The organism is Chryseobacterium sp. YIM B08800 (genome assembly GCF_026163565.1).
In the GTDB taxonomy this organism is placed as follows: Bacteria; Bacteroidota; Bacteroidia; order Flavobacteriales; family Weeksellaceae; genus Chryseobacterium.
This window is the reverse complement of record NZ_JAPDKN010000002.1, coordinates 1-57,671: the sequence shown is the minus strand read 5'-3', so window position 1 is coordinate 57,671 and position 57,671 is coordinate 1. Positions and strand designations below refer to the sequence as shown.

Sequence of the window (57,671 nt, the reverse complement as noted above, 5' to 3'; positions counted from 1 at the left end):
CTTTTAAAACTCTTTTTAAAATATTTAGAGACTCAAGAGAATAATCTGTTGCTATTAAAATGGTTTTGATCATATCTTTAGATTTAGTTGTGTAACATCTTTTTGATGATACAAAACTATATCTGTAAGATTAGAAGATCTTTGGAACGGAATTAAAATGTAATTAAAGAGATTAAAATGAGATTAGAATTTAATTTTAAGAAAAGCTTCTTTTTGAAGCTAAGTTGGGTTTTCTTCCTTCTGAGTACCATAAATCGTAGGAAAACGCATTTGTACAGTTGTTCCCTGATTTTCGTGTGAACTTACCAACAGTTCACCGTTGTGCATTCTCACAATATTTCTGGCAAGAGGAAGACCGATGCCGTAACCTTCATAATTTCGGGTATTCGAAGCACGAAAAAAAGGGTCATAGATTTTATTCATTTCAGATTCAGGAATACCGATCCCGTTGTCTTTGATGATGATGTAAAGGTCGGTGTCTGTTGCGCCCAGCGAAACTTTTACCTGTTGATGATTAGAATATTTACATCCGTTATTGATAATGTTTGCAACCGCCAAGTGAAGAAGCTGCTCATTGCCCTGAACTTTCAGTTTTTTAGGATTATCGGGAAGCATACTGATGTCGAGGTAAATATTGTTTCGGGAGTCGATTCTTCTTAAAGTTTCGATAACATCCCATAAAAGCTGGTCGATTCTTACTTTATCGATTTTTTGAATTCTGCCGTCAAACCCGGTTTGTGCGATCAGTAAAAGTGCTTTTATTTTTTTATCAAGTTTTTCGGCTTCATCCAAAATGATTTCGAGCGTTTCTTTATATTCTTCTGCTGTTCGGTTGATAGAAAGTGCAACATCGGCTTCGCCCATAATCGAAGTAAGCGGTGTTCTGAGCTCGTGCGAAACATTTCCAATCAGGTGATTTTGAGTCTCAAAAGAGGTTTCGATTCTTGTCAACATAGTATTGAAAGTTTCAACTAACTCGTTTAATTCTTTATTATCTGGTTGAGGTTCAAGTCTTAAATGCAGATTTTCAGAACTAATCTCTTTTACTTTTCCGGTAATCTTTAAAATTGGTCTGAATAAAGTTTTAGACAAATAAAAAGAGAAGATCATGCTGAAAAATATAGAAAGGATCATACAAGTAATCAGCGTTCTCTTCAAAAAACCAAGATAATGAACGACGTAATGGTTCTTTGCTGAAGCAATTGCGATATAATCTTTGTCTTGATATTTAAAGGTCTGACCGATATAATAAAATTCAGAATCGTTGTAATTGGCTTCACCGGATCTGATGATATTTTTAAAAAATGTGTCCGGAATATGCACTTCGTGCGATATTTTTTTGAAATTAGAATCTGTAGGAATTGCAAAAACATAGTCTCTTTCCATCGGAAGTTCTTCGTCATTTCTGCTGTTGAGAATGTAATTTTCGGGAAGGTCGAGATGTTCTTTGCTTTTCTCGATCTGCACAATCGTTGTGGTACGTATTTTCAGCAATTCATAAAACCTCTGATGCGAAAAATTAACAATAGAAAAGTACACCGATCCACCAAAAATCAGAATAACGGTTGTAAAAACAACCATCAAAAGCACCATCGTTTTGGTTTGATTGGTAATGACTTTATTAAACATTTTCTAAGGTTTTTTTAAAACATATCCCATTCCAATTACCGTATGAATGAGTTTGCTGTCTTCCTGATTGTCTATTTTTTTTCGTAAATAATTGACATAAACATCCACAACATTGGTTCCCAATTCATAGTTAACTCCCCAAACTGCATCTAAAATTTCAGCTCTTGAGATCACTTTTTCAGGATTGTTGAGGAAGTACATCAGAAGTTTGTATTCTGTAGAAGTTAAAGAAACCTCTTCACCAGCTCGAATTACTTTTTTGGTGTAGTCATTCACGATTAAATCTGAGATCTGAAAAACATGCTCATTATCGATTTCGTTTTCTGTCACATCAGGTGTGTTGATCGGGCTACTTCTTCGAAGCAGAGATTTTACACGGGCAACCAATTCGATAAATTTAAAAGGCTTTACAAGATAATCGTCGCCACCATTTTCTAATCCTAAAACAATATTTTCGGAAGTTCCCAATGCCGTTAAAAAAAGAATAGGAACACTTTTATTGGTTTTTCTGATCTCTTTGCAGACATCCAATCCGTTCATTTCGGGCAACATAATATCGAGAATAACCAAATCAAAATCATTTTCCTGCACCAAATTGACACCGGTGCGACCGTCAAATGCTACAGAAATTTCATATCCCTTCTCCTGAAGTCCTTTTTTAATAAAAGAGACTACGCTGGTTTCATCCTCAATCAGAACAATTTTTTTCATAAAAAGTAGTGAACTTCACAAAAATAGGAAAAAGATTATAAACGGAAAATTCTGCTTTTTGATTTCAATTCAACAAAAAAGACGAATGTAAAATTCGCCTTTTAGTAATATATGGAATGTGTTTTTAGTTTTTCTAAATTATCGAATATTTTATGGTTGCTTTAATTTTATTGCTTCCATTTTTTTGGTTAAATAATTTGGAAGTCCTTTGTCATCATACATTGCAAATCTGAAACTTTTGCTGATTTTTTCTTTATTAATACTCCATCCATAATTTGAAACTAAATCTAAAGCATCCTCAGAACTTAAGTTGTTTTTGTTAAAAGAATGATTTATTTCGTCAAAAGTCCAACTGTTAAATATGTTTTTTGAGATTGGGCAAATGTCAATTACTTTATCTTTATAATACAAAACAGATAAATAAATAATATTTCCATCTTCTGTTTCTAAATCCGAATTTTGTGTAGATATTAGACTTGATTTCTCTATTTTATCTCCTTTGTAGCTTGATGTAGAAGTTAAATAATCGCCAGAAAATGTTGTAGATCCAGAATCATTCTTGTCAGAGATTGATTGATAAGATGATGAATAATTCGATCCACTCGATGAGTAGCTTCTTCCAGAATTATAGCTTCTCGTATGAGGTCTTACATAAGTTCCATCCTTTCTTGTATATCCTTTTACGCTTGTAGTTCTTCTTTGTGCCTCAAATTGTGACAAAAAAGAAAAGGAAAAAATCAATAAAAGTAAAATTTTAAATTTCATAATTATTATTATTTTTTAATTACAGCCTGAGCAATATGATCTGTCTACATATTGTTTGCTGCTTCCTGTGTAATAGTAGCAACCGCCTCTTGGTCCAACATTCAAAACATGTCCGTTATAAGTACAGTCTTTGCTTGTAGACGCTGTTTTCGTTCTTTTCTTTTTACTTTTTTTGCTTTTCTTTTTTGGTTTTGTGTTTGAAAATTCGGTTTTAGCAGTTGAGTTTTCATTGGCTAAAAAGTTAGCAGGTAATAATAATCCTAAACCTAAAAGGCTTGTAAATAGTAGTTTTTTCATGGTTTTAGTTAATTTATATTAGTTGTAATTTTCTAATGTTTTATGAAGCTGATCTTTGTAATTATATATTTCATCCAGATTGTTCAGTAAAATCTTTTCTCCGGCATCTTTTCCGTTATGAAATGTTTCCAGATATTTATTGGCGGTATTAAAGTGTAGTCTGCAAAGAGGTTTTCGATTGTTATCATCCAGTAAAATCCCGAAATAGGATAATGTATCTCTGTAAGCAATCCTTGAAGACGGAATTTTCTCTCTCAAAATAGCTTTCACAATTTGAAAACCTTCAATCTCTTCTTCTGTGGTTACAATTTTAGAATCATTATTTTCGTCGATGGATTGAGATGTTTTTATATCATCATCCTGCTTTTCAATTTGTTCATTAATGATCAATGCAGATTTTAGTCTGAAACTAATTGATTCGTTAATAGAAGTTGTCAACGCTTTTTTGGCATATTCTTTAAACGAAATTATTCGGTTTGCCGTTAATGGCTTTTCAAAAAAACGGTTGACTAATAGTTTGACCAATTCATCAGAAGGGTTTTCAATTTCTTTTTCAAATTCTTTTCTGATGGCTTTGATGTATTTTAAGGCTTCTGCAGAATCCAGAATACTTTCAAGATTGTAATCTTTTTTGGTGAAACTTTCCAGAATTTTAATCGAACTGTCTTTTATATCTTCAATATTGATGGTGAAAAAAGGCTTTTCATCCATAATATTCGGTTTTTCAAGATCTGTGTAGAAGTTGTAAACAATTCCGTTGGTGAGAACTCCAAATCTCGTTTTTGAAACATGATAATATCTGTGAAGCTGAGAATTGTGCGCATCTGCACTTTCTTTCCAGTGTTTACATTCGATAATAAAAATGGGTTCGTCATTGTTTTTAATAACGTAATCTACTTTTTCACCTTTCTTGGTTCCAATATCGCAAACATGCTCCGGAACGACTTCCGTAGGATTGAAAATATCATAACCCAAAATCTGTATAAAAGGCATTACAAAAGCGTTTTTGGTAGCTTCTTCTGTAGTGATCTGCTCTTTTAACCCAACTACTTTTTGGTGCAATTGCTCAAGTTTAATTTTAAGATCCATAATACTATTTTTAAAGAGTTTCATCAACGATTTCGGCAACTGGAGCATTGGTTTTTACAGAAGCAATTCCGATTTTCATGCTCGATTTTGAACTGTAATACTGACTTTTTCCAATGATTTCACCGTTTCTTGCTTTCAATACGAAATAATCTTTTTCGTTTACAGCAACTCTTCTGTCATATCTTGCATCATCCTGTGAATTGATTCTTACAGATTCAATTCCTTTATGGCAATTTGCTTTTGTAGTGTAACCTTCGCTCGTTAAAATAATTTCTCCGTTTCCGGCTTTTAGATTAAATTGATATTCATCATTTTTTCTTTTGCTGATCGTAAATTTTCCCATGATTGATTTTGTTTAATACTCCAAAAGTATAAACCTTTCAAAACCAATCCTTACGGAAAACCGTAAAAGAAAAAACCTTTCAAAAAAAATTGAAAGGTTGAGGTCATTAATGGCTTATAAAATTTATATAATTCCGAGATCTTTACAAATAACAATTAATTTGATATTATTTTTTGCATTAAAAATTTCCCGAAGTTCGTTTAATCTTTTTTCGATAGAACTTTTACTGTTGGGAGTAATATTATTTTGTTTAAAATGATCTTCAATTTCACTTTGAGTAAAGCCTTTTGCAAGTAAATTTAAAAGCAATTCGTCATTCTCTGTAATTGTAAGTGGGGTATTTCTGATGGAATTCAGTATTTCCTGTGGAATAACTGTTTCGCCTTTAAAAACTTTTTTAATAGTATTCCTAAGTTCTTTTCCATCGTTTCTTCCTTTGCTTACAAAACCATCAATAGAGTAAATTTTGAAAAGATCATCTATGATTTTCGGTTTATTTTCTATTGAAAAGGCGATTATCTTAATTTGGGGATGAATGTTTCTCACTTCACGGATCAATTCTTGTCCCGACTTTAGATTTTGTTGAAAATGATCCTTGTCAAATGAAAGATCTGTAATGAGTAAATCATAAGGTTTATTTTCTACATCTGCGGTTTTTATTTTATTTAAAGCTTCGTCACAGTAACTTACAAAATCAAAATGATGTATCTGTAATTCTGTAAGCGCATTTACAACACCCAGATTTCTTACTTCGTGATCTTCGGCAATTAGGATTTTTTTAAACATATTTTGAATGTATTGGAATGGTTATTTTAATAATTAAACCTCCGTTAGGATTTTCTTCAAAAATAATATCTCCTCCGATTGTATCAATACGGTTTTCCGTATTCCTTATTCCTGCACCTCTTTGAGTATCTAAATTTTTAATTCCTTTTCCATTGTCTGTATAAGTGATACGAAGTGTATTGTCATCTTTTTCAAATTTTAAAGCAACGAATGTTGCATCACTATGCTTTTTCATGTTCACCAAAATTTCCCTTATAGCATAGAATAATTCAGACTGTGTATTTTGAGGAATCTTTTCCCAGATTTTTTCTACATATTTTATAGGGATAACTTTTTGGTCATCAGTTTGATAAGAATTAATCATCTTGCCGAATCGTTCATGGAAATCAACCTCAGACATTCTGTCATGTGAAATATCTCGTGATTCTTCGTACATTTTTTCCATGTCGTTTAAGATTTTAATTCTGTTGATGTCAGGATTGTTTTCGATCTCAATCATCAGGTGATAAAGTCCGTTTGCAACAACATCATGTACTTTTTTGGAGTATTTAAGTTCAGTATTTTTTACTTCAAGTTGTTTTTCCTGTTCTTTTTCACGTCGAATATTTTTCTTTCTCTTTTCATTCCAGAAGAAACCTACTACTAATGCTAATATTAAAAAAGCTATTCCGATATTTTGCTGAAAGGTTTTAGTTTTTAAAATTTGATTTTGAGCATTTTTCTGTTCTACATCATACCTTACAATTGCAAATTGATTTTTAGCTTTATTTCTTGCAGTTTGTAAGCTGTCATTTAGTTTTTGAAATCTATTAAAATATTTAGAATAGTTCTTTTCATCTAAATTGATAATTTTTTGTAATGCTTCAAGCTGATCATCGGGACTTTCATTTTTTTCTGCCCTGTCTAGCATTTTTTTTGCGTAAAATAATGACTGCGTTTTATCTTTATTTTTAAAAAAGTCGGCGAGGGTTGCAAAGCTGGAATTTAGACCTAAAGAATCTTTTTGGACTTTTCTAATGCGCAAGGCTTCTTCTAATTCCGGAATTGCATTATAGTTTGTATTTCTTAAAAATTTAGCTTTTGCTAAATTATTCAAAACTCGGGCATAGTTGATACTGTCTTTTGTTTTTAAAAGTCTTTGCAGCAGTTTTATTGCTGATTCAGTTTTGTTTTGAAGAATCAAAGCATCACTTATATTATTATTAATAACTGATTTGTATTCTTCTTTATCAGTTGTTTCTAACGCTTTTTGATAATACTTTTCAGCATCATTATAATTTTTTAATGACTTTGAAGAGATTGCTAGGTTATTATAATTTGATGAATAAAGGTTATTTACAAAATCATTTTTTGGAGAGATTTTTAAGTATTTATCGGCTTCTAAAGAAGTTTCAATACTACCATAAAAATCACCTGTATCAGATTGTATAATTGCCATATTTACCAAAGATCTTGCAGCTCCTATGGAATCATTTTTATTAAGGAAATCATTTTTAGCGATATTAAAATAGTAAAATGCCGAATCTATATTTATATTTTTGAGTTTTTTTGCTTTTTCAAAACTCGGATTTGATGTAATAGCAGGATCTTCTGTACTGTATTTTTTACAGTGATGAAATAGGGAAATTAATAAAATAAAGATTAAAAAATTTTTCATGTTAATAGTTTCCCGCAAAATAAGAAAAAAAGGACAGATTACTAAAATCTGCCCTTTTTATAACTTATGGTTTTGTAAAAGGTGGAGGTAATTGTCCTGTATTTCCACCTGTTCCTCCATCTCCATCTTCACCCGTTCCTGTTCCCGGATCAAATCCCGTTCCTGTACCGTTTTGAATAGTTACTGTACTTCCGTTGTTATTGCAGTTTGTTGTATTTGCATTATTATTTCCGAATGCTAAACCTAATAGCATTAATATTAATTGGATCATTTCCTTTAAATTTTTGAAGTTGAAATTGTTTTTCTTCCTCTCGCAGATACTTTGATCTCGAGCTGTACACGTTAAATTTCGAAGCGCTTCTAAATTTTTGGGAAGTAAACCTTCAAAAACGGAAGAGAAACATCTGCTTCCCAACCCGGAGTTTTCTTCCGTTTTATCAGGTGATTTTAGAAATCAGATTTTTGTAATTGTTAGTTTGTCACTGATTTCTGAGGCAAAGATGGGATAGAAAAGAAGGCAAGTGTTAGACAAAGTATGGACATCGATGGACATCCATCGTACATGTTTATATTACGGGAAACCATAATGTTATGTGGTTGAAAATCATTTAATTTGTAATGCCTTTAAAAACTAATTATGTCCAAAAGAAAATTATTAATCAATGAGGTATTTAAAAAAGCCAAGGAAGATTCAGGAAAGACTTCAAAAAACGGATTAGCATCTTTTTTATGGGTGTATTTCGAGGAACATTTAAATTTTACAATTTCAGAGAGAACTTTTGTAAGATATTACGAAGATTATGTATTGGGACATTATGAAAGAGATATTGAACCTGAAAAGCTTGATAAACTAAGTCAATATTTAGACTGTAAGGATTTTGCAGATTTCTCTAGGACTTTTATTAAGAAAGATGATGAAACCAATAAAACAACAGTTAAAATAAGTGTTGATAATGATGAAGAATCTCTCACTGAGAAATTATCCAACATTATTATCAATATAACGAACGAGCAAAATTTCAAGATGCCCGAATTCATGAAGAAAAATGGAATGGGAATTATAGAAATTGCATTTTTAATATGTCTGACTACAGGAAGTATTGCTTTTTCGAAGAAACCGAATACCCAAACTCCGGGAAAGGGTTTTGCAGGAATTTTACAATCGGGATCAAATTGTATGTATTGGGATAAAAGTGAATATAAACCGATAGATTGTCAGGATAAAAATCCGGTTTACAATCATAGAATTCCTTTTGATTATGAAAAAATGGAATATTTTAAAAGAATTGAACGGAAAGATACTTTAACGGTAGATAATGCTTTTGGGAAGGTTTGGTATTCTAAATATAATGGAGAAGTAGATTTTTTTACAGATGATGGAGTTGACCCGAATAATGGTAGAGAATTAAGAAAAGCGACTGAGTATATCATCGATAAATACGGCGGAATTCAGGAAGAAGGGCAATAAAAAAAGCGAAGAAAAATCTCCGCTTCTATTTTTACTGTGAATCTGTTTCCAGCATTCCCAATTCTCCAAAATGTTTTTTAAATTTCTGAATTTTTGGTCCTACCACTGCACTGCAATACGGCTGTGTCGGGTTTTCGTTATAATATCCTTGATGGTATTGTTCTGCGGGCCAGAATTTTTCAAAAGGTGTTAATTCTGTTACATAAGTTCCAGACCATCTTCCTGATTCTTGTGAAGTTTTGATGGCTTCTTCAGCTTTTGCTTTTTCAGCATCGTCTTTATAATAAATGACAGAACGATACTGAGTTCCGATGTCATTACCCTGTCTGTTTAATTGAGTAGGATCGTGAAGGAAGAAAAATACATCCATCAATTGTTCATAAGAAATAATTGCAGGATCATACGTAATCTGAACCACTTCAGCATGACCGGTTTCTCCTGTGCAAACTTCCTCGTAGGTCGGATTATCTTTATGACCACCAGAATAACCTGAAATAGCAGATTCTACTCCTTTCAATATATTAAAACAGCTTTCTACACACCAAAAACATCCGCCACCAAAAGTGATCTGCTGAAAATTATTTTTATCCATTTTTAAATTGATTGTTTTATTTAAATATTCTCTTTTTAAAACTTTTATAAGCCTGAAAAACGAAATCAAAATTATGAAAAAGTTTCTCATTTAAATAAAATTTTAGCTTTTAAGAATAAATGATAACAATAGATTTCACAAATCATCAGAAGGTTTAAGCCAAGAAAAACTACTAAATTTACTTGCCACGAATGCACGAATATTTTAATTAGATATAAAAAAACATTCGTGCATTCGTAGCTAAAAAAAATTTTCAGAATAATTAAAAAAAAATCTGTGAAAATCAGTGCAATCTGTGGGAACCAAAACAAAAAAAGCACCCCAAAAGGATGCTCAATATTTTAAATTTAATTCAGATTATTTTTCCCAAACCAAAGCACTTGCGCCAAGAATAGCAGCATCCGCCTCATCCAGTTCGCTGAAAACCAATCTTACTTTATTTCTGAAAATAGGAAGAAGGTTTCTTTCCATGTGAAGTTTTGCAGGTTTTAAAATGAAATCTCCGGCTTTAATTACTCCTCCGAATAATAAAATAGCTTCCGGTGAAGAAAACATTACAAAATTTGCCAAAGCTTCACCCAATTTCTGCCCTGTATATCTGAAAACTTCTATCGCTACAGGATCTTCTTTTAAGGCACATTCGTGTACCGTTTTAGAATTGATCGCTTCTTCAGGAAATTGATTTAACATTGAATCCGGGAACTCTGCTCTCATTTTTTTTGCAGTGATGGCAATTCCTGTTGCTGAAGCATAAGCTTCTAAGCTTCCTTCAGAACCTGTACTCCAATGTTTTCTACCGCCTGGTTTTACGATAGTGTGACCCAATTCTCCGGCAAAACCGTCGTGACCGTAAATTAAATGTCCGCCAGAAACAATCCCGCTTCCTACACCGGTTCCTAAAGTAATCATGATAAAATCTTTCATGCCTCTTGCTGCACCGTACATCATTTCACCTAAAGCTGCCGCATTAGCATCATTGGTCATTTTGCAAGGGCTATTGAATTTAGCCTTCATTAAATCTGCAAAATTGATGATCCCCCTCCAAGGAAGATTGGGAGCGAGTTCTATTGTTCCTCTGTAATAGTTTGCGTTGGGAGCTCCTACACCGATACCTTCAATTCCGCCTTCACAATGCTCATCAATCAATGGCTGAATCTGCTCGTGAAGAGCATCAACAAATTCTTCAGGCGTGCTGTATTGATCGGTTGGTATAGAACCTTTGGTTAAAATCTGACCTCTGTGGTTAACAAGACCAAACTTCGTATTGGTTCCACCGATATCGATACCTAATGCAACCTGTTTTGACAAATCTACTACTGACATTTTCTTATTGTATAATTTCGAGGCAATAAATTTATAAAAAAGATTGTATTAATAGTTATTAAACCCGATTTATTTGAAAACTCAGACCGCTTTTTTAGTCTTTTTTCTTCTTCCCCACCATATTAAAAATCCGGTTACTGGAAGTGATGCACAAATTAAGCTGACAATAAATGCAATAATCTTAGTTGGCAATCCTAAAATAGATCCAACGTGAATATCATAATTGGCAGCAACCGTTTTTTCACCAAAGTTTTTATCTTCATGATTGTACGTGTGCAAAAGTTCACCCGAATTTTCATCAAAAATCAAACTGCTGTTTTTGTGGTAAGAATAAGAAAGATGCTTTACAAAAACTGAGAAATTAGGATGCTCATGATCATCCATGTGAGGATGTCCTAAATCAATTGCAAAGCCGTAAGAGTCTGGATATTTTGCCTGAGTGGTAGAAATAACTTTATCTAAAGTAGTTTCGTTTCTAAGTTCTATTGGTGCTTTGGTTGTGATGTGTGAGAAGTCTGGATAAACCGTACTTCCACCCGAGAAAATGAAATAAATCATTGCCTGAACTACAAAGAAAGCATAAAACAAACCTGTAATTGAAAATATCAAAGCAAAAATAGAAGCATAAAACCCTAAGACATTATGAAGGTCATAATTCTTTCTTTTCCAGCTTTTGATATTTTTCCATTTGAATGAAAAACGTTGTTTTCTTGCCGCTTTATTTTTTGGCCACCACAAAATAATTCCTGAAATCAGCATGATGACGAAGATAATTACCGGAATTCCGACAACATATTTTCCCCAGTCCTGTTTTAATAAAAAGCTCCAGTGAATAGATTTTACGATTTGAAAGAAGCCCATTTTTTCGTCGTAAACCTTTAAAACTTTTCCGGTGTAAGGGTTTACATAAGCAGATTTGTAGATAGGAAATTCATCAAAATAATTCCAGGCTTCGGTGTTGTGCTCATACCACCAGAACTGGTAAGACATTTTTTTGTCGATAGGAACATTCACCCAATGGATTTTGTATTTTTCTTTCACCTGCTCATCTACCATTTTTTCTAAAACACGGATCGGCAGAATCTGCTTTTGAGCGATGTTTTGCTCGTTGTGATAGATAACATCTTTACGGGTAAAATTCTCAACCTCGTCTTTGAATACAAACAAAGTTCCGGTGATTGAAACGATAAATATGATTAAACCGATGGACAGACCAAACCACAAGTGTAGTTTGCCTGTCCATTTTTTGAAAAGACTTGGTTTCTTTTTATGGTGATGTTTTTTCTTCATAGAAAATTGCAATGTGCAAATATAAATAAGTTTATTTAGATTAATTAAAATCTATATTCGATCATGAAGGTTCCTCTCATTCCCAAAGCATTTACAAATTCAGAATCTCTGGCGTTCCACCATGCAATTGCAGGTTGATAAGTCGTGTTGAAGAGGTTTTCTATACCTAAAGAAAGCTTCCAGTTTTGGTTGATTTCGTAATTTGATTTAAAATTAAAAATAGTGTATTCCGGAACTCTTCCTTCACCATAAGCATACAAACCTGTTTTTGAGTTAGGGCTGAATCTGTCTTGCTCGAAAGAATGAAGCATATCAAGACCTAAAGAAAGCGATTCTGTAGGTTTTACCTGAACGTAAGCCAAGATTTTTGGTGCAGAAATTCTGCTGTTGTTTACTTTTGCCGAGTAATCTCCATCGTCTTTAAGCGAGGTGATTCCTTCTAACCAACTGTAGCTTCCACCGAAATTAATCCATTTTGCAGGTGTGAAATGTAAGAAACCTTCAACACCGTACACTACTTCCGGAGATCTTTGAATAGTAAACGCTCTGTCTGGACCTTGTACAAAAGAAGCTCCCAGTTTTGAAGTACTTACATAAGATGTTACTTCATAGTTTAGCCAATTGGAAATCTGTCCGGTTGCACCCAATTCATAATTGTTGACGATAATTGGTTTGGCTTCTATTTGAGCCAAGTTGCTTTGCGTGGAAGTTCTTAAAATTCTTCCGATCTCGTTAATAGAATACGACTGAGAGAAACTTCCGAAAAGATTGATCTGATTATTGATATTATAACGAAGACCAATATTCCCTACCAAAGCGTTGTATTTTAAATCTCCACCAGTCACAAAAATACTTTGAGTGAAGGTTCCGTCGCTTTTTACTGAAGAAAGTGTGTTGAAATCACCCACATTTACGGTCATATTTTCGTATCTCAAACCTCCTTTTATCGTTAATTTTTTCAGTAGATCAATTTTAAGTAAAAGGAAAGGAGCAGTGTTGATCATATCCATATCCGGAGTCCAGTATCTTCCGTCTTCAAGTTTTTGTACGGTTTTATCATTAAGTAAATCTAGACCGTAGATTACTTCTGCCTGAGAATTGTTGGCAGACCAAAGCTGGGTATCAAAATTGATTCTGGCTCCCATTTTTTTAGAAATAATATTCGATTGTCCGCCTCCTAAAAATGTGTCGCTATATCCGTAAACTGTTCTGAAATCCTGCATATAGGCATTAACATTCAATGCAGTAGAACCCCAGAAAAGATTTTTGTTGTCGTAGTTTATTCTGTAGTTATGGTTACGTGGAGTTCCTTGGGGAGTTGTTTCCAGACTTTTGCCTTCACCTTCACCAATGGTAGGAGTAACGCCGTATTTTCCTGTTTTTATACCTAAATTTAAATCAGATTTTGATGCATAACCCATGTAAGAAACCTCGATTCTCTGGTCATCATTAATATCATAACCCAGCTTCAACAATCCGTTGTAATTGTTCATTTGTGCGGTGCTGTAAGTTGGACTTAACAATACACCATCGCCGTCTTTTGCATCACCGGTTCTTTCATAAGCTAAGGAAGCAACATAATCGAACTTTTTTATTTTACCCGATAAAAGCTGACTGGCTCTGAAACCTAAAGTTCCGCCATAAGGTTGCCCTGTAATACCTACCTGAGAAATACCTGATATTTTTTTATCTGTTTTGTTTCTTTTAGTAATATAATTGATGATACCTCCATCTGCGCCGTTTCCGTAGATTGATGAAGCTCCTTTTATGACTTCCACTCTTTCTATTGCCGAAGGGTCGATCGATCTGATGTCTCTTGCGCCGTTTCTTAATGGAGTAGACTGTGGAATCCCGTCGATAAGCACTAAAACCTGTCGGCCTCTTAAAGTTTGCCCTGAGTTTGAAGTCTGCCCCGAACTTGGTCCTAAACTCGGTACGGTATATTGAAGGATATTAGAAATGTCTGAATTAACCGTTAGCTGCGATTGAATTTGTTTTTCGCTAACAATCGTAATAGAACTTGGTATTTCTTTGATGCTTTCCTTTTTTCGGGAAGCTGTAAGTACCACTTCATCTAAATTTTTTACTTTTAAACTGTCTTTTTCCTGTGCAAAAACAGCAATTGTGCTAAGGCAAGCTACTGATAAAAGAGCCTTTTTCATAATGTTTTCTTTCCTTGTTTTTTACGTTTTCCCCACCATACCAAAAAACCGGTTACCGGTAATGAAGTACAAACCAATCCTGTTACAAACCATAAGATTTTGCCGAAAATCCCAAAGTATGACCCAACATGTACGTCATAATTGGCATTGGCATATTTTTCAGCGTTTGTTAATTTCTGATGAGGTTTATTTGATAATAGTTTTCCCGAATATTTATCGTAGAAGAGCTGATTTCTTTCACTATATCTGCCGTCTTTACCATATGTGATAACGGGAATATTTTCAAGTTCTTTTCCTTTTTTGTTTTTTCCGTTCAATGGAATTCGGAAGCTTGATGATTTTGAATATATTTTTTGAGTTTGAAGAATGGTAAGATCAAAAACCGACTTGTTTTTCGCTAAAAGCGAATCTGGTGATTTGATTGTCTTTTCTTTTGGAAGTTCTAATGAACCGGATAATGCAAAATTAAATGAATTTTTCACCCATGGATAAGCAAAATATAATCCTGAAAGACTTAATAATAAAGCAATGAACGAAGCATAAAATCCTAAAACATTGTGAAGGTCATAGTTTTTTCTTTTCCAGGTTTTTACGTTTTTCCAATCGAATGAAAAACGACCTTTCCGCATTTTTTTGTTTTTTGGCCACCAAAGAATAATTCCTGTAATGAGCATAATGACAAACAGAACAACCGGAATTCCGACCACATATTTTCCCCAGTCTGATTTTAAAAGCAAGCTCCAATGGATAGATTTCAGAATAGGGAAGAGGTCGTACTTTTCGTTATAAATTCCTAAAATATTACCATTGTACTGATTAACATAAATAAGTTTGTTGATCTTTACTTCATCAAAATAATTCCACGCCTTTTTGTCTTTTTCATAAAAAAGAAATTTGTAAGATTTACTTTTATCTAAAGGAATTTCAACTGAACTTACCGGATATTTTTCATTGAGTTCTAAAGTGATTTTTTCTTTTAAAACTTCAATAGATAAAGGTTTTTGTGTAACCGTTTCAGCTTTTACATAAATGGCTTCTTTTCTAAGCTGATTCTGAATTTCATCTTTAAAAACATACATCGTTCCCGATAAAGAAACAATAAAAATAATGAGTCCTACTGATAAACCAAACCAAAGGTGCAGTTTACCTGCCCATTTTTTATAGACACTCGGTTTCTTTTTATGATGATGCTTTTTTTTCATAGTAAAAAGCTAACCCTTTTGAGGGCTAGCTTTTGATTTATTTTAGATTAAAACTTGTAAGCGATTGTTCCTAAGAAATTTGCCAACATTTGTGGGTTGGCAGTAGAATATCCTGTCCAATAATGTTCATTCGTAAAGTTGTCTAATTTAATCCCGATTCTAAATTTTTTAGCATCGTAAAATGCATTGGTGTTCAAAACGAAGTATTTTGGTAAAATAAAATCTCCGGTTACATTATTATCACTTGCGTAATTTCCACCAAAGCCAAAACCTAGACCTTTAACTTTTCCATCAACAAATTGATAAGCTAAGTTGAAATTAGCATTCCAAAAAGAACCTGCTGTTGTTGGTCTTGTGTTGGTAGATTCATCAACAGTATCATTATACGCTAAACCTCCGACTAATGAGAATCCTTTTACAAGATATGCGTTAACTTCTAATTCAAAACCTTTGCTAAGTGTAGAAGCGGCTTGTTTTTGTACCGAAGCAAAATTCGGAGCATATTCTCCTGTGTAAAGCAATTGGTTTTTCACTTGGATGTTATAATAAGAAACCGTTGCATTGAATCTGTTTTTAAATAAACTAGCTTTGAACCCTCCTTCGAACTGATTTCCTCTTTCAGGGTCTGATAAAGTTGTATTTCCTGCTGTATCAGAAGTATAATAACCGTTAGACTTGAATGAGTTTTGGTAATTTCCAAAAACCGAGAATTTTTCTTTTACAATTTCGTAAACAATTCCGGCTTTTGGTGAAAATGCAGATTGGTTGTATGCTTTTTCAACATTTGTTCCAGACGTTCCACCCAAATAATCATTATTTTCATAACGAAGTCCTGCCATAATGTGCAACTTGGCAATAGGAGTAAATAAATTGGAAATATATCCTGAATATGTATTTAAATCTCTTATATAATCCCAAGTTGAAAATTTATTTGGATCTGCATACAGTGCAGACAAAGCAGAGGCATTCATTCCTGAATAATCTGCTCCTGAAACTGCAACAGTATCAAAGTTAGAATTCAAATATTTATAACGTAATCTTTCCGTTGTTCTCATATAATCAAAACCAGCAACCGTTTTGTTTTTCATTCCGTTTGAAAAATCATAATTAAAGTTGAAGTTTTGTTGGATCTGGAACCAAGATTTTTTACTACCGTTTGTAGATTGGTCTGCTCTTGTAACTAAATATGAAGAAGATGCATTATCATAACCAATTGAAAAATATGGATTGTAACCGTCTGAGTAAGAATCGGAATTATTAATGTAAGTATTTGACGTGATATTATCGTTGATTTTCCATTTCACGTTTCCGAAAACATTAGAATTTCTTGCCGTCATATACAAATCATTTCCTGTGTAAGATTCTTTATAGTCTAAACCTGCTACTCTTTCCAAATCTTTCATATTATCAATTTGGTTTAGAGTTTTTGGTGAAAGATAGAAGAAATAAGGATTTGCCGTTACCCGGTTTCTGAATAATTCATAGTCTACATTCAACTGAAGTTTATCGGAAACATTCCATGTCAAACTAGGAGCGAATGTTGTATATTGGTTTTTAGCGTCAGTTTTTGTGAAGTTTCCTTCATTTGTATAAGCTGTATTTACACGGAAAAATAAATCTTTTGTAATCGGAGCATTAATATCGGCAGTTGCTCTGTAAGTATTATAAGTTCCTGCAGAAGCTGATACTGCGCCAAAGAAATCTTGCTGAGGTTTTTTTGTAACTCTGTTAATAAGACCACCGTAAGAAGCTACATTACTTCCATAAAGTGTTCCTACTGGTCCCTTCAAAAACTCTAAAGTTTCAACATTAATGGCATCAATGGTAGAAGTAACCGGAGCAACCACACCATTTCTTGTAGAAGCCTGAGAAGGGAATCCCCTCAAAACGAAAAATGAACCACCGTCTCCGGCTCTTCCTGTTGGATTCCACATTTTTTGTAAACCAGTTACATTTCTGTACGCATCGTCTACAGTAAAAATATTCTGATTCTCCAAAATTCCTTTATCGATAGAAGAATAAACTTGTGGATTTTCAATAAACTTTACCGGCATTTTGTTGGATGACTCGGTATCGAGCTTTTTCACCATCTTATTGATGATAACTTCTTCTATATTTTTAGAATTTGTAGAATCCTTTTTCTCTTGAGCAAAAGCAAATACAGTTGCCAATAACGAAGCAGAGATCAATAATTTATTCATGTAATACCTAATTTTTTTTGCAAATATATTCTTTTTAATTATTCTAAATAAATTACTCGATTGATATTTGTCATATTTATTTAATAAGTATTGCTCTATAAATAGCAAAAACCCGCTTCAAATGAGGCGGGTTTTTGTGAAATCTATAATTTATCTCTTATGCGGGAATTTCTCCTCTGTATAAGAATGAAATAATTTCTTTGTTCATCTTGTCTACCATTTCACTGAAAAGGTGGAAAGATTCTTGCTTGTAAATTACCAAAGGATCTTTCTGTTCGTAAACAGCTCCTTGAGAAGATCTTCTCAAATCATCCATTTCACGAAGGTGAAGTTTCCAGTTTTCATCAATGATTGATAAAGTGATATTCTTTTCAAAATCATTAATTAAGCTGTCGCAATTTGTATCGTGAGCCTCTTTAAGATCTGTAACGATGGTTAAAGTTTTTACACCGTCAGTGAAAGGAACCTGAATCATTTTAAACATCGAACCTTGGTTTTGATATACATTCTCAATGATCGGGAACGATTTTTCTTTCAGTAAGTTCAGTTTCATATTATAATCATCCTGAGCTGCTTTGAATAGAATATTGGTAAGTTCTGGAATTTGTTTTGATTTAAAATCATTTTCAGAAACCGGAGATTCCATAGTGAAGTTTTTAATCACTTCAAATTCAAAATCTTTGTAGTTTCCAGTTGCTTTAGCTTTGCTTACAATAGAGTTTGAAACATCAAAGATCATATTTGTAATGTCATACTTCAGGTGATCTCCGAATAGAGCGTTCTTTCTTCTTTTGTAGATTACATCACGTTGCTTATTCATTACGTCATCATACTCCAAAAGTCTCTTTCTTGTTCCGAAGTTGTTTTCTTCTACCTTTTTCTGAGCTCTTTCGATAGATTTACTGATCATAGAATGCTGAATTACTTCACCTTCTTTATGACCCATTCTGTCCATCATTTTAGCGATTCTCTCAGAACCGAACAAACGCATCAAGTTGTCTTCCAAGGAAACATAGAATTGCGAACTTCCCGGATCTCCTTGTCTTCCTGCTCTACCTCTCAACTGTCTGTCAACACGTCTAGAATCGTGTCTTTCTGTTCCGATAATTGCTAAACCACCCGCTTCTTTTACTTCTTTAGAAAGCTTAATGTCGGTACCACGACCTGCCATGTTGGTTGCAATTGTTACAACTCCTGGCTGACCAGCTCCGGCAACGATTTCTGCTTCTTTTTTGTGAAGTTTCGCATTCAACACCTGGTGTTGAATTTTTCTAAGCTGAAGTGCTTTTGAAAGTAATTGTGAAATTTCAACAGAAGTTGTACCTACCAATACCGGTCTTCCAGCTGAAGTAAGGTTTTCAATTTCTTCAATTACTGCATTATATTTTTCTCTGTTGGTTTTGAAAACCAAATCTTGTTTGTCGTGTCTCTGGATCGGACGGTTAGTAGGAATTACCACCACGTCTAATTTATAAATCTGCCAAAGTTCTCCAGCTTCAGTTTCTGCCGTACCTGTCATCCCCGCAAGTTTGTTGTACATACGGAAATAGTTCTGAAGGGTAACCGTTGCAAAAGTCTGAGTAGCTGCTTCGATTTTTACACTTTCTTTAGCTTCAATCGCTTGGTGAAGACCGTCTGAATAACGTCTTCCTTCCATAATACGACCGGTCTGCTCGTCAACGATTTTTACTTCTCCGTCAATTACCACATATTCATCATCTTTTTCGAATAATGTATAGGCTTTCAATAATTGACTCATTGTGTGAACTCGCTCAGATTTTTCAGCAAAATCACTGAAAAGCTTTTCTTTAGCTTCAAATTCTTCTTCTTTAGATAAATTTTTAGCTTCTACTTCAGCGATTTCAGTTCCGATATCCGGAAGAACGAAAAAGTTGGCATCAGAATTTCCTTGAGACATGTATTCAACACCTTTGTCTGTCAAATCAACCTGATTGTTTTTTTCCTCAATGACGAAGTATAAATCTTTATCTACAATCGGCATGTCACGGTTGTTATCCTGCATATATTGCGCTTCAGTTTTTTGAAGCAATGCACGGTTTCCGCTTTCCGATAAGAATTTAATTAATTGTCTGTTTTTAGGAAGACCTCTGTAAGCCTGAAGTAATTTGAATCCTCCTTCTTTAGTATTTCCTGCAGCGATTAATTTTTTAGCTTCATTAAAAATTGCAGAAACAGTTTTTTTCTGTACTTCAACGATTCTGTCGATAGAAGGTTTTAAAAGATCAAATTCTTGTCTGTCTCCTTGAGGAACCGGACCAGAAATAATCAATGGTGTTCTTGCATCATCTACCAATACCGAGTCAACCTCATCCACGATTGCGAAGTTTAGTTCTCTCTGTACCAGTTCTGTAGGTGAAGTCACCATGTTGTCTCTCAGGTAATCGAAACCAAATTCGTTATTGGTTCCGTAAGTAATATCTGAGTTATATGCTTTTCTTCTTCCGTCTGAGTTCGGTTGGTGATTATCGATACAGTCGATAGACATTCCGTGGAATTGGTACAATGGTCCCATCCAAGCCGAGTCTCTTTTTGCAAGATAATCATTCACGGTTACAACGTGAACTCCTCTTTCAGGAAGTGCATTTAAGTAAATTGGAAGCGTTCCCACCAAAGTTTTACCTTCACCGGTTGCCATCTCAGCGATTTTTCCGCTGTGAAGAATTACACCTCCGATGAATTGTACATCATAGTGTACCATGTCCCAAACAACAGGTGTTCCAGCTGCATTCCATGAGTTTTTCCAAACTGCCTGATTTCCCTGAATCTCAACAAAATCTTTTCCGGCAGCGGCCAATTCTCTGTCCCAATCTGTTGCGGTTACACGAATTTCTCCGTTCTGAGCCCATCTTCTTGATGTTTCTTTAATCAAGGCGAAAGCTTCAGGAAGAACCTGTAAAAGTACTTTTTCTTCAATTTCGTAAGAATCTTTTTTCAAAGCTTCTATTTTAGAAAAAAGTGCTTCTTTCTCATCAACATTGGTAGAGTTTTTTATCTGCTCTTTAATTTGTTCTATCTGCGCTGTGATACTTGCTGTCGCTTCTTTTATTTTAGATTTAAACTCGGCAGTTTTCTCTCTCAAGCCATCATCAGATAATTCTCCGATGTTTGGCTCAACAGCTTTGATTTTTGTTACAACTTTTTTTACTTCCTTTAGGTCCTGCGCTTTTTTGTCTCCCAAAAACCCTTTAAGAACTTTATTTAAAAAACTCATAGAATTTGATTTAAGCTCAAAGCTTATTGCTTTAAGCATATTAAAATTACACGCTTTGGTGTGTATTATATATTTAAAAAAGCTTTAAGTATACCACCTAAAGCTTAAATGCTTTTCATTAATATTCGTCTTCGTTCCAAAGATAATCTTCATCTGTTGGATAGTCGCTCCAAATTTCGTCGATAGCATCATAAATTTCTCCTTCATCTTCGATTGCCTGAAGGTTTTCTACCACTTCCATTGGTGCACCAGTTCTGATTGCATAGTCGATAAGTTCTGCTTTTGTCATCGGCCAAGGTGCGTCGCTTAAATATGAAGCTAATTCTAATGTCCAGTACATAATTTATTATTTTTTGCAAAAGTATAAAAATAGCTTATATTATAAACTTTTTTTATGACTTGATTTTCAATTCTTTTGTTAATTTTTGTCTATAATTTACTGCAAGTGCTTTTATGATTGCAATTGCGGTAGATTGATGTCATTTTCTCAAAAACCATTCCACAAATTTTTTTGTGCCATTTTGGAAGTTTGTGGTGGGATTATAGTCAATAAGATTTTTAGCTTTTGTAATGTCTGCACTAGTTTTCTGCACGTCACCCGGTTGTAATGGCAGTATTTTTTTGATGGCAGTTTTATTGAGATTTTTTTCAATTTCTGACAACATTTCAGATAAAGTGACAACTTCATTCTCACCTAAGTTAATGATTTCATAGATATTTGAATTTTTCTCAAGGTAATTGACTGATTTTAAGATGCCATCAATAATATCATCAATGTAAGTATAGTCTCTGGCTGTGTTTCCATCGCCGTAGAAAGGGAGTTCTTTATTCTCGGAAATGAGTTTTGTGAATTTGTGAATTGCCAAATCAGGTCTTTGTCTTGGTCCGTAAACCGTAAAAAACCTAAGCTGAATCATATCTATTCCATATAAACTATGATAAACATGTCCTAAAACTTCTCCGCTTTTTTTGGTCGCAGCATACGGTGAAATGGGCTTATCTACATTATCAGTTTCAGAGAATGGAGTTTTCTCATTGTTTCCATAAACACTTGATGATGAGGCGCAAATAAACTTTCTAATATTGAATTGATTACACAATTCCCAAAGATTCATTGTTCCGCGAACGTTTACTTCTTCGTATTCTAAAGGTCTTTCAATGGATGGCCGTACTCCCGCAAGAGCGGCTAAATGAATGACCAAATCAATTTGGTGTTTTTGAAATATTTTCTTTAAACCATTTTGATCTCTGATATCCTGAAAATATAAAGTGTAATGTTCTGATTTTGAAATAGAAATTAAATTTTGAATGTCATTTTCTTTTTCGGAAAATTTAAAATCAATGTTTTTTTCAAGGGAAGCTAAAGTATTTTTAATTTTTATCTTATAATCATAAAAATCATCAAAATTGTCAATGTTTATGACAGAATGTCCTTCTTTCAATAATTTTTCTATTAAATGAGAACCAATAAATCCGCTGCCTCCTGTTACGAGATAAATCATTTGCTAAGTTTCTTTTACAAATATATCTATAAACTAAAAAAGAACCTCAATAAAAAACTGAGATTCTTTTTTTAGTTTAAACTTTTTTATTACTTAATCACTACTTTCTGCGATAGAGAGGCCCCGCTTTCTTCTACATTTAAAATGTAAACGCCTTTTGGTAATTCAGAAACATTTATTTCTGTTTTTACCGTTTTATTAATAAGTAATCTTCCCGTTTGATCGAAAACTTTTACTTTTTTGTCGGAATTTTTATTTGAACTGATGAAAATTTTACCATCTGTAACATAAGTAGGATAAATTTTAAAATCTTTTTTACTGTTTTCGGCAGTCACCAAAGTAGTTGCAGTTCCTGTTAGTTTGATGTCATCAACCCTGATACCCACATTAGAGTCTATAACGTTGGTTAATCTGATTCTCAAATTAGATGTTGCGGGGATCGTTCCAGTAGGACTTATCAGAATCCAGCTAGAAGTTCCGGTTCCTGTAGGTCTTGTGTAGTTTAGTGGCGCCCAAGTTGTACCATCTTCGCTTACCTCGATTGTAAGTTCGTTGCTTGAAGCGTTTGTGCTTTTATAATGACCAAGTGTCATTGCAATAGCGCTGTAGTTTGTGGTATTAATTCCTTCGATAATCAATGTCTTTGCAGGATTTCCTGATATTGCGGTAACAGCTCCTAAAAATACACATCCATTTCCGCTAGATCCGGTATAGCCTTCTGATGGAGTAGAGTTTCTTACATCTGCTGTTCCGGAATAAACAATCGGACTACTGTTTTGATATCCCGAATAAGCTGTTAACAAGGTCGTTGCTGTCGGATTTCCAAAATTTTCTGAATAAATAGTAGTTTGTGCAAAAAGCAGAGATGTCAATAGAATAGACAAAATAGAGTAGAATTTTTTCATTTTTTTATGTTTTTTAATTATTAGTTAAATTATGAATTAGTTTTCAAATACATGAAAAAAAGTTTACATTTATATCTTAAATATTAAAATTTTTAAAATGCAGTTTTCGGGACAAATATTGAAAATGACAAGTTTCAATGATCAACCTATCCAATACTATCTCAATCTTTCAGGGGATCTTATTCATATGAATGAGCTGTTTGGAAAAGAATTAACGATAAAACATACAGGTTTTCAATGTGTGAATTGCGGACTAAATAAAACAATTTACAGAATGGGATTTTGCAAAAGCTGCTTTTTCGAAAGTCCTTATGCAAGTGATACCATCATTCGTCCGGAGCTTTCTACAGCGCATTTAGGAATTGGCGAAAGAGATTTAGAAATAGAAAAACAAATCCAATTGCAGCCACATACCGTATATTTAGCTTATACAGGAGATGTAAAAGTGGGGGTGACAAGAAATACACAGATCCCGACACGATGGATTGATCAGGGTGCAACATTTGCTCTGCCCATTGCGAGAACAGAAAACCGTTACGAAGCCGGAATGATAGAAGTTGCCCTGAAAGAACATCTTCCCGATAAAACCAACTGGAGAAAAATGCTGCAGGATGATTTTGAAGACGAAATAGATTTGGCAGATTTTCAGCAGAAAATAAAAGAATATTTTCCTGAAGATTTCCAAAAATTTTATTCTGAAGGTGAAGAGATGTGGAAATTTGATTACCCGTTTTCAAAACCTGAAAAAGTAACTTCATTTACTTTAGATAAAAAACCTGAATTTACTGCGGTATTAAACGGTATTAAAGGTCAGTATTTAAGCTTTGAAGGCGGAAATTTCATGAATGTAAGAGGACATGAAGGATATGTAATAGAAATAACGATTTAGCATTGATATATTAAAGTAATCTTCAAATTTTAACCAACTTTATCTCTTGGTATGGTTTTAGGATTTGGTATATTTATGTGAAAATCAATTTATAATGCATAATATTTACTTTCTTAAAAACATACTAAGATGAAAAAAAAATGGGTTAAAAAGCTTTTGATAGGTCTGGGAATTGTTTTCGGGCTCGTTCTGATTGCCAATTTTGGACTTAATATCTGGTTGAAAACCCAGCTTCCTGATTATATCAAAAAAAATACGGCTTACAAGGTTTCTTACAAATCGCTGGATGTAGATTTGGGAACCGGAAATATTTTTGCAACCGGAATTACCGTCAACAATAAAAATCCGAAAAATACTAATGTTATTGGACTTCAGGGAACAATTGATACTTTAAAAATCAGTCGTTTCGGAATATATGATGCGCTGTTTAATAAAACGATAAGCTCTTCAGATTTACTGCTTTCGAAACCGAATCTTAATATTGTTTTAGCAAAACCGGTCGATAAAAAGACGGGAAAAAAAAGAAATCCTGTTAATTTTGAAAACATTAGAATTAATAAAGGAACAATCAATGTTTTTAAATACACCAAACAGAAATTTGTAAGTGTTGATCAGCTTGATTTGTATGTAGAAAATCTTCAGATGACTGAAGAATCAGTAGAGAATAAACTTCCTATAGTCTTTGATAGTTACAGTATTCGTGGGAAAGATTTTTTCTTTCAGCCGGACGATATTTATACTTTAAAAATTGATAAAATTGCTACTGCAAACGGGCAAATGTCGGTTGAAAACCTTCAATTGATGCCGATTATTTCATTTGAACAGTTTAAAAAAGCTTATCCTAAAAAAACGCAAATGTTTCAGTTCAGTATTCCTAAAATGAATTTTAAGGATATTGTTTTGAAAAAAAATAAAGTTTCATTAGCAAATGCAGATTTTCAAAATCCTTTTATAAAAGTTTATAAAACAGGAGTTTCTGCTGTTAAAAAAGCTGAAAAAAAACGAAATTTCGAGCTTAATTTAGATGATATTCAATTGAATCATGCTAAAATTCAGGTTGTAAAAGCTGATGAGTCTGATTTGTTTTTTGCTGACGATTTAAACGTTAATATCAATAAATTAGAGCTTACCAAAGAAAGTTCGAAAGAAGTGATTCCCGTACTTTACAAAGATTTTAAAATTGCAGGAAAAGGAATTCATTACAATGATCAGCAAAATATTTCTGTTGAAAGTTTTAATTTAAATCCAAAAAGCGGGCAAATTCGAAATATTGTTGCGCAACACACCAATTCACCCAAAATGGGCATGGATTTTAAAACAAATCTCGTTCAGTTTGCCATCAATGACTTCAAATTTGTTGATAGGAAATTAAATCTAGACGTTAAAGATATTTTGGTTGATGGAATTAACGGTAAAATTACTGCAGGAAATGCTGTTCCGAAGAAAAAAACAGCGATCACAGGAATTCAGTTTCCGATCGTGGTAAGAAAAATTTCAGTTAAAAATTCAAATATTACTTACGAAAGCAAAAATCAGCCTTTAACTTTTAACGATCTCAATGCAACTGTTAATCAGCTTGAGTTGGTAGAAAATGCCACCAAAAACGGAATGGCAGTGAAGGTAAAAGACTATGCGCTTTCAACTAAAAATTTTGTGTACAAAACAAAGTTCTATAAAATGAATGTTGCTGCTTTAGCTATAAATAAAAATAAAATTGAAGTCAATCAATTTGCGATGACTCCTTTGGTTTCCAGAGCCCAATTTATCAGAATGATTCCTGTGGAAAGTGATTTGTATGACATCAAAGTAAATACTATTTCGGCACAGGGAAATTGGGATTTGTTTTCTGAAAATAAATTTATCAATGCGACAAATGTTATTGTGAATTCTGCAAATGCCAATATTTTCAGAAGTAAAATTCCGGCAGATGATCCGAAAATAAAACCTTTGTACTCAAGAATGTTGAGATCGATTAAAATTCCGATGTATATCAGTAATTTAAATCTTAAAAATTCGATTTTAGAATACGAAGAAGATACCCCAAAAAGTAGCGGACCGGGAAAACTGACATTCAGTAATTTTAATATGAATGTAAAAAACCTGAATTCTGCTAAAATGAAAGGAAGACCGACTAACGTACAAATCAAGATCGACTGTATGTTTATGAAGTCTTCACCACTCTCTGTGAATTGGGGCTTCAATACGGCTGATCAAGGAGATCGTTTTACAATTGCAGGTAATTTAGATAATATTCCGGCGACAGCTTTAAACTCATTTATCGTGCCTTATTTAAGTGTTTCGGCAACAGGAACGATTCAGCAGATGCTTTTTAATTTTAAAGGAAATCCAAAAGGAATTGGAGGGACATTTAATATTAAACATAAAGACCTTAAAATTTCTATTTTAGACAAAAAAAGTAAACAAAAGAAAGGCTTCTTGAGTGCTGTTGCGAATGTTTTTATTAAAACAGACTCCGATAAACTTCCCGAATCTGTAATTGTAGAAGGAGTAGAAAGAGATCCTACAAAATCGTTTTTCAATATGTTCTGGAGGGGTGTTGAAGATGGTTTAAAGAAAACGCTGATCGGAATAAATATTGACAAAACTAAAAAAACCGTTGAAGGAGCTGTCAATACCGTGAAAGATGTGAAGAGTGGCGTAAAAGACGTTAAAAATTCTGTGAAACAGGCGAAAGAAGATATTTCCAGGGAGCTTGCTTCACCTAAAACCAATACGCCCAAAGAGGAAAAAAAACCTGAAAAACCGAAAGAAAAGAAAGGGTTATTCAAAAAAATATTTAAGAAAAAAGAAACTCCCGAAACTGAATAATTTCGGGAGTTTTATATATTGATTGAGTTTGATTTAATATTCGTCGCTCTCCTGAATCGGTATAGCACGAAGAAAGGTGTCAAATTCCTCGCCGGGATAATTACTTTCCGCACCATAAGAATCTATGATAATTCCCAGATTTTGCTCATTATCCTGCAATACGTATAAAGCAACATTGTCATCAGGATTACTATCTCCTTCGAAACGATAAGTTTTCAGAATTGATAATTCTTCAGGAAGATAATTTTTTTCAGAATTGTCATATTTCATTTGGCATTGCTCATTCATTCTGAATTCTTTGTGAATTCCCCTTTTTCTCAAAGTTTCCATAACCTGACTCAGCGTTGTCATTTGGTCATTGTTTTCTGATTTTTCCATAATAATATTTTAGTTAATTACTACAATTATTAAACCATAATTGCACAGGTTTATTTTAATTCAGCTTTAACAAAAATCCTTTAGACATTAACAAAATTTGTTGTTTCATAAATATAAAAAGGTACACTATTTGATATAACACAATACAAAATCGTAAAAAACATGAAAAAAGAAGTAGGAGTTTTACTGGCAGGAGGAGTAGGTCTTTTGGCAGTATTAAGTTTTTTAAGCGTAAAGAAAATTTTAGGTAAAAAACATAAAAAGTATAACGAGTACTATTCGGATCATCACAGACATTTTGATAAAAAAAATGTTGAAGATGACCATGGTATTGAATTTTACGCATTCAAATAAGGTAAGAAGTAGTAAATAGATATAGATTTTTTTAAAATCCGGCATCCAATTTTATTGGTGTTGGATTTTTTTTGTGGAAAACTTTAATGTTAAAATTTATTATTTTCGAATGAAAGGTTTATAATTTTACATCAGAAATGCAGAACGAAAATATCATAAAAGGACAAGGAGCTCAGCGAAATGTAATCAACCGTTTCGACAGATTTACTTTTGAGCCTGAAGATGAAGATTTCGAACTCACAAAAACTTCTTTCACTGAAGTGTTCCCCAAAACCATTGTCAATCAGGTGAAAAGCGAAGATTTACCAATGGAATATTCCATGAATCCTTATCAGGGTTGTGAGCATGGATGCTCTTATTGTTTTGCAAGACCAACACACGAATATTGGGGTTACAGCGCCGGAATTGATTTTGAAAGAAAGATCATGGTCAAGAAAAATGCTCCGGAATTACTTGAAAAATTTTTCAAAAAAAGAGGTTATAAACCCGCACCGATTTTGCTCTCAGGAAATACTGATTGCTACCAACCTGCCGAAAGACAATTTGAAGTCACCCGACAACTTCTGCAAGTTTGTCTTTATTACAGACATCCCGTAAATGTTTTGACAAAAAATGCATTGGTTCTTCGTGATTTGGATATTCTTAAACCGATGGCTGAACAAAATTTGGTTTCTGTGTCGCTGAGCATTCCTACAATTAACGAAGATTTGCGCAGGAAAATGGAACCCAGAACAAGCACAGCAAACAATAAACTGAAAGCAATAGAAATACTTTCTGAAAATAAAATTCCTGTTAATGTCATGGTTGCACCCATTATTCCGGGGCTGAATAGTGATGAACCTTTGAATATTTTAAAAGCTATTTCAGATGCAGGAGCGCATAGTTTCGGCTATACTTTGGTAAGATTAAATGATACGGTAGAGCCTGTTTTTATAAAATGGATTGAAGATGCTTTTCCTGACAGAGCACAGAAAGTTTTAAACTTAATCCGTTCTATGCGTGGCGGAAATTTAGGAGAAAAAAGATATTTTGAAAGACAAAAAGGCAGCGGAAATATTGCAGAAATGATTCATAATACTTTCAAAATTGGAAGAAAAAAGTTTTTCAACGGGAAAGAATTTCCGAAACTTTCTACCGAAGGTTTTACAGGAACTAAAGAACAGCAACTGAGATTGTTTTAATTTTATTTAAATCAAAAAGCTACTAATAACAGAAATATTAATTGAGAAGGATTTTTTGTCACGCAAAGATTTTATTTTTTAAACTTATTATTTTAAGGAGCAAAGAATGGCGACAAAGTCGCTGATAAAGCTTGAATATAACGAACGCTTCATAAAAATCAATTTTTTGATTTCATCTTTGTTCCCTTAAAAATAAGATTCTAAAAAAAATAAGCTTTGCGTTAAATATAAAATATTTACAATAAGTATTTATGTATTTCTTAAGCTGGACAGAGATTAATGTTGTTTTATTTATCCAATTAATTCTTTTGCCTGCGTTAATGCAGCTTCAGTAATTTTACTTCCGGAAAGAAGTTGTGCGATTTCGTTCAGTTTTTCTTCATCGTTGAGCGGAATAATCGTTGACTGAGTTTTTCCGTTAATATCCTGTTTTACAACTTTGTAATTGTCATTTCCTTTTGCAGCAACCTGTGCTAAATGAGAAATAACGATCAGCTGCATATCTTCAGACATTTCGCGCATCAGATTTCCGATTTCTTCGGCAACTTTTCCAGAAACTCCGGTGTCGATTTCGTCTAAAATCAAAGTTGGAAGCTCGTCGCTTTCGGCAATGATTTTTTTCACAGCAAGCATTACACGCGATCTTTCACCACCTGAAATCGCGGTCTGAATAGGTTTTAAAGGAAACCCTGAATTTGCCTGAAATAATAATTGAATATTTTCTTTTCCGAACTGGTTGTATTCTGAAGCGTCGCTGATTTCAATATCAACTTTTGCTTTTTCAAGTCCGAGTTTTTTAAGTAAACCTTCTGCTTTTTTAATGAAAACAGGAATACTTTTTTTTCTGTTTTTTGAAAGTTTCTGGCTTAAAGCTTCCAGAGATTTTTCTTTTTTAGAAATATTTTCAAGAATTTGTGCGATGTATGCTTCAATTTCTGCCGTTCCTTTTTGTTCGCCAGAAAGCTGATCTCTGATTTCTTTTAAATCTTCAATATCAGAAACATTATGCTTTAGAAAAAGGGTGTTTATTTTATTGTTGAATTCTAAAAGCTGGGCTAAAGTTTCAGGATTAATTTCAATTCTGTCAGCTTCGTCTTCCAATTCCGAAAGAATATCCTTGATTTCTACAAAAGAAGTTTCAAATCTTTCGTTAAGCTCTGCAAAATTGGTTGATACTTCTGCAATTTTAGAAAGTTTAGATTTTGCTTCATTAAAAAAAGAAAGAATTCCTATTTCTTCCTGATGAAATCTGGATAAAAGTTGTCCTAAATTTTCTGAAATCATTCCTGCATTTTCCTGCATAGAAAGCTGATTTTGCAGGTCCGGATAATTTACATCATCCATTTTCATATCTTCCAGCTCGCTCAAAAGAAACTGCTTGTAATCGCTTTCTTTAGTATTTTCTGAAAGCTGAGTCTGAAACTTTTTAAGCTGAGTTTTTAAAGTCTGGAATTCGTAAAAATCCTGCTGATAATTCTCAATCAGGGTTTTGTTATCCGAAAGTCCGTCGATTATTTTAAACTGATATTCTGACGTAAAAAGATTTGAGGTTTCAAACTGAGAATGAATGTCGATTAACTGAGAAGTCAGCTCTTTCAAGACATCCAAAGTTACCGGAACATCATTGATAAACGCTCTGGATTTTCCTGAAGGCAAAATTTCTCGTCTGATAATGGTCTGATGCTCATAATCGAGATCATTTTCAATAAAGAATTTTTTAAACTGATTATTCAGTTCAAATTCTGTCTCAACGATACTTTTTTCCTCGGCTTTTGAAATTGATTTTATATCTGCTCTTTCGCCCAAAACCAATCGAAGAGCACCGAGAATAATCGATTTACCCGCACCTGTTTCACCTGTAATTACTTGTAAACCATTTTTTAAAGACACTTCGAGAGCATCAATAAGGGCGAAATTTTTAATGTAAATTCTTGAAAGCATAGATTTCAGAAGCAGATTACGTTTGTTAATGCAAATATAAAATTTACAAATCAGAATTCAAGAATTATGCCTGTTACTTCCACTTATTCCATTTGGATTCTGTGTTCTTTGGAGAGAAAATAATCATCTGCTGCTTCAATGTACCAATGTTTACAGATCCGTTATTTCCTGAATTGAAAATGTTGAATATTTCATCCGCTTTATTATCCATAAAAAGATTGAAGAAATAATTCTGCTGGAAAGAGTTTTCGTATGTTTTAAGCTGCATTAAAGCATCAAAAATAATCTTTTTAGACTGAGTTTGATCCTGATTAAATAATCCGTCTAAACCAGCTCTGTGATAAGTGTAAATAGTAGAACGCAATTGGCTCATATTCGGATTAAGAATCTCACCAATTAAAATAGAACGGCTTTTCGGCTCATTAATCTGGTTCCAGCCTTCATAATTTCTGTTTTGAGAATTCTGGGCAATCTGTTGTGCCTTCGAAAACCACTGAGTTCCGCCCATCGACTGAAAACTATCGGCATCGTAACCCAAAATAAGATACACATAAAAGCTGATGACATCAATTAAGTTTTTTCCAGAAAACTGTCTTTCGTTGAAGATAAGATTTTCGTTTTCAGCATATTCGAAACCAAATCTGGTATCCTGAAGATTTAAAAGTGGAGATTCGTATGAGCTGCTAAATACAGGACGAACTGCCTGAACAACTAAAACTCCTTTAAATCTGTTTCCATCTCTTTCACTAAGAACAATCGAGAAGTTTGATTTTATTTTTTCAAAATTCTGAAGTCTTTTTCCTGTCCAGCTCGTATTGTTGATGAAATCTCTGAGGCTTTTCTCTAATGCTTTGTAAGCCTGCGTGTTACTTCCTCCCAATTGCTGAGAGTTGACGCTAACTGTAGCCAGAAGTTCCTGAGAGAAACCAAAATTGAATACAATCAGAAAAAAGAGTATGATTATTTTTTTCATTTGACAAATTAAAAATTGAAAACGGAAATTTATAACATTTATTTTAAAAACTGAGCTTCAATACAATCGAGAATATCTTTGGCGACATTTTCTTTTGATTTTAAATCAAATTCCATTTTCTCAGTTTTTGTAAATATTTTTATTTTGTTGGTATCATTTTTAAAGCCGGCACCTTCATCACGAAGCGAGTTCAGAACAATCATATCCAGATTTTTCTTTGCCAGTTTTCCTTTTGCATTTTCTTCTTCATTCTGAGTTTCTAAAGCAAATCCCACCAAAAATTGATGCGCTTTTTTATCACCCATCGTTTTCAAAATATCCGGATTTTTGATGAGTTCTATTGAAAAAGTATCTTCGTTTTTTTTTATTTTTTCTGAAGCTACGACTTTGGGAGCGTAGTCTGCAACGGCGGCACTTGCAATCCCGATATCGATGCTTTGGTAATATTCGAAAACTTTATCGAGCATTTCTTTTGCTGATGTAACTCGGTGTAAATCGATATTTTGATGTTTAGGTTTCAAAGAACTTGGTCCTGAAATCAAAATCACTTTTGCCCCTCTTTTTGCAGCTTCTTCAGCCAAAGAAAACCCCATTTTTCCTGAAGAATGATTCCCTATAAAACGAACAGGATCAATGGCTTCGTAAGTTGGTCCGGCTGTAATTAAAACTGTTTTTCCTTCTAAAGATTTTTTTTGATCAGAATTAAAAAACGCTTCAATAGTTTTAACAATCGTTTCCGGTTCTGCCATTCTTCCCTGACCAACTAAACCACTTGCCAATTCTCCGCTTTCGGCAGGAATTACGGTGTGACCAAATTCTTCGGCAAGTTTCAGATTGTTTTTGGTTGAAGGATGTTGATACATATCCAAATCCATCGCTGGAGCAATGAAAACTGGGCATTTTGCCGACATATACGTTGCAATCAACAAATTATCACAAATCCCGTGAATCATTTTTGCCAAAGTATTTGCTGTACAAGGCGCAACAATCATTAGATCTGCCCAAAGTGCCATTTCAACATGACTGTTCCAGGTTCCGTTGTCGCTATAAAACTCTGTATAAACAGGATTTTTTGAAAGTGTAGAAAGACTCAGTTTGGTCACAAAATGTTCGGCATCAGGAGACATAATTACCTGAACTTCGGCACCTTTTTTCACCAAATCTCTAATGAGAAAATGAATTTTGTAGGCGGCTATTCCACCAGAAACGGCAATGAGGATCTTTTTCCCGGAAATACTCATGTAAATTTTTTTAAAGCACTAATTTACTTCTTTTTTTCAAGAACCTCTTGGTCTTAATTGTTTAGATTTTATCTGTAATTAAGATTTCAAAAAGAATGGATAGGTACAACAACAAAAATCATAGAAGAAATGAATCTTCTATGACCTTAGATTTTATAAAAATAAAATTTTATTATTTTCTGTCTTCAGTTTTTCTGAAATACACATCACCTTCCAACCATTCTTGGATTGCGATAGATGTAGGTTTTGGAAGCTTTTCGTAATGTTTTGAAATTTCGATTTGCTCTCTGTTTTCAAAAACTTCTTCCAAAGTAGAGTTGTGAACAGCAAATTCGTCTAATTTATTGTGTAATTCAGTACGGATTTCTGCATTGATCTGCTCTGCTCTTTTCCCCATGATCACAATAGCTTCATAGATTGAACCTACTTTGTCTTCAATCTTATCTTTATCGTAAGTAATAGTATTTACTTCTGCTTTTGTATCTTTTACGCTCATTTTGAGAAAATTATTTTATTTATAAGGTGGCAAATTTACGAATTATCTTTGGATTTTGAAAGTCGCCGCAGGAGGAGGTGTTTGTAACGCTGCACTGTCCCTCTGAATCTGCATTGCTTTCTTCTCATTAGCGATTTGTTCTTTTATTTGCTGCTCTGTTTTATTCTGCTCTGCAAGCTTATCAGCAATCTTTTTCTGTTTGGCGGTAAGTACTGCAATTTTTTCGTCTAATTGTTTTTTAGCTACAACAAAATCTTTCTTTTCTTTTTCAAGTTTTTGTCTTAAATCAAGAGCTGTTTTAGAATATTCTGTATCGGGAAGTTCTTTTTCAACCTGTCTTGTAAAAGCCAATGCGCTTTCGATACGCTCACCTTTTAAGTCATAGTTTGAACCTACAGCCAAAGAATAACGCGACTTCATCATATAATCATAGATTTTTGGACGAAGCTTTGTGCTTGGAAAATCATCCAAAACGTTTTCAAAAGTAGTAACTGCTGCTTTGTAATCTGCCATTCTGTAATATTGCTTGGCATTTTCGTAAGCTTTGAATTCTAATTTATAAGAAAGCTCATCAATCATTGTATTGATGTTTTTTGATCTTTCCGAATTAGGGTATGCATTCAAAAACTCCTGAAGCTCATTAATCGCCAATTCTGTACTCGACTGATCTAAGTTATAATCCATAGAACCGTTGTAGTAACACAATGCAGACATATAAGCCGCTTCTTCTTTTCTGTTATCCTGAGGGAAACTTACCGAAAAGTTTTTAAACTGGTTTCCGGCCAGTCTGTAGTTTTTATCGTAATAATTGGCATACGCAGAATTGAAAACCACGTTTGGTGCATCATCTGTACCTGCAACCAAATTGGGAAGTCTGTCGTAAAGTGCCAATGCATTTTTCCACTTCTTTTTAGCAAAATTTTCGTTTGCAGCTTTAAGAATAAAGTTTTTGTCTGCACTTCTCAACGCTTTTTCTTGCTGACTTTTGCACGATGCCAAAACAGCAATGGCGAAAATACCTAAAATATACTTTTTCATATAAAATGTAACAGTTTTCGGGTTTACCGACCTATTAATTTGCAAAAATATAACTTTTTTGCTAAAAGATTTTTTTTTATGATTATTTAACGTAAATTTAGTCTGCTGCGTATCCCAAAACAGCAAAAACATTCATTAAGAGATTCATTCTCACCTTTTTTTCGGCTTCTTTGGTGTAAGATTCGTCATCTTTGTGAGGAACATACAGCTCATAGAAATTTTTGTTTCTGATGACAAATAAGGTAGAACCCAGTATTGTAGTTAAGATATCCTCAGGTTTTGGCGTAAATGTAAAAGCTCCCGAAGTGACTCCTTTTTTGATAACTTCATCTAATTTTCTTACAAAAAGCTGATAGAAATCAAGCAGTTCATCTTTGAGATTCTCTGTATGACGAAGTTCCTGAGTGACAAAGCCATGAAAATAATTGTATCTGAAAAGCTGGCTGACAATATATTTAATCATTTCTTTCATCTGCATTTCGGGTCTGCCATCTTTTATGGTGTCTGCAAATTCAGAAAAATTTTCTCTTGTTTTTAATACTCTATACTGATAAAGATAAGACATCATCTTCTCTTTAGAGCCGAAATAATAAGAAATCATTGCTACATTGATATTGGCTTTTGTACAAATATCTCGTACAGATGTTCCCTCATATCCTTTCTTGGCGATGAGTTCTTCGGCAATATCAAGAATGTGAATTTGCTTCTCAGAAAACTTTTTTCCCATGACTAGGTTTTTAGTAAAGTTAAGACTTTTTAACATATCTGTAAACAGATGTTTAATAATTTTCAGTCTTAAGGTAATTGTAGTATTTTTGAATATGGATTTTTTTGATTTTCATCATCATAAAAAAAATATAAGCAAAGGGATTTATAATCTTGGATATGGCGAAACTCCACCAGAATTTCAATATTCAATAGGAATTCATCCTCAAGATATTCAATGGGAAAATATTGAAAGCCAATTCAATTGGTTAAATTCTACTATTACTGAAAATTGTTTTGCAATTGGTGAATGTGGACTTGATGGATTGATTTCTATGGAACAAAAAATACAGGAACAGGTTTTCAAAAAACAAATCGCAATTTCTAATGAGTTTAAAAAACCTTTAATCATTCATTGTATAAGAAAATTCTACGAAGTGATTTCTTTCAGGAAAATGGCAGATCAACCGATGATTATTCACGGGTTTAATAAAAAGCAGAGTATTGCAGATGATTTGCTTAAAAATAAATTTTATTTGAGTTTTGGAAAAGCTGTTTTGTATAATCTATCTTTGCAGAATGTTTTAAAGAGAACTCCTTTAGAAAAAATATTTTTGGAAACTGATAATGAAGATTTTAATATCGAAGAATTATATATAAAAGTTTCAGAATTAAAAAGGATTTCTTTAGAAAGACTTAACGAACAAATTTCAGAAAATTTAGAAACAATTCAGCATGGATAAAGTTTGGCTTGAAAGAACAGAATTATTGATAAAAGAAGCAGGTGTTGAAAAATTAAACAAAGCCACTGTTCTGGTTGTAGGTTTAGGCGGAGTAGGTTCTTTTGCTGCTGAGTTTTTAGCGAGAGCCGGAGTAGGAAAAATGACGATTGTAGATGGTGACACTGTAGATATTACGAATATTAATAGGCAACTTCCCGCTTTGCATTCTACCGTTGGAAAGCATAAAGTAGATGTTGTTGCAGAGAGATTGATGGATATAAACCCAAATCTTGAATTGGTGAAGATCAATGAATTTTTGAGTCCGGAAAGAATGGCGGAAATTCTTGACGGTGAAAATTTTGATTACATATTAGACTGCATCGATAGTATAAGTCCGAAAACGTCATTGATTATTGCTGCAAGACGCAGAAAAATAAAAATCGTAAGTTCAATGGGGGCAGGTGGAAAATCTGACCCTTCTAAAGTTATCGTTCGTGATATCAGTAAAACGCAACATTGCCATCTTGCAAGACAAATTAGAAAAAGGCTAAAAAAAGAAAAAATAGATAAAGGAATTCGTTGTGTTTTTTCGGATGAAATTCAGGATGAAGAAAGCTTAAAAATGACCGACGGAAGCAATTTTAAAAGGTCTTTTTATGGAACTATAAGTTTCCTTCCTGCTATTTTCGGATTGTATGCCGCTGCAGAAGTTATCAATCATCTAGTGAAGAAAGATTAATGTCTGATTTTAAATATCCAAAACAAGAAAAACTCAAAAAAGAGAATGAAATCACTTTACTTTTTGCAAAAGGTAAGTGGCGAAGTTGTGGAAATTTGCGCATTATCATTCTTAAAAATCATCCGGATCTACAAAATGAAAATGTAAAATTAGGAGTTTCGGTTTCTAAAAGATATTTTAAAAAAGCGGTGCATAGAAACCGTGTGAAAAGACTTTTGAGAGAGTGTTACCGTTTAAATAAAGATCTTTTTAAAACGAGTTTTGGTGATAGGACAATTGCGATGTTGTTTTGGGTTTCAAATGAGTTGCCTAAAAAGTTTCAGGATATGGAGGCAGAGTTTATTAAATTATGTCAGTCTCAGAAAAAATCATAAAAAGATTGAAATTTATTAGTTATAAAAGGTTGCGCTCCTACGGAGCGCAATTTTCGTTTCTTATATTCTTCTACAAAGTTTCGGCTCCGAAGGAGCCGAAACTAATCATTCTAAAAATCATACTTAAAAATTTGAAATTTAGATATTTATATTTTTTGTAGCTTTAAACAAACAATTGATGACTTATGTTAGATCAAATTCCTTATCTTCCCTATGTGCTGAGTGCGTTTATTGGCATCGGACTTGCTGCTGCAACAGGTTTCAGAGTTTTCTTGCCAATGTTTGCGGTGAGTTTGGCGTCTTATTTCCAGTGGATCCCCACTCATGAAAGTTTTGAATGGCTTTCTGGTCTTCCTGCACTAATTACTACAGGAATTGCCACATTAGTAGAAGTTTTAGCTTATTATATTCCAATAGTAGATCATTTACTCGATACTGTTTCTGTTCCGATGGCGACGATTGCGGGTTCTGTACTTTTTGCAAGTCAATTTGCCGATTTAGGGACATTTCCACAATGGGGATTGGCTTTAATTGCAGGAGGAGGAACTGCTGCAACAATCAGTTCAGGATTTGCAGGAATTCGTGCAGCTTCCACAGCGACAACGGGTGGGCTTGGAAATTCTGTTGTGGGAACTACAGAAACTGCAGGAGCAGGAATTATGGTCACTTTAGCAATGGTTGCTCCGGTAATCGCTGCTTTTCTGGCAATTGCAACCGTAATTGTTATTATAATTTTAGGCAGAAAAGCTTTGAAAAAATTAAGAAAGCGAAAAGAAGTTTTGAATAATTAAAGTTTTTAAAAAACTATTTTATTTCAAAAATATCCCGATCATTCAAAAACTGAAAATGATTTCTGAAATCTTTAAGCTCTTCCAAATTTAATTCGGCTGAAACTAAATTTTCATTTTTCTGAGAAATTTCTTTACCATCAGCAAAAAAACAATGTGAGCTTTCCTGATAAAAAAGATTATTTCCATCGGTTCCTATTCTGTTTAAGCCAAAAACATAAGACAGATTTTCAATAGCTCTTGCTTTCAGTAAATGTTCCCAAGCTCCGACTCTTTTTTCCGGCCAGTTGGCAACATATAAAATAGCGTCATAATCGTCATTATTTCTTGCGAAAACAGGAAATCTTAAATCATAACAAACCTGCAACAGAAAACGAATCCCAAGATATTCTACAATCACTCTGTCTTTTCCGGGGGTGTAGATCTTATCTTCGCCTGAAAAAGAAAATAAATGCCTTTTATCATAAAATTTTACTTCAGAATTTGGCTTCACGAAATACATTCTGTTAAAAAATTGGTTGTCAACTTTTATAGAAGCGCTTCCTGAAAATGCTGAGTTTTTCTCTTTTGAAATTTTCTTTAAAAATTCCAACGATTCTTCATTTTTATCTGAAACTTCAGCAGCATCCATACAAAAACCTGTAGAAAACATTTCCGGTAAAAAAAATAAATCTGCCTCTTGATTTTGTAGTTGTTTTTCAATTAATTGAAAGTTCTCGATTTTATTTTTCCAGATAATATCCTGATTTAATCCTATAATTTTCATACGCAGATTTCTATTTTTTTTTAATTGCCGTATGGAATCGCCCTTTTAAAATTACATTTATGATTAAAAGATAAACATCGCGATTTCATATTTCAAATTCAAAACTTGTATAAAATTACAGTTTTTAAATGGTTTCGGTTTTATATTTGCTGCAAATTGTGATTAGTAATAATTTAAAATTAAAATCTATGAAGAAATTGGTTTTTATGTTGATGGTTTTTGCCGGAGTGGCAGTTAGCGCACAAGCCTACACCGGAAAAGGGGATCAGAAGGTTAATTTAGGATTCAATGCATGGGGTTATGGAACGGGAATTACCGCAACTTACGACTATGGTTTAAATCAGTTAATATCTGTCGGAGCCGGAGCTAATGCTTATTTTGACGGTTATAAAGACAATAATAAAGATAATAGAGTTTTTATATTTGGAAGAGTTAATTTCCATTTAAAGGAAGCTTTAGAACTACCGGAGAAGCTAGATATTTATCCGGGAGTTGATCTTGGGGTTCTTGGCAGAGATTTCGGTATTGGAGCTCACATTGGCGCAAGATATTTCTTTACAGAAAAAGTTGGTGTTTTTGCTGAAGTTGGAAATAACGGAAGTTTAGGAGTTTCTTTCAATTTTTAAAAATCAGCCACAATATATGACAAAGCTTCTCATTTAGAGGAGCTTTTTTGTTTGGCATCCTTTTGATAATTGTTACCTTTGCAAATTAAAATCTAAAAACAATTAATGGAATTAGCAATTAAGATCTTTCAATTTATATTAAGCATCTCTATCTTAGTAATTCTTCACGAGCTTGGGCATTTCTTACCCGCAAAATATTTTAAAACCAAAGTAGAAAAGTTTTATCTTTTCTTCGACCCTTATTTTTCTTTGGTTAAAAAGAAAATTGGCGAAACTGAATACGGTATCGGATGGCTTCCTTTTGGAGGTTATGTGAAAATTGCCGGAATGGTTGACGAAAGTATGGATACCGAGCAATTGAAACAACCTGCACAACCTTGGGAATTCAGAGCAAAACCAGCTTGGCAGAGATTGATCATTATGTTGGGTGGGGTTACTGTAAACTTTTTCCTTGCTTGGATTATCTATGGATGTCTTTCGTTCTTCAATGGTGAAACTTCTTTTGATACAGCGAAAGTTGATGCTCCAATGAATTATACGAATGTTGCTAAAGGAATGGGTTTTCAGGATGGAGATAAAATCTTAAAAGTTGATGGAAAAACTCAGAATAATCTTGATAAATTAGCTTTAGATGTTCTATTAAGCGATGAAATTACAGTTTTAAGAAACGGTAAAGAAGTTACTTTTCCTACGAATGATGATGGTAAAGCGATGGCTTTTAGAGATGAAAATCCTAGAGCGTTTCTTACACCAAGATTTCCTGCAGTAATCGATTCTATATACAATCCTAAAACATTACAGGCTGGGCTGAAAGTAGGTGACCAAGTTGTTGCAGTTGATGGAAAGAAAATTTCTTATTATGATGAATTTCAGGAAATGGTAAGAAACAGTGCCGGAAAAGATCTTAAAGTAGATGTAATGAGAGGTGGAGCAATTCAACCGCTTGTTTTATCGGTATCTAAAGAGGGAACTTTAGGATTGGCTTCTTATAAACAATTGACTAAATTCTACGAAACAAAACATTTTACTTTTGGAGAATCTATCGGAAGAGGTTTCACGAGAAGTATTGAAAGTTTGACATATCAGGTAAAGCAGTTTAAATTAATCTTCAATAAAAAAGTTCAGGGTTATAAGAAAGTAGGTGGTCCATTAGCTATTATCAAAAATATGCCTGTTGACAAAGCGAAAGACGGAAGCGTGTCAATCGACTGGACGGCTTTCTGGAGTTTTACAGCAATGTTCTCTGTTTGGTTGGCATTCTTAAACTTAATTCCGATCCCTGGTTTGGACGGTGGTCATGTTATTTTCACATTATATGAAATGATTGTTGGAAAACCTGTTCCACAAAAAGTATTGGAAAACGCTCAAATGGTGGGTGTTATCTTCCTGTTGGGCTTGATGTTACTGATTTTTGGAGCAGACATCTTTAAGATTATTACCAACAAATTTTAAAATTATTTAAAAAAATAAATAAAAAACTTGCGTGGTATAAATATCCGTCCTATATTTGCACCACTTAAAAATAAGGACATTCCTCCTTAGCTCAGTTGGTTAGAGCATCTGACTGTTAATCAGAGGGTCGCTGGTTCGAGCCCAGCAGGAGGAGCAAAAAAGACTTACAGAAATGTAGGTCTTTTTTTTTGTTTAATACTTTTCTGTTCTGAAATAAAATTTAAAATTTAAATTCCTGAAAAATAATCTGATAGCAGGTTTCCTGTAATTTTGGATAAAAAATATTTGCTTACTATTATTTTTCATATTATCTTTGCACCACCTTAAAAGAGGAACATTCCTCCTTAGCTCAGTTGGTTAGAGCATCTGACTGTTAATCAGAGGGTCGCTGGTTCGAGCCCAGCAGGAGGAGCAAGTCGTAGTCATTTAGATTGCGACTTTTTTTATGTATTATATTTATATTTTGTTTTCTGAGTCAGCAGATAAATACTACATCGGATATTCGCAATTTCCGAAAGAGAGACTTTTAAAACATAATCAGCAGGAAAACTTTAATACATTTACTCGAAAATTTCGCCATGGAAAATAGTTGCGCTTTTTGAGGTTTCAGATGATAAAACTATCGCTATTACTATTGAACAATATATTAAAAAACAAAAATCCCGAAAACTTTTGGAAAAATTATGTGATGAAAATTACGAACTGTCTTGGATTTTAGCTCAGTTGGTTAGAGTCCCGAAACTTCGGGATTAATCAGAAGGGTTTTTGCGGTTGCGGAACCAGCAGGAGGAGCAAAAAGACTTACAGAAATGTAGGTCTTTTTTATTTTATTTATTCTCCCAATATAACTTCAGTTTTTTTATTAGATATTGGGTTTTAGCTTTCTATAGGTACAATATTCATAGCTTTATTTTCGTTACATTTGCAAGTTTGGAGATAAATATAAAGATCTTTAAAAAACTTTTAAATTTTAATAATAAAACAGCATAGTTTTTGTTTAGCTAATTTGCTTGAAGATACGAATGATGTCAACCAATCAATTTAAATACGGTTTCCTTTACATATCCCTTTTTATAGCCAGTCTTTTTCATGCCCAAAACTCGGCAAACGGAAAAGTCTTGGATTCTAAGACCAATAAAGAGATTAGTGGTGTTGAGGTGTTTATTAATGACAGTAATACACCTGTTCTTACAACTACTTCAGGAAATTTTACTGTGCAATCTGACAGTATTATTTACAAACTTAAGTTTCAGAAAAAAAACTATGCTTTAGAAAGTGTAGAAATTACTCCTGATAACAGCATTAATCTTACTATCAAACTGTCTTCGGAGAAAGTAAGCAGCATTGAAGAGGTTGTTATTCATAACGAAAAAACGAAATTTAAAAATAAAAAAGAAAATCCGGCATACCGAATTATGCAGGAAGTCTGGAAGCGTAAAAGAAATAACGGTCTGGATAAATTTGATACTTATACCTACAAAGAATACGAAAAGATTCAGTTTGACGCCAATAATCTCGACAGTGCCTTTATGCACAAAAAAATCTTCAATAAATTAGATTTTATCTTTGATTATGCAGATTCTACTGCAAGAGGAAAAATGGCATTGCCAATCTTCTTAAATGAATCTATTTACAATCATTTCGGACAAAACAAACCCAATAAAAAAACTAAAAAGCTTTTAGTTGCTCAGAAAACTTCGGGTTTTCAGGATAACCAAGTGATTTCGATTACAGCTAAAAACCTTTACCGTGATATCAATATTTATGATAATACTTTAAATTATTTCGATATAGGATTTCCTAGTCCGGTAGGAAGCGACGGTTTTAGCACTTATGATTATAATTTAACAGATACGGTCTCTATTAGAGGAGAACAGGCATATAAAATACGTTATCAGCCGAGGAGAGCTGAAGTTTTAGCTTTTCAGGGGTATCTTTATATTGATACCGATTCTTATGCGGTTTTGGAAGCTACTTTAAAGTCGACAAATAAGATTAATGTCAATTTCATCAACGCTATTTCTACAGAATTAGAATATGATAATCCGGATGACGAAACATTTTTGCCTAAAAAATATGTCACTGAAATTGAAATGACCCCTTTTTCTAAAAAGAAAACGGCAAAAAGCGTTATTGCCAAAAGATCTGTAGATTATTCTGATTATGATTTTAATAAGCCTTTATCTGATACCGTTTTCACAAGAAAAAAAGAAGAATACGACGATCGCTTTGTAGACAAGGATGATGATTTTTGGGTAAACGCAAGACCAGATTCTTTATCTAAAGAAGAAAAAGGAGTTTACGAAATGCTTGATCGATTACAGCAGACTCCAAAATTCAATAGAATTATTAAGCTTACAGAAACGCTTGCTTCTCGATATTATAATGTTACCAAAGGAATCGATTTGGGTCCTATAACATCTATTTATGGGAAGAATGAAGTGGAAGGTGATAGAATAAGATTAGGAGCAAGAACATATTTTACTCAAAATGATCCTTGGAGAATTGAGTTTTATAATGCCTATGGTTTTAAAGATCAGCAATTCAAATATGGGGTAGAAGGTCGATATATGTTCAATAGAGTCAACCGTTTTATGATTGGAGGAGGAACAAAAAGAGATATTACACAACTTGGAGTGCAATTAACGACCGAAGACGGAATTTTATCACGTTCTTTTGCTTCTTCAACGGTTTTTGCAAGAGGAGAAAATGCTTCTTTAAGTTCGGTAAACCAAACGAGTTTTTTCACTTCTATTGAACCTTGGAAAAACTTTCAGGTAAGAGTTGACGGAACGATGCAAAGCATTAAATCTGCTAATCCTGCGGGTTTTAGTTTGATGTATTTCAGAAATGGTGATCTAAGAAAAACGACCAATGATTCACATGTTACGATTAGTTTAATTGCAAGACCGGGAGCTACTTTTTCTCAGACCGGTGTTGATCGATATGAGCATGGAACTTTGGCTCCAACCATTGTTTTAAAATACACGAGAGGTATTGAAGGTTTATTTAATGCTGATTTTAATTATAATAAATTGCAGTTTATGTTTTATAAACCGATTCTTTTGGGAAGCTGGGGAAAAACATTGCTTAATTTTGAAGCTGGGAAAAACTTTGATACTGTTCCTTTGGCATTGCAGAACATTATTCCTGGAAACCAGTCGTATGGAATTGTTCCGAATACCTTTGCTCAGTTAAATTATTATGAATTTGTTGCAGACACCTATTCTACGCTTCATATAGAACACCATTTTAACGGTAAAATCCTTTCTTTTATCCCTTTAATTAAGAAACTGAAGTTAAGAGAAGTTGCGTTCATTAGAGGAGCTTACGGATCATTAAGTGATGCTTCAAAAAATATCAATGTTGACAATTTAAAATACTCGGCTCCAGACCAGCAAATTTATTACGAATATGGCTTTGGGATTGAAAATATTGGCTTTGGAAATATCAGGATTTTCCGTGTAGATTTCAACTGGAGAGGAAACTATCTAGACAGACCAGATGTTTCAAAATTTGGGATTAAGGCTGGCTTCCAGTTTGGGTTTTAATTCTTCTTTTGACTCACAATTCTTTTTAACACATATGCCTCATTAGAATTTATTTCTCTAATGTGCTCTTTTTATACGGTAAAGTATTCAATCACCTTATGTGACTCATGTGTTTAAATTTTGAAACTTCTCTGGTTTAGGAAACTATACAAAACTTTATAATTCATATCAATCTGCTCTATCTCCATAATCTGCGAGAGAATATTTTGATAATAATTTGTTTATAAATTAACTTTAAACGAAATTTCAGAAAAAATTTAAGCATAAAAAAATCCTCAACAAAAATGCTGAGGATTTTATTTTTATAAAACGCTAATTTAATTATGCGTTTGGCTCAATAGATACGTATGATCTGTTGTTTGCTTTCTTTCTGAAAACTACTTTACCGTCAACAAGAGCGTGCAAAGTGTGATCTTTACCCATACCAACGTTTTCACCTGGGTGATGTTGAGTACCTCTTTGTCTGATAATAATGTTACCAGCAATAGCGTCTTGTCCACCGAAAATCTTCACACCTAATCTTTTAGAATGAGATTCTCTACCGTTTTTGGAACTACCAACTCCTTTCTTGTGTGCCATTTTATTCTAAGGTTTTTTGGTTTAACAATTATTCTGCGCTTTCAGCAGCGTCAGCTTTTTTAGTTGTTTTTTTAGCAGGCTTCTCTGCTTTTTTTCCTTCAAATCCTGTAATACCAGTGATTTTGATTTGAGTTAAAGATTGTCTGTGACCGTTTTTAACTTCATAACCTTTTCTTCTTTTCTTTTTGAAGATGATTACTTTATCAGCTTTTACGTGGTCAAGGATCTCTGCCTCTACAGTGATACCGCTTACAGCTGGGGCGCCTACAGTGATTGCTCCGTTTACAGTAAGTAAGATCTTATCGAAAGATACTTTTCCTCCTTTATCTCCTTTCAAACGGTTCACAAACAACTTCTGGTCTTGCTCAACTTTGTATTGAAGCCCTGCTATTTCTACAATTGCAAACATTGTCTATAAATTTTTAGTTAATTCGAGGTGCAAATGTACTGATTATTTTTGTAGTAACAATGTGATTTTGAGAAATTTTCTACTTTCTGTGTAGATTTATTTCCAGCTGATTATTAATTGATTTATATTTTTTAGCCATAGATTCTTCAAAGAACTTTATAATTTCTGCATTATTGGTTATTTTTTTGCCATCTCCAGTAGTTACGGTCATAGAATTATTGGGATTAGCTAAATCTAGTTTAATATCTTTTGCAGGATCATTTTTGTAAGTCAGATATAACTTTTTGTATTGAGCCGGATTTACTTTTACGCCCTCAAATTCATGCTTAGCCTCTTTTTCCAATGCTGAAATATAATCCCAAGAATGATCCTCAGCTTTGAGTTTCTTACTTCCTTTTAATAAAAACTGATGCGATTTGGTTTTATCTTCTAATTTCACAATCAAACCGGGTAAACCGTGAAACTTGTAAGGTCCATCCGGAAAAGGGAGGTCTTTAGAAAACCAGGCTTCCCAGATTCTACCTCCAAAATTTGCTGTCGCTTTTTGGCAATTGTAGTTTTCAATTTTTTGTGTTTCTGGAAGAATCTGCCATTTTATAACAGGAGTTTCCTCTACAATCATATTGGTTTGCTCAATATTGGTAAACCAAGTAGTTTTAAAACTCGGATATGACTTTTCTATTAAATAAGAAATATTCCACTCTTCTGTGGTGGAAGAATAACTTAAACTATTCGGCGTAGATTTTCTCTGTTCAATAATAGAATTGTTCGTGATAGAATCACTTGCAAATTTTGCCTGTCCATAAAAGTAAGATTTGGTCGGGAAAATATCAAGGTTCACAAATTCCTTTTTCAGGCTGTCTGTTTTTGTGGAATCAATTCTAAATTGATATTCGTAAATAAAACGATTTCCCTGCGCAGATAAATTGAGAACGGCAAATATTGCCAAAATAAGGCTGTATATAAACTTCATATTTTTGCGATTAATTCTCCAAATATAGAAATTAAATTACTTCTGTTTTATTTATAATTAGTTTTAAATCATATCAGAATCCAACATCAAAAAATAATTTTTTACCTGCATAGCATAGTTTTTTTTCAGTATGAATTAGTGAATTATTTCACATTATTGTATATCTTCGCTTTCACCAAAATATTTCAATATGAAAAGAAACTTTAATTTCTGCTTACTAGCAGGAGCGTTTGCTGTATTCTCATTATCAGCATGTAACGACGATACAATGGAAACACCTGTATCTGAAACTCAAACAGAAAATTTAAAACCTGAGCAGCCAAGCGAACTCGAAAAGATCTGCTATTATGTTGACCAGTATTGGAGCTCAAATGCCGTATTGACAACATCATTGCCCAATTCTACAGACACGAGTTTTATGAATGCTCAGATGACAAAAATTGCCAGTTTATGGGGAAGAAGTAATCCAACATTACGTTTTGTAAATGATCCGTCTAGCCCAAATTCTACGTATAATGCGATCTCGTATTCTACCGGAAAGATCTACTATGGCTATGCAATTTATGCAGATGCAAAAAGCAAAGGTGGAAACATCGTTAATGCAATGATTCTCGCTCATGAATACGGTCATCAGTTGCAGTATATTTTTGGACTTCCGTCTGTAAGTGAATCCACTGCAAGACCCAACGAACTGGAAGCAGATGGTTTTGCTGGATATTATCTAAGAAGACCCAATGGTTACAACCAGACATCATTTGCCCAGATTGCGGCAGCGTATGAGTTTGCCCAAAGTATTGGCGATTATCAAACAACCAGTGCAGGGCATCACGGAACGCCGCCTCAGAGAAGATCTGCAGTGCGTTTAGGCTTTCTTTTAGGGCAGTACGACCTTTCTGCTGCAGATTTTGATTACAATTTCTTTTATTATTATCAGGGAGTTTTAAACGGAACTTACAAAATGGCAAAAAACTCAAAGTTTCCTGAGTTGGATGCTTACATGAGCCAGTATCTTGATGAGTTGAAACAAATTCAGTCAGGAGAAATTTCAGCGGAAGAATTTAAAAATCTTAAATAAGCATTTATTTTAATATCTTTTAATGATAGAGGTAAGACGTTGCTCTTACCTCTTTTTCTTTATATAAAATATTCGTAAAGTTTAATTACTTTTGAAAAATATTCCACATTTAGATGAACAGAGATCTATACATTGATTTTGCGAAAGGTTTAGCCACACTTTCCATTATATTTATTCACACGGCGTTTTGGTCGGGACAGTTTTATATTATTCCGGAAATTCGGGTGTTTTCTCTGGTATTTGATGTTGCGATTTTTTATGCTTTAAGCGGAATTACCTCAGGTTCAAATATCGAGAAAACGTTTTATAGATTATTAAAACTACAGATTACGTACATGCTTTTTGTGACGTTGCTGTTCTTTTTAGATTATTTCTTTAAAATATTCGGACTCACCTTTTTCTCGCTAGAATGGCTGCAAAGTTTCTATTCTACATTTGGCTCAAAATATTCGGCAACCAGTATTTCGACAGCTCCGCAATGGCAGAATTTAGGAAACTGGTACCTTCACGAATACAGAAATGCAGATACTTTTCCTGTCGTGATGGGAAGTTTTTGGTATCTCAAAGTCTATTTTATTTTAACGGTTTTTGGAGTTTTAATTTTAAAGTTTTTTCCGAAACATGTGAATTGGTTTATCGGAATTTGTGTTGCTTTAACTTTATTATTTAATATTTTCCCGGAAATTTATCCAACTGGGCAAGTAGGATATGTTGCTTTTTATATGACTGTTTTTCTTGTTGGAAACAGAATGAGAGGCAAAAAAATTCCTACAAAAATGATCCCCGTTCTTTACGGATTGGTGGCATTAGCTTTAGTTTGGATGTTTTGGTACTTCGGAAACGAAATATTTTTTAAAATCAATAAGCAAAAATTTCCGCCGCAAACGCCATATATTATCTGGACTTTATTTTCACTGACGACTTTGTTTGTTTTGTACAACAGATTAAAGATAACCAAAGAAAATTTTGTAACTCATATTGGTAAAAACGCAATCTTCTTTTATTTCGGTCAGGGAATCAGTTCATCATTGGTTTATTTTCTGGTCGTTCCGATGAAAGAATTGATGCCTTGGTGGGTTTTAATGGTCATTATTTACATTATAAATGTTGCTTTAGCATTCATAATTGCGGCTGGTTTGAAGAAATTTGATGATTTTGGCTGGAAGATTTTAGAATTTTTAAGAAAGAAAACAGCTTCTCAAAACTAAATCTGCTATCGAATTTGAAACAAAACGATAATTCTTATCGCAATTTATTTTAAATTTACAGAAATTTTTAAATTATGTTTAAGTTGAAACTTCCTACCGATCCAAGGTGGGCAAATATTGCGGAGGATAACATTCAAGAAATTTTAACCGATCATGCGTGGTGCGAACAAAAAGCCGCTACCAATGCAATCGGACTGATTACAATGCTTCCGGAACGTCCGGATATCGTGAAGGAACTTTTGGCAATTGCACAAGAAGAGCTGGAACATTTCGGACAGGTTCTTGAGATCATTACAAAACGAGGTTACACTTTTGGGCGTACAAGAAAAGATGATTACGTCAACGAATTGGTCAATTTCATTCAAAAAGGAGGTCACAGAGATACTTTAATTGTTGATAAAATGCTTTTTGCGGCAATGATTGAAGCGAGAAGTTGTGAAAGGTTTAAAGTTTTAACAGAAAATATAAAAGACGAAGAACTAAAAACTTTCTATAAAGAATTAATGATCTCTGAAGCCAATCATTACACAACATTTATTGGTTTTGCAAGACAGCTTGGTGACCCTGAAAAAGTGAACAAAAGATGGGAAGAATGGCTGGAATATGAAGCAAGCATCATAAAATCTTACGGAAACAAAGAAACTATACACGGATAAAAGCAAATTGAAAAAGCCGACTTTTGAAAATCTGACTAATTTTTTTCTGAAAAACTTCTTTCAGGGATTGTTGATTATTGGTCCTATCGGATTGACCATTTTTGTAATTTGGTATGTGATAACGTCGATCGACAACATCATTCCGTCTGTTGCAAGCGAAATTCCGGGGTTGGTTTTTGTATCTACTTTGCTGATTACTGCTTTGTTGGGCTATTTAGGTAATAAATTTGTTGTAGGAAGATTTTTTGTAGATGCAGTCGACAGACTTTTAGAAAAAACTCCGGGAATCAAGCATATTTATTCGCCTACAAAAGATGTGATGTCTTCATTTGTAGGAGATAAGAAGAAATTTAGCGATCCTGTTTGGGTGAAAACCAACGAAAATCCTGAAATCTGGAGAATAGGTTTTCTTACACAAAAGGAAATGGCTGATGTTGAAAAACATAACTACGTTGCTGTCTATCTTCCGCATTCTTATGCGATTTCTGGTTGGGTGATCGTTACTGAAGAAAAAAATATAAAACCTGTTGTAGGAATGTCTGCTGCTACGGCAATGAAATTTGCGGTAAGCGGTGGTGTAGCAGGTTTTCATTCAGATGAAAATATCTTTAAAGCTCCTGAGTAGATTTCTTTTACTCACTTTAAAACTGTTTGGTTAAATAAGAATATTTAAGCATTGTACTTTATAAGAACATCTTTGGTGTTTTCTTAATCAATCTTAAACATTGATTTTCTTACTATTTGAAATTAAAACAGTATCAAAAAATACATCTGATGTTTTGAAATTAGTTTCAAACAAATTTTTCTTTAATAAAATCTAAAAAATATATCACATGGAATTACCATACGCAGAACCGTTTCGTATTAAAATGGTGGAAGAGATCCGTCAATCTACAAGAGAAGAAAGAGAACAATGGCTGAAAGATGCAAAGTTCAATTTATTTAATCTAAAATCTTCGCAGGTTTACATTGATCTTTTGACAGATTCCGGAACTGGAGCAATGTCAGACAGACAATGGGGAGCTTTAATGATGGGAGATGAAAGTTATGCAGGTTCTCGTTCGTTCGAACAATTACACAATACTGTACAAAGTATTACAGGTTTTAAATATTTATTGCCGACACACCAAGGAAGAGCTGCTGAAAACGTTTTGTTTTCGGTTTTAGTGAAAGACGGTGATGTTGTTCCTGGAAACTCTCATTTCGACACTACAAAAGGTCACATCGAAATTAGAAAAGCACACGCAATCGACTGTACAATTGATGAGGCTTTTGATATTAATGATCTTCATCCTTTTAAAGGAAATATCAATCTTGAAAAGCTGGAAGCTGTTTATCAGTCTCATCCAAAAGAGCAGATTCCTTTCTGTTTGGTGACTATTACCTGCAATTCTTCAGGAGGGCAACCCGTTTCTCTTGAAAATATGAAAGCGGTAAAAGAACTTTCAGATAAATATGGAATTCCTGTATTTTTTGATTCTGCAAGATTTGCTGAGAATGCTTACTTCATTAAAAAAAGAGAAGCAGGCCAGGAAAACAGAAGCATTAAAGATATCTGTAAAGAAATGTTCTCTTACGGAGAAGGAATGACGATGAGTTCTAAAAAAGACGGTTTGGTAAACATCGGAGGTTTCATTGCTTTAAATAATGAAGAGGTTTTCAGAAAAGCATCAAACTTTACAATCATTTATGAAGGTTTCATCACTTATGGTGGAATGGCAGGAAGAGATATGGCTGCTTTGGCAGTTGGTCTTGATGAAGCGACTGAATTTGCTTATCTGGAAAGCAGAATTTCTCAGGTTGAATATCTAGGAAATAAATTAATCGAATACGGAATTCCTGTACAGAAACCGATTGGTGGACATGCTGTTTTCATTGATTCATTAAATTTTTTACCGAATGTTTCTCGTGCAGAATATCCGGCGCAAACTTTAGGTTTGGAAATCTACAAAGAAGCAGGGATCAGAACGGTAGAAATCGGAACTTTATTGGCAGACAGAGATCCTGAAACGAGAGAAAACCGTTACCCAAAATTAGAGTTGGTTCGTTTGGCAATTCCTAGAAGAACGTACACGAATAACCACATGGATTACATTGCAGCTGCGGTGAACAATGTATACGAAAGAAGAGATGAAATTTCAAAAGGGTACAATATTACCTGGGAACCTGAAATTTTAAGACACTTTACGGTGCATTTGGAAGAAGCTTAAATTCTTTATAATAATTGATAAAATTCGGGCGCAAAATCGAAGATTTTGCGCCCGAACTATTTTTAATATTGTTTTGATAGGATTTTATCCTATCCTTTGTTAAGTCGTCCCTTTGGGACTCTCTGTTTTTAAATTTATTTCTTGGAGATTTTATACAATTTTCCGCTGTCGGTAACTCCGTAAAGATTTCCATCAGAGCCATTTAAGACATCTCTGAATCTTTCTTTTTGATCTAAAAGCAAACGTTCTTCACCGACAACTTTATTGTCTTTCAAAACAATTCTGTTGATGTGTTGGCCACTTAAGCATGCGATGAATAAATTATTTTTCCATTCATCAATATTTCCGGTATAGAAAGTTACTCCACTTGGGGAAACTACAGGATCCCAGTAATAAACGGGCTGTTCGGTTCCTTCTTTTTGGGTTGTTCCGTTATTGATTTTCTCTCCTGAATATTCAATTCCATACGTTACATCGCCCCAGCCGTAATTTTTTCCGGGTTGAATTAAATTAATTTCATCTCCACCTCTCGGTCCCATTTCAATATCCCAAAGCTGACCTTTTTCATCCAAAACCAAACCTTGCGGACTTCTGATTCCAAACGCATAAATTTCAGGTTTGTAACCAGGTTTACCAATGAAAGGATTTCCAGGAGCGGGTTTTCCGTCTTTCGTTATTTTTAAGATTTTTCCTAAATAATTATCTGTTTTCTGGGCATAAACACGAGTCTCTTTGTCTGATCTTTCACCTGTACTTACAAAAAGATTTCCGTCTTTATCAAAAACCAATCGGCTTCCGTAATGTTTATCACCGTCATAAGTTGGTGTCGCGCGGAAAATCACTTTTACCTCAGAAATATTTTTTAAATCTGATGAAAGTTTTCCTTTTGCAACGGCTGTATGATTTCCGCCTTTATAAGGTTCAGAATAGCAGAAATAGATAATATTATTGGTTTTAAAATCAGGATCGAGTACAACATCGAGCATTCCGCCTTGTCCTTTATCATCTACTTTCGGGAAACCTTCAATTTTAGAGATGTGTTTTCCATCGGTAGAAACTACATTCATGAAGCCTGTTTTTTCTGTAATTAAAAATCTTCCGTCAGGTAAATTAATGATTCCCCACGGTCTGCCTAAATCTTTAGTTAGAACTTCTACATTATAAGGCGTTGTAGTTTTTACGGGAGCAATACGGGTTTGACCTTCAAAAGCAGGCGTGTAATTGGTATTTGCTTTTTCTTCTTTTGCGGAAGGTTCACTTGGTTTTCCTTTTCCCTGACAAGAAACGATCGTGGTTGCTGAAGCCAGTAGAATGGGTAAGAGGAATTTTTTCATATTTAAAATTTAGATTGGTTTCTGAAATGAAAGGAAAAATAATGCCATAAAAATATTGTGCAATTAAAAATTTATTCTACATTTGTAGAGCAAGATTTAATTTTGTAGAATATGAATGAAATAAAACTCACAAATTCCGAAAAAATATTGATGGATATTCTTTGGGAAAAAGAAAAAGCATTTTTGAAAGATATTTTAGAGTCATATCCTGATCCTAAACCGGCAACGACTACTGTGGCAACGGTGCTTAAAAGAATGCAGAATAAAGATTTGGTAGGCTTCAAACTTTTTGGAAACTCTCGTGAATACTTTCCAAAAGTAGCAAAAGGAGAATATTTCAATGACGAAATGACTTCTATGATTGACCGTTTTTTCAACAGCTCAGTAACGCAGTTTGCTTCGTTTTTTACATCCAATTCTAAACTGTCACAGAAACAATTGAAAGAACTTCGCGATATTATTGATCAACAGATAAAAGAATAATTATGTTAATTGTTTTAAAAATAATTCTTTGTTCGGGAATTTTGCTCGGTTTGTATCATTTGTTTTTAGTAAAAGAAAAAACTTTTACATTCAATAGGTTTTACTTAATTGCAGCTTTGCTATTTTCATTATGTATTCCATTTGCAACGATAGAAACGAAAGAAGTTGTAAAAGAAATTCCGGCAACAGTTTTTCCAGAAAGTATTGAACAGCCTGTAGAAACGCAAATCCTAACGCAGCAAGAAAGTTTTGATTATACACCAATTCTTTTAATCATTTATTGTAGTATCGCTGCTTTTTTGCTTTTCAAGATTGTTTATTCAGTTTTAAAAATTAAAAGATTAAAAGGAAGAAAAATTAAGTACCAAAACAGAACTGTTTTTCTTCTAAAACAGGATCTTGCTCCTTTCAGTTTTTGGAATACCATTTACCTTTCAGAAACTTATTTTAAAGATTCTAAAATTGAGGACTCTGTATTTCTACACGAAGAGATTCATATAAAACAAAAACATTCTTTAGATATACTTCTTGTGGAAGTTTTAAAAGCTGTTTTCTGGATTAATCCATTGATTGGGTTCTATAAAAAAGCAATGGTAAACAACCACGAGTTTCTTGCTGATGAAAGTGTAATTAGCCAGAATAAAAATATTAAACAATATCAGGAACTCATTCTACAGGAAATTTTAAAACAACAGAATCTTCCTTTAATCCATCAGTTTAATTTTAATAACACCAAAAAAAGATTTATTATGATGAACAATAAAAATTCAAAATTTGCGAAGGTGAAAAACTATCTTGCAGTTCCTGCATTTGCTGTTTTAGCGATAATTTTTGCAGAAAAAACATACGCAAAAGAAAGTAATGAAAATCTAAATCAGGAAAAAGAAAGTATCATTTCTGATGTGTTTTCAAACGATCCTCTTTCAGAATACAATCAAATTATAAAAAAATACGGCAATCTTGTAGAGCAAAAAAAGTATGCCGAGTTTGATAAAGTAATTAGTTTGTCTGATCGGGCTAAACTTAAAGAACTTTATTTTCAACTTACAAAAGAGCAGAGAGATGAAACGCCTTTATATTTTTTTGATGTAAAAAAATCTGAAAGAGTGAATGTAAGTCAAAAACAACTCGATGATTTTATGAACTCAAAAAAATACGGTTTGTGGATTGACGGTAAGAAAACCAATAATCTGGATCTTAAAAAATATAAGCCTGAAGATTTTTCACATGAGTCGGTAAGTAAACGATATCCTAATGCAATTAGCAAGAAAAATCCTGAACCTTACCAAGTCGATTTAATGACCAATCAATATTTTAAGGATTACCGCAACGAAAAGGAAAAAATATTTATGGGCTTTAAAGCAAAGGCTTTCATCAAAGGAAAAGATACCATTCCTATTAAGAGAAATATTGAGGGAAATTTAAACAAAAAAAATGAACAAGATCTTTCAACTGCAGCTGAAGGTACACAAGCTAATATTACTCCGGCTGAATATCCGGGAGGAGTCAATGAATTAAGAAAGAAAGTATCTAAAAATTTTAATTCTGCCATTTTTTCTGATAGCCAAGGCTTGGTAAAATCAACAATAACTTTTGTAGTTGATAAAAATGGAAATATAAGAGATCTAAAAACAGAAGGAGAGAACGAGAAATTTAATAATGAAGTTTTCAGGGTTACAAAAGAAGCCAATGAAAACATCACTTGGAAACCTGCTACAAAAGATGGAGAACCAGTTGCGTATCGGTATAATCTTCCTATAGCAATGCAATTTGCTTCCTACAAAAAAACACAATAAATATAATAGTCTTTTCAGCTATATCAATTTTTAACCGTAAAGTTTAATGCTTTGCGGTTTTTTTAATGATGATTTTATCATATAATTTTTTAATGAAAATCTTCAAATGAGAAATTACAATTTATGACTTCACTCTTCATCGTTGCATTTTTTTATTTGCTAAATTTGAAGTATGAAATTCAATCTAAAATCAGAATATCAACCTACAGGAGATCAGCCCAAAGCAATTGAAAAATTGACCGATGGAATAGAAATTGGCGAAAAATATCAGACTTTGCTTGGTGTAACAGGTTCTGGAAAGACCTTTACCGTTGCCAATGTGGTGAATAACGTTCAAAGACCCACTTTGGTTTTGGCGCACAACAAGACTTTGGCGGCTCAGCTTTTTATGGAATTTAAAGAATTCTTTCCCGAAAATGCTGTCGAATATTTTGTAAGTTACTATGATTATTACCAACCCGAAGCTTATATTGCAAGCTCTGGAACTTATATTGAAAAAGACTTAAGCATCAATGAAGAAGTAGAAAAACTTCGTCTTTCGGCGATTGCAAGTTTGCTTTCCGGAAGAAGAGATATTTTGATTGTTGCCTCAGTATCATGTATTTATGGTGTTGGAAATCCAGCTGAATTTCATAAATCATTAATTTCTCTTGAAATTGGTGAAAAAACAACGCGAACCGCATTGCTTCATTCTTTGGTTAATGCATTGTATTCAAGAACGTTGGCTGACTTTCAGCGTGGTACGTTTCGTGTAAAAGGAGATGTGATCGATGTATTTCCTGCGTATGCCGATAATGGAATAAGAATTCAGTTCTTTGGTGATGAAATTGAAAAAATTCAAAGTTTTGATCCTGTTTCCGGAAATGTAACTTCCAATTTTGACCAAATTCAGATCTATCCAGCGAATCTTTTTGTAACCACAAAAGAAACCTTGAATGGTGCGATAAAAAACATTCAGGATGATATGGTAAAGCAAGTCGATTTCTTTGCAGAAATCGGCAAGCCTTTAGAATCAAAAAGACTGCAGGAAAGAACAGAATTAGATCTTGAAATGATCAAAGAGCTTGGTTATTGCTCAGGAATTGAAAATTATTCGCGTTATCTTGACGGAAGACTTCCGGGAACGCGCCCTTTCTGTCTTTTAGATTATTTTCCAAAAGATTTTTTAATGGTGATTGATGAAAGTCACGTTACCGTTCCTCAGGTTCATGCAATGTATGGTGGTGACAGAAGTCGTAAAGAAGCTTTGGTGGAATATGGCTTCAGACTTCCTGCAGCGATGGATAACCGACCTTTAAAGTTTGAAGAATTTGAAGCGATTCAAAATCAGGTTATTTATGTTTCGGCAACTCCGGCAGATTATGAACTGGAAAAAACGGGGGGAGAATATATTGAGCAGATTATCCGTCCGACAGGGCTTTTAGATCCTATTATTGAAGTAAGACCATCCTTAAATCAGATTGATGATTTAATGGAAGAAATAAATAAGCGTGCTGAAATTGATGAAAGAGTTTTGGTGACGACTTTAACCAAAAAAATGGCGGAAGAACTCACAAAATATTTCACAAAATTCGGGATCAGAACAAGATATATTCACTCTGATGTTGAAACTTTAGAGCGTATTCAGATCATGCAGGATCTGCGTCTCGGAATTTTTGATGTTTTAATTGGAGTCAACCTATTGAGAGAAGGTCTTGATTTACCTGAAGTTTCTCTGGTTGCAATTTTAGATGCCGATAAAGAAGGGATGTTGAGAAGTAGAAGATCGATGATTCAAACGGTTGGTCGTGCTGCGAGAAATATAAATGGTAAAGCCATTATGTATGCTGATAAAATTACCAAATCGATGCAGGCAACTTTAGATGAAACCGAATACCGACGTTCAAAACAAATGCAGTATAACGAAGAACATGGAAAAGTTCCGACCGCATTAAATAAAAAGATTTCTGAAAATCTTGTCGGAAGAAGTAAAGATTTCCCTGACGAAAAATATACTCAAAAGGAAATTACCCAAAAAGTTGCCGAAGTAAAAGCAACTTACGCTACTGAGGATATCGAAAAAATGATCGCTCAAAAACAAAAAGAAATGGAAGCTGCCGCAAAAAATCTTGATTTTATAAAAGCCGCAAAATTGAGAGACGAAATTGTAGCTTTAAAAGGATAATCTATTTTGTTGATGGGTTTTAGTTGATGGTTGATAGATTAAAATCGTTGATTTTTTATGTGAATTTAAAAAAACAGCGTGTAAACTTTAAATATTCATTTATCATTTTAACTATGTCAATTTTCGATTTGTGGTTAAAAGCTGAATATATAAACTAAAAATAATACAATGAAAAGAGTAACAGGAATTGGAGGGATTTTCTTCAAATGTAAAGATCCAGTCAAAATGAAAGAATGGTATAAAACCCATCTTGGAATCGATACCAACGATTACGGAGCAACATTTGACTGGAAAGAAATGTCTGATTCTAATGCAAAAGGTTCTTTAACTTGGAGCCCAACTAAAGAAACAACAGAATATTTTGAACCCTCGAAAAGAGAGTTTATGATCAATTATACCGTTGAAAATTTAGAAGCTTTGGTGGAAGAATTAAAAAAAGAAGAAGTAACGATTCTTGACGAAATTGCCGTGTATGATTTTGGGAAATTCGTTCACATTCTTGATCTGGAAGGAAATAAAGTTGAATTGTGGGAACCAAAATAATTTAATCTTTACATAAATAAGAGTTTCGGCGGCACCAAAGGTGC

The 57,671-nt window shown here is 33.6% G+C and carries 53 protein-coding genes, 2 tRNA genes and 1 pseudogene (1 of these 56 running past the window's edge); 24 read left to right on the top strand and 32 right to left on the bottom strand.

Going from position 1 to position 57,671, the window contains the following annotated elements; all coding sequences use genetic code 11:
• The 10 genes from OEW74_RS00575 to OEW74_RS00530 form a co-directional block, all read right to left on the bottom strand.
• On the bottom strand, positions 1-73 hold the 5' portion of the coding sequence (locus tag OEW74_RS00575; RefSeq protein ID WP_265426633.1) for a hypothetical protein. 425 nt of this gene lie to the left of the window's left edge; only the first 73 of its 498 coding nucleotides appear in the window; its start codon is at positions 71-73; the stop codon falls past the left edge of the window.
• A 146-nt stretch (positions 74-219) separates the two neighbouring features.
• Complete coding sequence (locus OEW74_RS00570) at positions 220-1,629, bottom strand: sensor histidine kinase (RefSeq protein WP_265426632.1); 1,410 nt, start codon at positions 1,627-1,629, stop codon at positions 220-222.
• A 3-nt stretch (positions 1,630-1,632) separates the two neighbouring features.
• Positions 1,633-2,340, bottom strand: a complete 708-nt coding sequence (locus tag OEW74_RS00565) for a response regulator transcription factor (protein WP_265426631.1) — start codon at positions 2,338-2,340, stop codon at positions 1,633-1,635.
• Between the two features lie 150 nt (positions 2,341-2,490).
• Complete coding sequence (locus tag OEW74_RS00560; protein WP_265426630.1) at positions 2,491-3,105, bottom strand: hypothetical protein; 615 nt, start codon at positions 3,103-3,105, stop codon at positions 2,491-2,493.
• Between the two features lie 15 nt (positions 3,106-3,120).
• A complete protein-coding gene (locus OEW74_RS00555) occupies positions 3,121-3,402 on the bottom strand; it encodes a hypothetical protein (protein ID WP_265426629.1) in 282 nt (93 codons plus the stop codon).
• An 18-nt stretch (positions 3,403-3,420) separates the two neighbouring features.
• On the bottom strand, positions 3,421-4,491 hold the full coding sequence (locus tag OEW74_RS00550) for a type I restriction endonuclease (RefSeq protein WP_265426628.1): 1,071 nt from the start codon (positions 4,489-4,491) through the stop codon (positions 3,421-3,423).
• Positions 4,492-4,501: 10 nt separating this feature from the next.
• Positions 4,502-4,834, bottom strand: a complete 333-nt coding sequence (locus OEW74_RS00545; RefSeq protein ID WP_265426627.1) for a YegP family protein — start codon at positions 4,832-4,834, stop codon at positions 4,502-4,504.
• A gap of 123 nt (positions 4,835-4,957) precedes the next feature.
• Positions 4,958-5,620: a response regulator gene (locus tag OEW74_RS00540; protein ID WP_265426626.1), complete on the bottom strand. Its 663-nt coding sequence runs from the start codon at positions 5,618-5,620 to the stop codon at positions 4,958-4,960.
• Positions 5,613-7,277: a tetratricopeptide repeat-containing sensor histidine kinase gene (locus tag OEW74_RS00535; RefSeq protein ID WP_265426625.1), complete on the bottom strand. Its 1,665-nt coding sequence runs from the start codon at positions 7,275-7,277 to the stop codon at positions 5,613-5,615. The genes OEW74_RS00540 and OEW74_RS00535 overlap by 8 nt, the downstream gene beginning before the upstream one ends.
• 64 nt (positions 7,278-7,341) lie before the next feature.
• Positions 7,342-7,548, bottom strand: coding sequence for a hypothetical protein (locus tag OEW74_RS00530; RefSeq protein WP_265426624.1), 207 nt, complete (start codon positions 7,546-7,548; stop codon positions 7,342-7,344).
• A 366-nt stretch (positions 7,549-7,914) separates the two neighbouring features.
• On the opposite strand from OEW74_RS00530, the gene OEW74_RS00525 reads away from it, so the two are divergent.
• Positions 7,915-8,745 (top strand): hypothetical protein, encoded by an 831-nt coding sequence (locus OEW74_RS00525; protein WP_265426623.1) that lies wholly within the window; start codon positions 7,915-7,917, stop codon positions 8,743-8,745.
• A 31-nt stretch (positions 8,746-8,776) separates the two neighbouring features.
• Here the strand turns inward: OEW74_RS00525 and msrA are convergent, their stop codons facing one another.
• From msrA to OEW74_RS00475, 10 genes are all read right to left on the bottom strand, one after another.
• The gene (msrA, locus tag OEW74_RS00520; protein WP_102978990.1) at positions 8,777-9,337 is read right to left on the bottom strand and encodes a peptide-methionine (S)-S-oxide reductase MsrA; all 561 of its coding nucleotides are present in this window, start codon (positions 9,335-9,337) and stop codon (positions 8,777-8,779) included.
• Positions 9,338-9,694: 357 nt separating this feature from the next.
• Complete coding sequence (locus OEW74_RS00515; RefSeq protein WP_265426621.1) at positions 9,695-10,660, bottom strand: ROK family protein; 966 nt, start codon at positions 10,658-10,660, stop codon at positions 9,695-9,697.
• An 81-nt stretch (positions 10,661-10,741) separates the two neighbouring features.
• The gene (locus OEW74_RS00510; RefSeq protein WP_265426620.1) at positions 10,742-11,950 is read right to left on the bottom strand and encodes a PepSY-associated TM helix domain-containing protein; all 1,209 of its coding nucleotides are present in this window, start codon (positions 11,948-11,950) and stop codon (positions 10,742-10,744) included.
• 44 nt (positions 11,951-11,994) lie between these two features.
• Entirely contained in the window at positions 11,995-14,112 is a 2,118-nt protein-coding gene (locus OEW74_RS00505) for a TonB-dependent receptor (RefSeq protein WP_265426619.1), read from the bottom strand.
• Positions 14,109-15,314: a PepSY-associated TM helix domain-containing protein gene (locus tag OEW74_RS00500; protein ID WP_265426618.1), complete on the bottom strand. Its 1,206-nt coding sequence runs from the start codon at positions 15,312-15,314 to the stop codon at positions 14,109-14,111. Before OEW74_RS00500 ends, OEW74_RS00505 begins: the two co-directional genes overlap by 4 nt.
• Before the next feature lie 47 nt (positions 15,315-15,361).
• On the bottom strand, positions 15,362-17,515 hold the full coding sequence (locus OEW74_RS00495; protein WP_265426617.1) for a TonB-dependent siderophore receptor: 2,154 nt from the start codon (positions 17,513-17,515) through the stop codon (positions 15,362-15,364).
• Positions 17,516-17,672: 157 nt separating this feature from the next.
• Positions 17,673-20,747 (bottom strand): preprotein translocase subunit SecA, encoded by a 3,075-nt coding sequence (secA, locus tag OEW74_RS00490; protein WP_265426616.1) that lies wholly within the window; start codon positions 20,745-20,747, stop codon positions 17,673-17,675.
• A gap of 118 nt (positions 20,748-20,865) precedes the next feature.
• The gene (locus OEW74_RS00485) at positions 20,866-21,087 is read right to left on the bottom strand and encodes a DUF2795 domain-containing protein (RefSeq protein WP_027382805.1); all 222 of its coding nucleotides are present in this window, start codon (positions 21,085-21,087) and stop codon (positions 20,866-20,868) included.
• A 139-nt stretch (positions 21,088-21,226) separates the two neighbouring features.
• The gene (locus OEW74_RS00480; protein WP_265426615.1) at positions 21,227-22,249 is read right to left on the bottom strand and encodes a GDP-mannose 4,6-dehydratase; all 1,023 of its coding nucleotides are present in this window, start codon (positions 22,247-22,249) and stop codon (positions 21,227-21,229) included.
• Positions 22,250-22,338: 89 nt separating this feature from the next.
• Positions 22,339-23,154: a T9SS type A sorting domain-containing protein gene (locus OEW74_RS00475; RefSeq protein ID WP_265426614.1), complete on the bottom strand. Its 816-nt coding sequence runs from the start codon at positions 23,152-23,154 to the stop codon at positions 22,339-22,341.
• A gap of 97 nt (positions 23,155-23,251) precedes the next feature.
• On the opposite strand from OEW74_RS00475, the gene OEW74_RS00470 reads away from it, so the two are divergent.
• Entirely contained in the window at positions 23,252-24,043 is a 792-nt protein-coding gene (locus OEW74_RS00470; protein ID WP_265426613.1) for a DUF2797 domain-containing protein, read from the top strand.
• Between the two features lie 129 nt (positions 24,044-24,172).
• Positions 24,173-26,872: a hypothetical protein gene (locus OEW74_RS00465; protein WP_265426612.1), complete on the top strand. Its 2,700-nt coding sequence runs from the start codon at positions 24,173-24,175 to the stop codon at positions 26,870-26,872.
• A 33-nt stretch (positions 26,873-26,905) separates the two neighbouring features.
• Here OEW74_RS00465 and OEW74_RS00460 read toward each other — a convergent pair whose 3' ends face one another.
• On the bottom strand, positions 26,906-27,250 hold the full coding sequence (locus OEW74_RS00460) for a hypothetical protein (protein WP_265426611.1): 345 nt from the start codon (positions 27,248-27,250) through the stop codon (positions 26,906-26,908).
• 162 nt (positions 27,251-27,412) lie between these two features.
• On the opposite strand from OEW74_RS00460, the gene OEW74_RS00455 reads away from it, so the two are divergent.
• Together OEW74_RS00455 and OEW74_RS00450 are read left to right on the top strand one after the other, a co-directional pair.
• Entirely contained in the window at positions 27,413-27,604 is a 192-nt protein-coding gene (locus OEW74_RS00455; protein ID WP_265426610.1) for a hypothetical protein, read from the top strand.
• A gap of 137 nt (positions 27,605-27,741) precedes the next feature.
• Positions 27,742-28,785, top strand: a complete 1,044-nt coding sequence (locus tag OEW74_RS00450; protein ID WP_265426609.1) for a PA0069 family radical SAM protein — start codon at positions 27,742-27,744, stop codon at positions 28,783-28,785.
• A gap of 291 nt (positions 28,786-29,076) precedes the next feature.
• Here OEW74_RS00450 and OEW74_RS00445 read toward each other — a convergent pair whose 3' ends face one another.
• The 6 genes from OEW74_RS00445 to OEW74_RS00420 form a co-directional block, all read right to left on the bottom strand.
• Positions 29,077-30,726, bottom strand: a complete 1,650-nt coding sequence (locus OEW74_RS00445; RefSeq protein WP_265426608.1) for a DNA repair protein RecN — start codon at positions 30,724-30,726, stop codon at positions 29,077-29,079.
• Between the two features lie 73 nt (positions 30,727-30,799).
• The gene (locus OEW74_RS00440; RefSeq protein ID WP_265426607.1) at positions 30,800-31,699 is read right to left on the bottom strand and encodes a DUF4835 family protein; all 900 of its coding nucleotides are present in this window, start codon (positions 31,697-31,699) and stop codon (positions 30,800-30,802) included.
• A gap of 38 nt (positions 31,700-31,737) precedes the next feature.
• Entirely contained in the window at positions 31,738-32,940 is a 1,203-nt protein-coding gene (coaBC, locus tag OEW74_RS00435; RefSeq protein ID WP_265426606.1) for a bifunctional phosphopantothenoylcysteine decarboxylase/phosphopantothenate--cysteine ligase CoaBC, read from the bottom strand.
• 172 nt (positions 32,941-33,112) lie between these two features.
• Positions 33,113-33,436, bottom strand: a complete 324-nt coding sequence (locus tag OEW74_RS00430; RefSeq protein WP_265426605.1) for a DNA-directed RNA polymerase subunit omega — start codon at positions 33,434-33,436, stop codon at positions 33,113-33,115.
• Positions 33,437-33,478: 42 nt separating this feature from the next.
• Positions 33,479-34,474 carry an outer membrane protein assembly factor BamD gene (locus OEW74_RS00425; protein WP_265426604.1) on the bottom strand — a complete coding sequence of 332 codons (996 nt, stop codon included), beginning with the start codon at positions 34,472-34,474 and terminating at the stop codon, positions 33,479-33,481.
• 97 nt (positions 34,475-34,571) lie between these two features.
• Positions 34,572-35,201 carry a TetR/AcrR family transcriptional regulator gene (locus OEW74_RS00420; RefSeq protein WP_265426603.1) on the bottom strand — a complete coding sequence of 210 codons (630 nt, stop codon included), beginning with the start codon at positions 35,199-35,201 and terminating at the stop codon, positions 34,572-34,574.
• Positions 35,202-35,295: 94 nt separating this feature from the next.
• Between OEW74_RS00420 and OEW74_RS00415 the strand changes: the two genes are divergently transcribed.
• The 4 genes from OEW74_RS00415 to OEW74_RS00400 all read left to right on the top strand — a co-directional run bounded on the left by OEW74_RS00415 (position 35,296) and on the right by OEW74_RS00400 (position 37,805).
• Positions 35,296-35,922 (top strand): TatD family hydrolase, encoded by a 627-nt coding sequence (locus OEW74_RS00415; RefSeq protein ID WP_265426602.1) that lies wholly within the window; start codon positions 35,296-35,298, stop codon positions 35,920-35,922.
• Positions 35,915-36,640: a tRNA threonylcarbamoyladenosine dehydratase gene (locus tag OEW74_RS00410; protein ID WP_265426601.1), complete on the top strand. Its 726-nt coding sequence runs from the start codon at positions 35,915-35,917 to the stop codon at positions 36,638-36,640. The genes OEW74_RS00415 and OEW74_RS00410 overlap by 8 nt, the downstream gene beginning before the upstream one ends.
• The gene (rnpA, locus tag OEW74_RS00405; RefSeq protein ID WP_265426600.1) at positions 36,640-37,014 is read left to right on the top strand and encodes a ribonuclease P protein component; all 375 of its coding nucleotides are present in this window, start codon (positions 36,640-36,642) and stop codon (positions 37,012-37,014) included. The genes OEW74_RS00410 and rnpA overlap by 1 nt, the downstream gene beginning before the upstream one ends.
• 185 nt (positions 37,015-37,199) lie before the next feature.
• Positions 37,200-37,805 (top strand): DUF4126 domain-containing protein, encoded by a 606-nt coding sequence (locus OEW74_RS00400; protein WP_265426599.1) that lies wholly within the window; start codon positions 37,200-37,202, stop codon positions 37,803-37,805.
• 13 nt (positions 37,806-37,818) lie between these two features.
• On the opposite strand, the gene OEW74_RS00395 is transcribed toward OEW74_RS00400, so the two are convergent.
• Entirely contained in the window at positions 37,819-38,568 is a 750-nt protein-coding gene (locus tag OEW74_RS00395) for a nitrilase-related carbon-nitrogen hydrolase (RefSeq protein ID WP_265426598.1), read from the bottom strand.
• 188 nt (positions 38,569-38,756) lie between these two features.
• Here OEW74_RS00395 and OEW74_RS00390 point away from each other — a divergent pair, with 188 nt between their 5' ends.
• The 6 genes from OEW74_RS00390 (at position 38,757) to OEW74_RS00365 (ending at position 44,197) form a co-directional block, all read left to right on the top strand.
• Entirely contained in the window at positions 38,757-39,194 is a 438-nt protein-coding gene (locus OEW74_RS00390) for a DUF6646 family protein (protein WP_116093041.1), read from the top strand.
• 105 nt (positions 39,195-39,299) lie between these two features.
• Entirely contained in the window at positions 39,300-40,646 is a 1,347-nt protein-coding gene (gene rseP, locus OEW74_RS00385) for an RIP metalloprotease RseP (protein ID WP_265426597.1), read from the top strand.
• Positions 40,647-40,726: 80 nt separating this feature from the next.
• A tRNA-Asn gene (locus tag OEW74_RS00380) sits at positions 40,727-40,800 on the top strand.
• Between the two features lie 184 nt (positions 40,801-40,984).
• Positions 40,985-41,058 (top strand) — tRNA-Asn (locus OEW74_RS00375).
• A 33-nt stretch (positions 41,059-41,091) separates the two neighbouring features.
• Positions 41,092-41,235, top strand: a complete 144-nt coding sequence (locus tag OEW74_RS00370; protein ID WP_265426596.1) for a GIY-YIG nuclease family protein — start codon at positions 41,092-41,094, stop codon at positions 41,233-41,235.
• 436 nt (positions 41,236-41,671) lie between these two features.
• Positions 41,672-44,197: a DUF5686 family protein gene (locus OEW74_RS00365; RefSeq protein ID WP_265426595.1), complete on the top strand. Its 2,526-nt coding sequence runs from the start codon at positions 41,672-41,674 to the stop codon at positions 44,195-44,197.
• Between the two features lie 321 nt (positions 44,198-44,518).
• Here OEW74_RS00365 and rpmA read toward each other — a convergent pair whose 3' ends face one another.
• The 3 genes and pseudogenes from rpmA to OEW74_RS00350 all read right to left on the bottom strand — a co-directional run bounded on the left by rpmA (position 44,519) and on the right by OEW74_RS00350 (position 46,158).
• Positions 44,519-44,776, bottom strand: coding sequence for a 50S ribosomal protein L27 (rpmA, locus tag OEW74_RS00360; protein WP_034677604.1), 258 nt, complete (start codon positions 44,774-44,776; stop codon positions 44,519-44,521).
• A gap of 31 nt (positions 44,777-44,807) precedes the next feature.
• Positions 44,808-45,185 (bottom strand): annotated as a pseudogene (gene rplU, locus OEW74_RS00355) (50S ribosomal protein L21); the annotation flags it as partial.
• A gap of 79 nt (positions 45,186-45,264) precedes the next feature.
• Positions 45,265-46,158 (bottom strand): GLPGLI family protein, encoded by an 894-nt coding sequence (locus tag OEW74_RS00350; protein ID WP_265426594.1) that lies wholly within the window; start codon positions 46,156-46,158, stop codon positions 45,265-45,267.
• 190 nt (positions 46,159-46,348) lie between these two features.
• On the opposite strand from OEW74_RS00350, the gene OEW74_RS00345 reads away from it, so the two are divergent.
• From OEW74_RS00345 to OEW74_RS00325, 5 genes are all read left to right on the top strand, one after another.
• On the top strand, positions 46,349-47,233 hold the full coding sequence (locus OEW74_RS00345) for a metalloprotease (protein ID WP_265426593.1): 885 nt from the start codon (positions 46,349-46,351) through the stop codon (positions 47,231-47,233).
• Positions 47,234-47,346: 113 nt separating this feature from the next.
• Positions 47,347-48,441: an acyltransferase family protein gene (locus OEW74_RS00340; RefSeq protein ID WP_265426592.1), complete on the top strand. Its 1,095-nt coding sequence runs from the start codon at positions 47,347-47,349 to the stop codon at positions 48,439-48,441.
• Positions 48,442-48,515: 74 nt separating this feature from the next.
• Positions 48,516-49,097, top strand: a complete 582-nt coding sequence (locus OEW74_RS00335) for a tRNA-(ms[2]io[6]A)-hydroxylase (protein WP_230634566.1) — start codon at positions 48,516-48,518, stop codon at positions 49,095-49,097.
• Between the two features lie 7 nt (positions 49,098-49,104).
• The gene (locus tag OEW74_RS00330; RefSeq protein ID WP_265426591.1) at positions 49,105-49,722 is read left to right on the top strand and encodes a DUF502 domain-containing protein; all 618 of its coding nucleotides are present in this window, start codon (positions 49,105-49,107) and stop codon (positions 49,720-49,722) included.
• A 208-nt stretch (positions 49,723-49,930) separates the two neighbouring features.
• Positions 49,931-51,307 carry a tryptophanase gene (locus OEW74_RS00325; RefSeq protein WP_265426590.1) on the top strand — a complete coding sequence of 459 codons (1,377 nt, stop codon included), beginning with the start codon at positions 49,931-49,933 and terminating at the stop codon, positions 51,305-51,307.
• Positions 51,308-51,441: 134 nt separating this feature from the next.
• Here the strand turns inward: OEW74_RS00325 and OEW74_RS00320 are convergent, their stop codons facing one another.
• Positions 51,442-52,641 carry a PQQ-dependent sugar dehydrogenase gene (locus OEW74_RS00320; RefSeq protein ID WP_265426589.1) on the bottom strand — a complete coding sequence of 400 codons (1,200 nt, stop codon included), beginning with the start codon at positions 52,639-52,641 and terminating at the stop codon, positions 51,442-51,444.
• 111 nt (positions 52,642-52,752) lie between these two features.
• Here OEW74_RS00320 and OEW74_RS00315 point away from each other — a divergent pair, with 111 nt between their 5' ends.
• The 4 genes from OEW74_RS00315 to OEW74_RS00300 all read left to right on the top strand — a co-directional run bounded on the left by OEW74_RS00315 (position 52,753) and on the right by OEW74_RS00300 (position 57,627).
• A complete protein-coding gene (locus OEW74_RS00315) occupies positions 52,753-53,124 on the top strand; it encodes a BlaI/MecI/CopY family transcriptional regulator (RefSeq protein WP_074230434.1) in 372 nt (123 codons plus the stop codon).
• Positions 53,125-53,126: 2 nt separating this feature from the next.
• On the top strand, positions 53,127-54,920 hold the full coding sequence (locus OEW74_RS00310) for a M56 family metallopeptidase (RefSeq protein WP_265426588.1): 1,794 nt from the start codon (positions 53,127-53,129) through the stop codon (positions 54,918-54,920).
• Positions 54,921-55,092: 172 nt separating this feature from the next.
• A complete protein-coding gene (gene uvrB, locus OEW74_RS00305; protein WP_265426587.1) occupies positions 55,093-57,084 on the top strand; it encodes an excinuclease ABC subunit UvrB in 1,992 nt (663 codons plus the stop codon).
• A 168-nt stretch (positions 57,085-57,252) separates the two neighbouring features.
• The gene (locus tag OEW74_RS00300) at positions 57,253-57,627 is read left to right on the top strand and encodes a VOC family protein (protein ID WP_265426586.1); all 375 of its coding nucleotides are present in this window, start codon (positions 57,253-57,255) and stop codon (positions 57,625-57,627) included.
• Positions 57,628-57,671: the final 44 nt, after the last annotated feature.

What these genes read in the sequence shown, in the direction of transcription:
- OEW74_RS00570 (WP_265426632.1), bottom strand. Translation starts at nt 1,629, where the DNA reads ATGTTTAATAAAGTCATTACCAATCAAACCAAAACGATGGTGCTTTTG.
- OEW74_RS00565 (WP_265426631.1), bottom strand. Translation starts at nt 2,340, where the DNA reads ATGAAAAAAATTGTTCTGATTGAGGATGAAACCAGCGTAGTCTCTTTT.
- OEW74_RS00560 (WP_265426630.1), bottom strand. Translation starts at nt 3,105, where the DNA reads ATGAAATTTAAAATTTTACTTTTATTGATTTTTTCCTTTTCTTTTTTG.
- OEW74_RS00555 (WP_265426629.1), bottom strand. Translation starts at nt 3,402, where the DNA reads ATGAAAAAACTACTATTTACAAGCCTTTTAGGTTTAGGATTATTATTA.
- OEW74_RS00550 (WP_265426628.1), bottom strand. Translation starts at nt 4,491, where the DNA reads ATGGATCTTAAAATTAAACTTGAGCAATTGCACCAAAAAGTAGTTGGG.
- OEW74_RS00545 (WP_265426627.1), bottom strand. Translation starts at nt 4,834, where the DNA reads ATGGGAAAATTTACGATCAGCAAAAGAAAAAATGATGAATATCAATTT.
- OEW74_RS00540 (WP_265426626.1), bottom strand. Translation starts at nt 5,620, where the DNA reads ATGTTTAAAAAAATCCTAATTGCCGAAGATCACGAAGTAAGAAATCTG.
- OEW74_RS00535 (WP_265426625.1), bottom strand. Translation starts at nt 7,277, where the DNA reads ATGAAAAATTTTTTAATCTTTATTTTATTAATTTCCCTATTTCATCAC.
- OEW74_RS00530 (WP_265426624.1), bottom strand. Translation starts at nt 7,548, where the DNA reads ATGATCCAATTAATATTAATGCTATTAGGTTTAGCATTCGGAAATAAT.
- OEW74_RS00525 (WP_265426623.1), top strand. Translation starts at nt 7,915, where the DNA reads ATGTCCAAAAGAAAATTATTAATCAATGAGGTATTTAAAAAAGCCAAG.
- msrA (WP_102978990.1), bottom strand. Translation starts at nt 9,337, where the DNA reads ATGGATAAAAATAATTTTCAGCAGATCACTTTTGGTGGCGGATGTTTT.
- OEW74_RS00515 (WP_265426621.1), bottom strand. Translation starts at nt 10,660, where the DNA reads ATGTCAGTAGTAGATTTGTCAAAACAGGTTGCATTAGGTATCGATATC.
- OEW74_RS00510 (WP_265426620.1), bottom strand. Translation starts at nt 11,950, where the DNA reads ATGAAGAAAAAACATCACCATAAAAAGAAACCAAGTCTTTTCAAAAAA.
- OEW74_RS00505 (WP_265426619.1), bottom strand. Translation starts at nt 14,112, where the DNA reads ATGAAAAAGGCTCTTTTATCAGTAGCTTGCCTTAGCACAATTGCTGTT.
- OEW74_RS00500 (WP_265426618.1), bottom strand. Translation starts at nt 15,314, where the DNA reads ATGAAAAAAAAGCATCATCATAAAAAGAAACCGAGTGTCTATAAAAAA.
- OEW74_RS00495 (WP_265426617.1), bottom strand. Translation starts at nt 17,515, where the DNA reads ATGAATAAATTATTGATCTCTGCTTCGTTATTGGCAACTGTATTTGCT.
- secA (WP_265426616.1), bottom strand. Translation starts at nt 20,747, where the DNA reads ATGAGTTTTTTAAATAAAGTTCTTAAAGGGTTTTTGGGAGACAAAAAA.
- OEW74_RS00485 (WP_027382805.1), bottom strand. Translation starts at nt 21,087, where the DNA reads ATGTACTGGACATTAGAATTAGCTTCATATTTAAGCGACGCACCTTGG.
- OEW74_RS00480 (WP_265426615.1), bottom strand. Translation starts at nt 22,249, where the DNA reads ATGATTTATCTCGTAACAGGAGGCAGCGGATTTATTGGTTCTCATTTA.
- OEW74_RS00475 (WP_265426614.1), bottom strand. Translation starts at nt 23,154, where the DNA reads ATGAAAAAATTCTACTCTATTTTGTCTATTCTATTGACATCTCTGCTT.
- OEW74_RS00470 (WP_265426613.1), top strand. Translation starts at nt 23,252, where the DNA reads ATGCAGTTTTCGGGACAAATATTGAAAATGACAAGTTTCAATGATCAA.
- OEW74_RS00465 (WP_265426612.1), top strand. Translation starts at nt 24,173, where the DNA reads ATGAAAAAAAAATGGGTTAAAAAGCTTTTGATAGGTCTGGGAATTGTT.
- OEW74_RS00460 (WP_265426611.1), bottom strand. Translation starts at nt 27,250, where the DNA reads ATGGAAAAATCAGAAAACAATGACCAAATGACAACGCTGAGTCAGGTT.
- OEW74_RS00455 (WP_265426610.1), top strand. Translation starts at nt 27,413, where the DNA reads ATGAAAAAAGAAGTAGGAGTTTTACTGGCAGGAGGAGTAGGTCTTTTG.
- OEW74_RS00450 (WP_265426609.1), top strand. Translation starts at nt 27,742, where the DNA reads ATGCAGAACGAAAATATCATAAAAGGACAAGGAGCTCAGCGAAATGTA.
- OEW74_RS00445 (WP_265426608.1), bottom strand. Translation starts at nt 30,726, where the DNA reads ATGCTTTCAAGAATTTACATTAAAAATTTCGCCCTTATTGATGCTCTC.
- OEW74_RS00440 (WP_265426607.1), bottom strand. Translation starts at nt 31,699, where the DNA reads ATGAAAAAAATAATCATACTCTTTTTTCTGATTGTATTCAATTTTGGT.
- coaBC (WP_265426606.1), bottom strand. Translation starts at nt 32,940, where the DNA reads ATGAGTATTTCCGGGAAAAAGATCCTCATTGCCGTTTCTGGTGGAATA.
- OEW74_RS00430 (WP_265426605.1), bottom strand. Translation starts at nt 33,436, where the DNA reads ATGAGCGTAAAAGATACAAAAGCAGAAGTAAATACTATTACTTACGAT.
- OEW74_RS00425 (WP_265426604.1), bottom strand. Translation starts at nt 34,474, where the DNA reads ATGAAAAAGTATATTTTAGGTATTTTCGCCATTGCTGTTTTGGCATCG.
- OEW74_RS00420 (WP_265426603.1), bottom strand. Translation starts at nt 35,201, where the DNA reads ATGGGAAAAAAGTTTTCTGAGAAGCAAATTCACATTCTTGATATTGCC.
- OEW74_RS00415 (WP_265426602.1), top strand. Translation starts at nt 35,296, where the DNA reads ATGGATTTTTTTGATTTTCATCATCATAAAAAAAATATAAGCAAAGGG.
- OEW74_RS00410 (WP_265426601.1), top strand. Translation starts at nt 35,915, where the DNA reads ATGGATAAAGTTTGGCTTGAAAGAACAGAATTATTGATAAAAGAAGCA.
- rnpA (WP_265426600.1), top strand. Translation starts at nt 36,640, where the DNA reads ATGTCTGATTTTAAATATCCAAAACAAGAAAAACTCAAAAAAGAGAAT.
- OEW74_RS00400 (WP_265426599.1), top strand. Translation starts at nt 37,200, where the DNA reads ATGTTAGATCAAATTCCTTATCTTCCCTATGTGCTGAGTGCGTTTATT.
- OEW74_RS00395 (WP_265426598.1), bottom strand. Translation starts at nt 38,568, where the DNA reads ATGAAAATTATAGGATTAAATCAGGATATTATCTGGAAAAATAAAATC.
- OEW74_RS00390 (WP_116093041.1), top strand. Translation starts at nt 38,757, where the DNA reads ATGAAGAAATTGGTTTTTATGTTGATGGTTTTTGCCGGAGTGGCAGTT.
- rseP (WP_265426597.1), top strand. Translation starts at nt 39,300, where the DNA reads ATGGAATTAGCAATTAAGATCTTTCAATTTATATTAAGCATCTCTATC.
- OEW74_RS00370 (WP_265426596.1), top strand. Translation starts at nt 41,092, where the DNA reads ATGTATTATATTTATATTTTGTTTTCTGAGTCAGCAGATAAATACTAC.
- OEW74_RS00365 (WP_265426595.1), top strand. Translation starts at nt 41,672, where the DNA reads ATGTCAACCAATCAATTTAAATACGGTTTCCTTTACATATCCCTTTTT.
- rpmA (WP_034677604.1), bottom strand. Translation starts at nt 44,776, where the DNA reads ATGGCACACAAGAAAGGAGTTGGTAGTTCCAAAAACGGTAGAGAATCT.
- OEW74_RS00350 (WP_265426594.1), bottom strand. Translation starts at nt 46,158, where the DNA reads ATGAAGTTTATATACAGCCTTATTTTGGCAATATTTGCCGTTCTCAAT.
- OEW74_RS00345 (WP_265426593.1), top strand. Translation starts at nt 46,349, where the DNA reads ATGAAAAGAAACTTTAATTTCTGCTTACTAGCAGGAGCGTTTGCTGTA.
- OEW74_RS00340 (WP_265426592.1), top strand. Translation starts at nt 47,347, where the DNA reads ATGAACAGAGATCTATACATTGATTTTGCGAAAGGTTTAGCCACACTT.
- OEW74_RS00335 (WP_230634566.1), top strand. Translation starts at nt 48,516, where the DNA reads ATGTTTAAGTTGAAACTTCCTACCGATCCAAGGTGGGCAAATATTGCG.
- OEW74_RS00325 (WP_265426590.1), top strand. Translation starts at nt 49,931, where the DNA reads ATGGAATTACCATACGCAGAACCGTTTCGTATTAAAATGGTGGAAGAG.
- OEW74_RS00320 (WP_265426589.1), bottom strand. Translation starts at nt 52,641, where the DNA reads ATGAAAAAATTCCTCTTACCCATTCTACTGGCTTCAGCAACCACGATC.
- OEW74_RS00315 (WP_074230434.1), top strand. Translation starts at nt 52,753, where the DNA reads ATGAATGAAATAAAACTCACAAATTCCGAAAAAATATTGATGGATATT.
- OEW74_RS00310 (WP_265426588.1), top strand. Translation starts at nt 53,127, where the DNA reads ATGTTAATTGTTTTAAAAATAATTCTTTGTTCGGGAATTTTGCTCGGT.
- uvrB (WP_265426587.1), top strand. Translation starts at nt 55,093, where the DNA reads ATGAAATTCAATCTAAAATCAGAATATCAACCTACAGGAGATCAGCCC.
- OEW74_RS00300 (WP_265426586.1), top strand. Translation starts at nt 57,253, where the DNA reads ATGAAAAGAGTAACAGGAATTGGAGGGATTTTCTTCAAATGTAAAGAT.